The organism is Haloarcula sp. Atlit-7R (assembly GCF_003666065.1).
Taxonomy (GTDB): Archaea; Halobacteriota; Halobacteria; order Halobacteriales; family Haloarculaceae; genus Haloarcula; species Haloarcula taiwanensis.
The window spans coordinates 1-57671 of sequence record NZ_QXIK01000012.1; the positions used below are offsets into that span (position 1 = coordinate 1).

The 57671-nt window shown below is 58.8% G+C and carries 54 protein-coding genes and 3 pseudogenes (1 of these 57 running past the window's edge); 37 read left to right on the top strand and 20 right to left on the bottom strand.

The features are described from left to right. Positions 1–875: 875 nt before the first annotated feature. Positions 876–1424, top strand: a complete 549-nt coding sequence (locus D3D01_RS23510; protein ID WP_147439946.1) for a hypothetical protein — start codon at positions 876–878, stop codon at positions 1422–1424. 192 nt (positions 1425–1616) lie between these two features. Continuing rightward, positions 1617–2735 (top strand): hypothetical protein, encoded by a 1119-nt coding sequence (locus D3D01_RS23515; protein WP_147435163.1) that lies wholly within the window; start codon positions 1617–1619, stop codon positions 2733–2735. A gap of 210 nt (positions 2736–2945) precedes the next feature. Here the strand turns inward: D3D01_RS23515 and D3D01_RS17950 are convergent, their stop codons facing one another. Then, entirely contained in the window at positions 2946–3197 is a 252-nt protein-coding gene (locus D3D01_RS17950; RefSeq protein ID WP_121513185.1) for a hypothetical protein, read from the bottom strand. 247 nt (positions 3198–3444) lie between these two features. Here D3D01_RS17950 and D3D01_RS17955 point away from each other — a divergent pair, with 247 nt between their 5' ends. Then, positions 3445–5475 (top strand): hypothetical protein, encoded by a 2031-nt coding sequence (locus D3D01_RS17955; protein ID WP_121513186.1) that lies wholly within the window; start codon positions 3445–3447, stop codon positions 5473–5475. Between the two features lie 149 nt (positions 5476–5624). On the opposite strand, the gene D3D01_RS17960 is transcribed toward D3D01_RS17955, so the two are convergent. Continuing rightward, entirely contained in the window at positions 5625–5885 is a 261-nt protein-coding gene (locus tag D3D01_RS17960; RefSeq protein ID WP_121513187.1) for a hypothetical protein, read from the bottom strand. After that, positions 5882–6178, bottom strand: coding sequence for a hypothetical protein (locus D3D01_RS17965; protein ID WP_121513188.1), 297 nt, complete (start codon positions 6176–6178; stop codon positions 5882–5884). The genes D3D01_RS17960 and D3D01_RS17965 overlap by 4 nt, the downstream gene beginning before the upstream one ends. Before the next feature lie 197 nt (positions 6179–6375). On the opposite strand from D3D01_RS17965, the gene D3D01_RS25065 reads away from it, so the two are divergent. Continuing rightward, entirely contained in the window at positions 6376–6567 is a 192-nt protein-coding gene (locus D3D01_RS25065; RefSeq protein WP_158600502.1) for a FaeA/PapI family transcriptional regulator, read from the top strand. On the opposite strand, the gene D3D01_RS17975 is transcribed toward D3D01_RS25065, so the two are convergent. Then, entirely contained in the window at positions 6531–6875 is a 345-nt protein-coding gene (locus D3D01_RS17975) for a winged helix-turn-helix domain-containing protein (RefSeq protein WP_342764844.1), read from the bottom strand. The two genes, D3D01_RS25065 and D3D01_RS17975, sit on opposite strands and share 37 nt — an antisense overlap. 324 nt (positions 6876–7199) lie before the next feature. Here D3D01_RS17975 and D3D01_RS17980 point away from each other — a divergent pair, with 324 nt between their 5' ends. From D3D01_RS17980 to D3D01_RS18030, 11 genes are all read left to right on the top strand, one after another. Continuing rightward, a complete protein-coding gene (locus tag D3D01_RS17980) occupies positions 7200–7880 on the top strand; it encodes a transcriptional regulator (RefSeq protein WP_121513191.1) in 681 nt (226 codons plus the stop codon). Next, positions 7877–8194 carry a PadR family transcriptional regulator gene (locus D3D01_RS17985; protein ID WP_121513192.1) on the top strand — a complete coding sequence of 106 codons (318 nt, stop codon included), beginning with the start codon at positions 7877–7879 and terminating at the stop codon, positions 8192–8194. Before D3D01_RS17980 ends, D3D01_RS17985 begins: the two co-directional genes overlap by 4 nt. An 805-nt stretch (positions 8195–8999) precedes the next feature. Continuing rightward, positions 9000–9305 carry a hypothetical protein gene (locus tag D3D01_RS17990; RefSeq protein ID WP_121513261.1) on the top strand — a complete coding sequence of 102 codons (306 nt, stop codon included), beginning with the start codon at positions 9000–9002 and terminating at the stop codon, positions 9303–9305. Further along, positions 9305–9517 carry a hypothetical protein gene (locus D3D01_RS17995; RefSeq protein ID WP_121513193.1) on the top strand — a complete coding sequence of 71 codons (213 nt, stop codon included), beginning with the start codon at positions 9305–9307 and terminating at the stop codon, positions 9515–9517. Before D3D01_RS17990 ends, D3D01_RS17995 begins: the two co-directional genes overlap by 1 nt. A gap of 280 nt (positions 9518–9797) precedes the next feature. Next, on the top strand, positions 9798–10676 hold the full coding sequence (locus tag D3D01_RS18000) for a hypothetical protein (RefSeq protein ID WP_121513194.1): 879 nt from the start codon (positions 9798–9800) through the stop codon (positions 10674–10676). A 366-nt stretch (positions 10677–11042) separates the two neighbouring features. Next, a complete protein-coding gene (locus D3D01_RS18005) occupies positions 11043–12197 on the top strand; it encodes a Fic family protein (protein WP_121513195.1) in 1155 nt (384 codons plus the stop codon). Positions 12198–12278: 81 nt separating this feature from the next. Further along, positions 12279–12485 carry a hypothetical protein gene (locus D3D01_RS18010; RefSeq protein ID WP_121513196.1) on the top strand — a complete coding sequence of 69 codons (207 nt, stop codon included), beginning with the start codon at positions 12279–12281 and terminating at the stop codon, positions 12483–12485. 319 nt (positions 12486–12804) lie between these two features. Next, the gene (locus D3D01_RS18015) at positions 12805–13818 is read left to right on the top strand and encodes a thiamine pyrophosphate-dependent dehydrogenase E1 component subunit alpha (protein ID WP_121513197.1); all 1014 of its coding nucleotides are present in this window, start codon (positions 12805–12807) and stop codon (positions 13816–13818) included. Beyond that, entirely contained in the window at positions 13818–14837 is a 1020-nt protein-coding gene (locus D3D01_RS18020) for an alpha-ketoacid dehydrogenase subunit beta (RefSeq protein WP_121513198.1), read from the top strand. Before D3D01_RS18015 ends, D3D01_RS18020 begins: the two co-directional genes overlap by 1 nt. Further along, the gene (locus D3D01_RS18025; RefSeq protein WP_121513199.1) at positions 14834–15091 is read left to right on the top strand and encodes a lipoyl domain-containing protein; all 258 of its coding nucleotides are present in this window, start codon (positions 14834–14836) and stop codon (positions 15089–15091) included. Before D3D01_RS18020 ends, D3D01_RS18025 begins: the two co-directional genes overlap by 4 nt. A gap of 16 nt (positions 15092–15107) precedes the next feature. Continuing rightward, positions 15108–15836, top strand: coding sequence for a 2-oxo acid dehydrogenase subunit E2 (locus D3D01_RS18030; RefSeq protein ID WP_121513200.1), 729 nt, complete (start codon positions 15108–15110; stop codon positions 15834–15836). Between the two features lie 44 nt (positions 15837–15880). On the opposite strand, the gene D3D01_RS24615 is transcribed toward D3D01_RS18030, so the two are convergent. Beyond that, complete coding sequence (locus D3D01_RS24615; protein WP_255410440.1) at positions 15881–16912, bottom strand: MFS transporter; 1032 nt, start codon at positions 16910–16912, stop codon at positions 15881–15883. A 153-nt stretch (positions 16913–17065) separates the two neighbouring features. On the opposite strand from D3D01_RS24615, the gene tnpA reads away from it, so the two are divergent. Both tnpA and D3D01_RS18050 read left to right on the top strand, forming a co-directional pair. Beyond that, complete coding sequence (gene tnpA / locus D3D01_RS18045; RefSeq protein WP_011324109.1) at positions 17066–17458, top strand: IS200/IS605-like element ISNph5 family transposase; 393 nt, start codon at positions 17066–17068, stop codon at positions 17456–17458. Between the two features lies 1 nt (position 17459). Next, positions 17460–18716 carry an RNA-guided endonuclease TnpB family protein gene (locus D3D01_RS18050; protein WP_121513201.1) on the top strand — a complete coding sequence of 419 codons (1257 nt, stop codon included), beginning with the start codon at positions 17460–17462 and terminating at the stop codon, positions 18714–18716. Positions 18717–19182: 466 nt separating this feature from the next. Here the strand turns inward: D3D01_RS18050 and D3D01_RS24215 are convergent, their stop codons facing one another. The 4 genes from D3D01_RS24215 to D3D01_RS18070 all read right to left on the bottom strand — a co-directional run bounded on the left by D3D01_RS24215 (position 19183) and on the right by D3D01_RS18070 (position 22576). Continuing rightward, positions 19183–19335: a hypothetical protein gene (locus D3D01_RS24215; RefSeq protein WP_199725433.1), complete on the bottom strand. Its 153-nt coding sequence runs from the start codon at positions 19333–19335 to the stop codon at positions 19183–19185. A gap of 1282 nt (positions 19336–20617) precedes the next feature. Continuing rightward, complete coding sequence (locus D3D01_RS23520; protein WP_147439947.1) at positions 20618–21244, bottom strand: hypothetical protein; 627 nt, start codon at positions 21242–21244, stop codon at positions 20618–20620. A gap of 4 nt (positions 21245–21248) precedes the next feature. After that, the gene (locus tag D3D01_RS18065) at positions 21249–21593 is read right to left on the bottom strand and encodes a hypothetical protein (protein ID WP_121513204.1); all 345 of its coding nucleotides are present in this window, start codon (positions 21591–21593) and stop codon (positions 21249–21251) included. Positions 21594–21709: 116 nt separating this feature from the next. Further along, positions 21710–22576 (bottom strand): hypothetical protein, encoded by an 867-nt coding sequence (locus D3D01_RS18070; protein ID WP_121513205.1) that lies wholly within the window; start codon positions 22574–22576, stop codon positions 21710–21712. 386 nt (positions 22577–22962) lie between these two features. Between D3D01_RS18070 and D3D01_RS18075 the strand changes: the two are divergent. The 5 genes and pseudogenes from D3D01_RS18075 to D3D01_RS18095 all read left to right on the top strand — a co-directional run. After that, positions 22963–23166: pseudogene (locus D3D01_RS18075) on the top strand (UPF0175 family protein); the annotation flags it as partial. Beyond that, positions 23163–23405 carry a hypothetical protein gene (locus D3D01_RS24620; RefSeq protein WP_233563486.1) on the top strand — a complete coding sequence of 81 codons (243 nt, stop codon included), beginning with the start codon at positions 23163–23165 and terminating at the stop codon, positions 23403–23405. The pseudogene D3D01_RS18075 and the gene D3D01_RS24620, both read left to right, overlap by 4 nt. A gap of 969 nt (positions 23406–24374) precedes the next feature. Next, on the top strand, positions 24375–25613 hold the full coding sequence (locus D3D01_RS18085; RefSeq protein ID WP_121513207.1) for an orc1/cdc6 family replication initiation protein: 1239 nt from the start codon (positions 24375–24377) through the stop codon (positions 25611–25613). Between the two features lie 185 nt (positions 25614–25798). Further along, positions 25799–26440 (top strand): annotated as a pseudogene (locus D3D01_RS25070) (metal ABC transporter ATP-binding protein); the annotation flags it as partial. After that, positions 26437–27176, top strand: a pseudogene (locus tag D3D01_RS18095) (metal ABC transporter permease); the annotation flags it as partial. The pseudogenes D3D01_RS25070 and D3D01_RS18095, both read left to right, overlap by 4 nt. A gap of 458 nt (positions 27177–27634) precedes the next feature. Here D3D01_RS18095 and D3D01_RS18100 read toward each other — a convergent pair. Further along, positions 27635–28399 (bottom strand): IclR family transcriptional regulator, encoded by a 765-nt coding sequence (locus D3D01_RS18100; RefSeq protein WP_121513208.1) that lies wholly within the window; start codon positions 28397–28399, stop codon positions 27635–27637. A 291-nt stretch (positions 28400–28690) separates the two neighbouring features. Here D3D01_RS18100 and D3D01_RS18105 point away from each other — a divergent pair, with 291 nt between their 5' ends. Together D3D01_RS18105 and D3D01_RS18110 are read left to right on the top strand one after the other, a co-directional pair. Next, a complete protein-coding gene (locus D3D01_RS18105; protein WP_121513209.1) occupies positions 28691–29668 on the top strand; it encodes a TIGR03557 family F420-dependent LLM class oxidoreductase in 978 nt (325 codons plus the stop codon). An 80-nt stretch (positions 29669–29748) separates the two neighbouring features. Then, a complete protein-coding gene (locus D3D01_RS18110; RefSeq protein WP_121513210.1) occupies positions 29749–31488 on the top strand; it encodes a thiamine pyrophosphate-binding protein in 1740 nt (579 codons plus the stop codon). Positions 31489–31563: 75 nt separating this feature from the next. Here the strand turns inward: D3D01_RS18110 and iolM are convergent, their stop codons facing one another. Together iolM and D3D01_RS18120 are read right to left on the bottom strand one after the other, a co-directional pair. Continuing rightward, positions 31564–32721: a scyllo-inosose 3-dehydrogenase gene (gene iolM, locus D3D01_RS18115; RefSeq protein ID WP_121513211.1), complete on the bottom strand. Its 1158-nt coding sequence runs from the start codon at positions 32719–32721 to the stop codon at positions 31564–31566. 70 nt (positions 32722–32791) lie between these two features. Next, on the bottom strand, positions 32792–33577 hold the full coding sequence (locus D3D01_RS18120) for an SDR family NAD(P)-dependent oxidoreductase (RefSeq protein ID WP_121513212.1): 786 nt from the start codon (positions 33575–33577) through the stop codon (positions 32792–32794). Positions 33578–33668: 91 nt separating this feature from the next. On the opposite strand from D3D01_RS18120, the gene D3D01_RS18125 reads away from it, so the two are divergent. Continuing rightward, on the top strand, positions 33669–35174 hold the full coding sequence (locus D3D01_RS18125) for a CoA-acylating methylmalonate-semialdehyde dehydrogenase (protein ID WP_121513213.1): 1506 nt from the start codon (positions 33669–33671) through the stop codon (positions 35172–35174). A gap of 162 nt (positions 35175–35336) precedes the next feature. Here the strand turns inward: D3D01_RS18125 and D3D01_RS18130 are convergent, their stop codons facing one another. Further along, positions 35337–36128: an HpcH/HpaI aldolase/citrate lyase family protein gene (locus tag D3D01_RS18130; RefSeq protein WP_121513214.1), complete on the bottom strand. Its 792-nt coding sequence runs from the start codon at positions 36126–36128 to the stop codon at positions 35337–35339. Positions 36129–36452: 324 nt separating this feature from the next. Here D3D01_RS18130 and D3D01_RS18135 point away from each other — a divergent pair, with 324 nt between their 5' ends. Next, positions 36453–37688 (top strand): mandelate racemase/muconate lactonizing enzyme family protein, encoded by a 1236-nt coding sequence (locus tag D3D01_RS18135; protein ID WP_121513215.1) that lies wholly within the window; start codon positions 36453–36455, stop codon positions 37686–37688. Between the two features lie 151 nt (positions 37689–37839). Continuing rightward, the gene (locus tag D3D01_RS18140; RefSeq protein ID WP_121513216.1) at positions 37840–39648 is read left to right on the top strand and encodes a thiamine pyrophosphate-binding protein; all 1809 of its coding nucleotides are present in this window, start codon (positions 37840–37842) and stop codon (positions 39646–39648) included. Positions 39649–39784: 136 nt separating this feature from the next. On the opposite strand, the gene D3D01_RS18145 is transcribed toward D3D01_RS18140, so the two are convergent. Beyond that, positions 39785–40792 carry a C-terminal binding protein gene (locus D3D01_RS18145; protein WP_121513217.1) on the bottom strand — a complete coding sequence of 336 codons (1008 nt, stop codon included), beginning with the start codon at positions 40790–40792 and terminating at the stop codon, positions 39785–39787. Positions 40793–41024: 232 nt separating this feature from the next. On the opposite strand from D3D01_RS18145, the gene D3D01_RS18150 reads away from it, so the two are divergent. From D3D01_RS18150 to D3D01_RS18165, 4 genes are all read left to right on the top strand, one after another. Beyond that, positions 41025–42446, top strand: coding sequence for an extracellular solute-binding protein (locus D3D01_RS18150; RefSeq protein WP_199725447.1), 1422 nt, complete (start codon positions 41025–41027; stop codon positions 42444–42446). Positions 42447–42542: 96 nt separating this feature from the next. After that, positions 42543–43487, top strand: a complete 945-nt coding sequence (locus D3D01_RS18155; RefSeq protein WP_121513218.1) for a carbohydrate ABC transporter permease — start codon at positions 42543–42545, stop codon at positions 43485–43487. Next, entirely contained in the window at positions 43484–44401 is a 918-nt protein-coding gene (locus D3D01_RS18160) for a carbohydrate ABC transporter permease (RefSeq protein WP_121513219.1), read from the top strand. The genes D3D01_RS18155 and D3D01_RS18160 overlap by 4 nt, the downstream gene beginning before the upstream one ends. 85 nt (positions 44402–44486) lie before the next feature. Then, positions 44487–45626, top strand: a complete 1140-nt coding sequence (locus D3D01_RS18165) for an ABC transporter ATP-binding protein (RefSeq protein WP_121513220.1) — start codon at positions 44487–44489, stop codon at positions 45624–45626. A gap of 50 nt (positions 45627–45676) precedes the next feature. Here the strand turns inward: D3D01_RS18165 and D3D01_RS18170 are convergent, their stop codons facing one another. Continuing rightward, positions 45677–46744, bottom strand: a complete 1068-nt coding sequence (locus tag D3D01_RS18170) for a glucose 1-dehydrogenase (protein WP_121513221.1) — start codon at positions 46742–46744, stop codon at positions 45677–45679. A 97-nt stretch (positions 46745–46841) separates the two neighbouring features. After that, positions 46842–47924 (bottom strand): Gfo/Idh/MocA family protein, encoded by a 1083-nt coding sequence (locus tag D3D01_RS18175; protein ID WP_121513222.1) that lies wholly within the window; start codon positions 47922–47924, stop codon positions 46842–46844. 246 nt (positions 47925–48170) lie between these two features. Here D3D01_RS18175 and D3D01_RS18180 point away from each other — a divergent pair, with 246 nt between their 5' ends. Further along, positions 48171–49100 carry an EamA family transporter gene (locus D3D01_RS18180; RefSeq protein WP_233563488.1) on the top strand — a complete coding sequence of 310 codons (930 nt, stop codon included), beginning with the start codon at positions 48171–48173 and terminating at the stop codon, positions 49098–49100. A 38-nt stretch (positions 49101–49138) separates the two neighbouring features. Here D3D01_RS18180 and D3D01_RS18185 read toward each other — a convergent pair whose 3' ends face one another. The 4 genes from D3D01_RS18185 to D3D01_RS18200 all read right to left on the bottom strand — a co-directional run bounded on the left by D3D01_RS18185 (position 49139) and on the right by D3D01_RS18200 (position 53986). Continuing rightward, complete coding sequence (locus D3D01_RS18185) at positions 49139–49954, bottom strand: sugar phosphate isomerase/epimerase (protein WP_121513224.1); 816 nt, start codon at positions 49952–49954, stop codon at positions 49139–49141. A gap of 55 nt (positions 49955–50009) precedes the next feature. Next, positions 50010–50813, bottom strand: coding sequence for an aldo/keto reductase (locus tag D3D01_RS18190; protein WP_121513225.1), 804 nt, complete (start codon positions 50811–50813; stop codon positions 50010–50012). A 1131-nt stretch (positions 50814–51944) separates the two neighbouring features. Then, positions 51945–52910 carry an IS1595 family transposase gene (locus tag D3D01_RS18195; protein ID WP_121513226.1) on the bottom strand — a complete coding sequence of 322 codons (966 nt, stop codon included), beginning with the start codon at positions 52908–52910 and terminating at the stop codon, positions 51945–51947. Positions 52911–53620: 710 nt separating this feature from the next. Further along, complete coding sequence (locus D3D01_RS18200; RefSeq protein ID WP_121513227.1) at positions 53621–53986, bottom strand: hypothetical protein; 366 nt, start codon at positions 53984–53986, stop codon at positions 53621–53623. Between the two features lie 251 nt (positions 53987–54237). Here D3D01_RS18200 and D3D01_RS18205 point away from each other — a divergent pair, with 251 nt between their 5' ends. The 5 genes from D3D01_RS18205 to D3D01_RS18230 form a co-directional block, all read left to right on the top strand. Then, the gene (locus D3D01_RS18205; protein WP_121513228.1) at positions 54238–55107 is read left to right on the top strand and encodes a ParA family protein; all 870 of its coding nucleotides are present in this window, start codon (positions 54238–54240) and stop codon (positions 55105–55107) included. Further along, entirely contained in the window at positions 55108–55509 is a 402-nt protein-coding gene (locus D3D01_RS18210; RefSeq protein ID WP_121513229.1) for a hypothetical protein, read from the top strand. A gap of 584 nt (positions 55510–56093) precedes the next feature. Further along, a complete protein-coding gene (locus D3D01_RS18215; protein ID WP_121513230.1) occupies positions 56094–56333 on the top strand; it encodes an antitoxin VapB family protein in 240 nt (79 codons plus the stop codon). After that, complete coding sequence (locus D3D01_RS18220; RefSeq protein ID WP_121513231.1) at positions 56330–56722, top strand: PIN domain-containing protein; 393 nt, start codon at positions 56330–56332, stop codon at positions 56720–56722. Before D3D01_RS18215 ends, D3D01_RS18220 begins: the two co-directional genes overlap by 4 nt. Before the next feature lie 619 nt (positions 56723–57341). Beyond that, a protein-coding gene (locus D3D01_RS18230) for an ABC transporter substrate-binding protein (RefSeq protein ID WP_199725449.1) crosses the window boundary here: on the top strand, positions 57342–57671 show its start. Its footprint extends 699 nt past the window's final position; the window shows 330 of its 1029 coding nt (coding positions 1–330); its start codon is at positions 57342–57344; its stop codon lies off the right edge, out of view.

Sequence of the window (57671 nt, forward strand, 5' to 3'; positions counted from 1 at the left end):
AATTCGGTCAACAACTACCGAGTCCGGTGGAGAGTACACACTTCCCACCGGGTTCCTCAACCGGGTAGTTGCGACGATATCTAATCAGCAGACAGCGACAGAATTCTCCACTAAACTAGAACGGATGCACAATCAGGTAAGACGTGGATACAGGTCCCATCTTGTAGCTAACCGTACTAAGAACCAAAGCCTGTGCTCGACTGAAGATAATAAGATCTCAAAAGATTCGGTACCCCACTCTTGTTCTCGATAGTTGGCAGCAACTTCGCCGTCGATACCAAGGAAGAGCGGTCGGCCTTGGGTGAGTAGTTCACGTTCGGAACGGTCAGTACAGGGTAACCACACATTATTCAACACGTTGACCAAACCGACATCTATCAAGAAAGATATAATAGATGCAGAGGGTAGAGTCAGCACAGGTCTCGGCGTGGCGGATCAACCGCCGGTCTCGGACGATGGGGGCGGAGGCCGTACGTCTTCATTAAGGTTCATGATGTTGTCGGGACCACTCACATAATCAAGCATGTGCCGCACTTGCTTGTCCTCCGTCCGTTGGTAGAGCAACCGATCGTCATCTAGGATATCCCCTGCGCAGAGTTTCTGGTCTGATTAACGAGCTGCCCCTCGAAATCCACATATTCCCCCCCCCCCCAAATTCTGTGACTGTTCATCGTTACTATGCCATGTTACATCAGTGTGCTCGGGCCTCCTCAATAACAATCTCAATCAACTAGTTATTGCTATTATTAAATAACTCCAGTAGCCATATTTATACAATATCTCATCGTAATCCTTGCTAAGTCATGCACAAATATACCCGCCGGCAAGTGCTTTCAACGGGCACTCTCAGCGGTTTCGGGCTGCTCACTGGATGTATGTCGAGTGATGATAATACCTCTTCAGCTACGGAGACAGTTACGCCTAAAACAGTTTCTGGAGGCTCACTCGTTGAAATTGGAAATCTTGAGATCTGGCCTCGACGAGTGTATCCGGTTAGAGAAATCGTTGATCCTGAGGTATCTGATCATGTCTACAAGGCCCCGCAGGATACACAATGGATTCTATTTACAATTCGTTTTAAGCACTTAGGAGAAAAAGAAACAGAAGTTCAAATTCCACGGTGGACTAAGTTTGGTTTCATAGTAGGTGGGAATTCGTATCCTGCTAAGCTTACTATTCAGGAAGATATAGAGGAAGAGAATTTTCACCCTTGGAATACAGAGCCTGGAGAATCGATTGAGTCATTTCGTTCAACTGAAGAATCACTCCACCATCCCGCAAATACAGAGAAACGTTTCGGGATTATACCCATTCCACGAAAGCACCACTATACAGAAGGTAAACTAGGGTACTCCCCTGATATTGATAACACGTATGAGATCAAGTGGGACAGTCTAAAACAAATTTATGAAAAAATACCATAGGTTATCCTTGATGATTCGTGGGTGCATAGCTACAATGCGTGTCAAAGCAGGTAGGTTTCTCAAAATCTGAGGTGTGCAAAAACCTCATTTGTTTGACACCGTGTCATTACTAACTTAACATGATCAAAAATAGATTAAATAGTAATGAAATTAGCATAAAGCATTAATTACTGCTCACAATAATTACTACACATGACGAATAAGAGGCGCCGTCGGATCATTAAAGGATTAGGGATTGGTCTTTTTTCAGGACTGAGCGGTTGCTCCAGTACGAGTTCAGAGCCTGATAATCCAACCAAAATAAATTCTAATCAAAACACTCCCCAAAGCACCACTAGCTCACAGGAAACTAGTACCCCCTCCCGTTCAAAGCCAAAATTAGCTGGATACGGGTTTGCAGAATACGGGATTACAGGAGATGTATATGTTGAAGAGGATAATCCCGAATTTTTACAGATGGACCTCACGAATAAATCCGGTCGAACTTATCCGGCAGTTCATATCGAGTTCCTAGATAAAGAGACATGGAGAACCCAGTATGGACCAGGAGAACATACGAATGTCTTCTTAGATGTAGGGGAACCCCTTGAACCCGGAGGACGGTCCCCAATTGAAAAATTCACAATTTACCCACAATTATGGCCAGAAACACTCCCTGATACAACACCGTATGATCCGAGGGAGGTGCCCAGCGATCTCATTAACGAGCAGAAACAAATTCTCCACGGAGAAATAGTATCTGATGAGATCCATATCCCCCTTCCGGATACGATTGATGCCTCGTCAGTGAGCCATGGATTTATTCAGTCAATTCCTACGCCAACTGAACAGATACGATTTGAGATCGGGAGCGACTCGGACCTCGCTGTCGACTCTAACGCCGGAATTCGAATACCTAGTGAAATACTCCCGTCAGCATATCACGGTGGGAATCCATACCGTATGGAACTTACTGGAGTAACCCAAGAACTTTTCCGGCTCGTCACCCTCCCAGTTCCTGAATTCTCGATATCGAACTTCACTGCTAACGGAGAAGTTGACTCGGAACAATTAGTATGGGAAGATCTATCGTATGATCTAACAGTCGGTGATGCACTTGTTGATGAATTTACCCTAAAAACAGCTGTGGACGGAGTTCCTGGTGGATTCGAAGAGACATCAGTTCAACCGGGCACGACGAATAGTATTAGCCTTACAGCAAGCACAGATCGGTCACTTGGTCTCCCCGTAGAGACAGAACAAATTTCTATCCTATCGATGACGCCCTACCCCGTTGCTGAAGCAACAACGGACATCTCTATTTCTGAGTAGTATCCTAATTTATCCGACCATTGGATCATGTGCCACTTAAAACCTGAATCAAGTCTATGATATATAATGCCACGGGTTTGTTCCTGCTTATTGAGCAACTGTTGCAGGAAAATACCCGAGCAATAGATGGCTGTCAGGAAGTGGAGTTAGGATAGATAACCAACAATTATGGGTCCTATACACCCTTTGTTTGTTAACGCTCTATTCAACCTACACTGTCGCTGCCACGTGCTGATACTCCGCTTGCGACGGCGTCGGCTGTAGTGTCAATCCAGCGAGCGCTAACTCTCGAAGTATCTCCGGCGGAATACCTTCAGAATTACGCAACACAGCATCGAGCGTCCATTCATCGTACTGACTCGCACTCGGTGCAAGCACGTCGACCGACTCGGTCGCCACCTCGTCTCGAATCGCTCTTGCAGCCCGCCGCACCCGCTTGCGTTCTTCCACAGTGAAGCTCATGACTCAATACTCCGGGCAAGATCACCGACGACAGCAAGGGGCAGGCGTATGGGTGGACCCTACTTGACCAGGACTGTGAGGTCATGGTGTGGGATCAGCAGTTGGCGGTTCCAATGGGCGATTGTAATCATCATAAATACATATAGAATTGATACTTCTTCGTTCTATATCATGTTGAAGTCTCTTTTAAGCGCCTGTAGTGGTGCATGTCGGTAGATTTATTCTCTTCGTAAAGTGACAACGTATCATGGATTCGGGCCAAGTGATCGCAATTGTGTTGGCAATCCTTATGTTGCTTTCTGGGTGCTCGGGTCTTGGCGGAATAGACCAGACTGAGCCAACCCGGCCGGAGTCGACTGAAGTAAGCGATAGCCCAACTGAAGAACCGGAACGCGATACCGAAGTCACTGCTGCTACATCGACAGTAACACCGACATCGGTAGACTCCGATGATGACGGGCTGAATGACCGGCGTGAAGCCGAACTCGGAACGGACCCAGACAAGGCTGATACAGACGGTGACGGTCTCAATGATCATCGTGAGGTGACTGAGCTCAAAACGGACCCAACCTCAGCAGATACGGACAATGATTGGCTTGCTGATCCCACTGAATTGGAGCGTGAGACAAGTCCACGTAGCCGCGATACGGACAACGATGGGCTCATAGACAGTGCTGAAATTGAGCATGGTACGAATCCCACTGTTCGGGACACTGATGGGGACAACCTTCTCGATGGCTGGGAGGTCCACAGCGAGGTTTATCCAAACGCGAATCCACTGCACAAGGATATTTACGTCGAAATTGACTACATGAAGAGCTACTCGCTCCCTGACGAGGAGCGAGCACTCATCAAGTCCAAGTTCGCTAATGCACCGGTGTCAAATCCGAATGGAACGAACGGGATCGACCTTCATCTCGTAAGGAGTGACCAGGTTCCCTACACTCGTACGCTTGGTGGTATGAGAACAGACGAATACGAAGAGAAGTATTTTGACCACCGCGGGCAGGCATATCATTACGCGATTTTGGTTGACCGGAGTTCTATCTCACCTTCTGTCGATGGTGGCGGCTCTCCGGGGTCGGTACACGTGTCGGGGACCGTCGACGACACACGCATGGGGACCACGTTCATACACGAACTTGGGCACTCGTTGGGCCTAATGCCTGATGTATACCATGGCATCGACAGCACTGATGTTCCGTTTGACGAATACCCGAGTGTACTGAACTACAACGCTCCCTCGGATCACTACAGCTACACCTCAGAAGCCGCTTCCAGCGATGGCTTTGACGACTGGGAGTATATCGAACAGAAAATGCACACCCCACCAACTAGGCTCATGCCGGGCTCTAATGCTCTAGATCAATGCGTTGCCGTTTCGTTTGCAGGCGGCGATGGGTCCGATAGCAATCCGTACCAGATCGAGACACTCCATCAGCTCGAGTGCATCGGCGTCGACTCTGATGCGAATTATGAACTCGTCTCGGATATTGACGCAACGTGGCGGACTGGGTTCGACCCGACACCACGTTTCTCTGGAACGCTCGACGGGAACGGCCACACAGTTCGTGGACTTACCGTTCATCGGTCGGGCAGCGCCGGTGGGCTCGTCAGGACACTCAACGGAGGCACAATCAAGCGAATTCATCTTCGAAATGTCTCCGTCCGTGGACATGAGAATGTCGGAGGCATAGCCAGCACCTCAAGTGGTACGATCACGCAGGTTACGGTTACAGGGAGTGTTCATGGAGAGTGGCGTGTCGGCGGTGTCGCTGGCGTTGTTGCCGAGCCGAATGCCAACTACCGGATTGGCGAGATATCCGCCGTCGAAGTGAATGCCACAGTTGTTGGTGAACACAACGTTGGCGGTCTCGCCGGCAACAGCATTGGAAACCTAACAAACTCAGCAGTCTTCGGCAGCATCCGAGGCGAATCGGAGGTCGGCGGACTGGTAGGAACGAACTATGCACCCGGTCGGGTCGCTTCCTCCTTTAGTGCCGCGACTGTTAGCGGCGAAGAGCGTGTGGGTGGCGCTGTCGGTCGAAACTACGAGAATGGCCCGGTTGAGGATGTCTACTGGAACGCTGACACCGCTGGCCAGTCAGCGTCGGCCGGCAGCCCCACGTCAAACGGGCTTTCCGTAGACGAGATGACTGGAGAAGCCGCCACAGAGAGTATGTCTGGGTTTGATTTCGGCGGGCCATGGGTTACAACCGACGGCTATCCCGTGCTTGACTGGCTCTCTGAGCGTGTCACACGCGAGACACGTACCTAGCCAGTCTTGAGCTTACTCGCGCCATCGTGGGGTCTGCCTCACTAGGTCCCGGCGCGGGGTCGCAAACTGTCAGGAGTAGTCTCGAAATCACCGCGACCCATGAAAAAACACACACGATTCAGCAAAAAGTAGAGGTATCGCTGTCTCGCTCAGGCTGTCGCCACGACGTGTTGATGCTCGTTCTGGGCGGGCGTCGGCTGCAACGTCAGTCCAGCCAGTGCGAGCTCCCGAAGCACCTCAGGCGGGACACCCTCGGTGTCTCGAAGCACGGCATCAAGCGTCCAGGCGTCGTGTTCTGAGCGAACCGGCGGCGTTGTCTCAACCAGAACGGTCGGCACAGTTTCCCGGAGGGCACGGGCGGCACGCTGGACACGCTTCCGGTTCTCGACCGTGCAGCGGAGCGAGCTCACGCTTCAACACCTCGCACGAGATCGCCGACGAGCGAGCCGCCAACATATGGCCCAACATCCCAGCCACGCTCCCCACGTGTGTACTCACACCACTCTGCAAGCGTCTCGAAGGGCGTCTCTGCCAACACGACCTTCTCTGCTTTACCGTCAGCCTCGACGACAGCCACGGCGAACTCGTAGCTGTCCCAATAGTGCGCTGCACCGTCGCCGTCGACACCAAGGAAGAGCGGTCGACCTTGGGTGAGTAGTTCGCGTGCGGTACGTTCTTGTGGATTGGATTGCGTAGTTGCCATTGGTTCTTCCTGGAACCACGCGCCTCGGTGTACTAGCACCGGGGCGATTTCGTAAGAAATCGACCAGCAGCGCGTGTGTTCCTATCTAATACTGTTGTTCCGGGCAACCAAAAAACTATTGCTTCGGAGCAAGATAGTTGCAAACACAAACAATGTCGACTCGTGGACCGGATCCCAAGGCTACTGATGAGGAAATTATGCAAATCATTGAATCAGTAGAGCCCCCGTTCGTGACGACTGGAGACATCGCAGATGCTGTTTCACTATCTACAGAGAGAGCGAGACAACGACTCAACCAACTCGATAACCAAGGACAGCTCCATCGTACAAAAGTTGGGAGTAGTGCCGTCGTCTACTGGATCCCAGAGTCTTCCTCAGGATCGAGATAGACCCGCCCCTTGTTCGTGATCCACCACACACGGGCGCGTCCAATCTTTCGCGTATCGACAAGTCCATCTTCCTCCATTCTCCGCAACCGCTGATCGACAGCTTGGCGGCTCACACCAGTCCTTTCAGCAATATCACTAGTCCCAAGCACCGGAGAATGTGCTAAGACTATTGCCTCCAGTATAGATTTCCTGTCGGCCGTCGGGTCTGGACCCGGCTTCTCTGTCACTGTACTAGCGATACATCCGCCCCTGTCATTAGTTATGATGAGTGTATCTCTTGCTACGGGGCAAAGACTAAAACCCACCACTCCGAAGCAAGAGATAGGCGACGCCCACAGCAATCAACGGCGTCCCGTCGAACCCATGACAACCGGCAAGCCCACCCACGAAGAGTCGCATCGCTCGCCAGCGCACTTTCGCCCACATATTCGCCCATCGAAAACCGCCAGACGGCAGCCCGGTCGCTCACATTCGCCCATCATTCGCCCATCGCCTGAGCGGCCCACGAACGCCCCACAGCGACCCACAGACGAAAATCGGCGCGCGAAAATCGACTTTCGCCCACGCGGTCGCCCCAGCCTTATCAGCCAACTGCCCAACCCAGCAGCCATGCCCACGCAGGGAGGCAACCAATGACCGCCTGGCACACTTGCACCGCCCTCCAGCGGGATCTCCTGAAAGCGATTGCCGACCACGACCACTACGACCGCGAGGCCACCGCCGACGCCCTCCAGATCGCCGTCGAAACCCGGCGCGAGGCCGCGCTCGACGATGCCCGCGTCACGGACAGCCTCGACACCCTCGAAGCGAACGACCTTGTCACCACCACTGACGGAACCTACGCCCTGACCGACCGCGGCCAGGACGCCATCACCCAGGCCGCCCGCTCGCTGGCTATCGTCACCGGCCACGACCTGGTCGCCACCGACGGCGGCACCACCATCCCCTCACACACGGCGGCGGCCACCCGACTTGACACCGTCCTGCAGGCCGCCGAACCTGCCCTCGCTGACGAGGAACTCGAACTGCTGGACGCTGTCAGCACCTACCTCCGGAACACGGACGGCTTCGTCGTCGGGACCCATGCCGAGCCCGCAATCCGCAGCCACGCGCTTGAGGTTATCGCCACCCGCGAGGACGGCCAGGGCGCACCCGCCGGCGACGTACTGGACACGCTCGCCTGCGAGTACGGGGCCCAGCGGGCGATGACGGTGCTGCTGGACCTTCTGGTGCAGGGCGACTGTTACCAGCCCCAGCCAGCGACGCTCCGGCGCGTCGACACCGACACCAGCGAGCCGGGAGGGGACCAATGACGACCTATCACGAGCTGACGGGCTTCCAGCGCGACCTCCTGGAGGCCATCGCCGCCGTCGACGACGACCCCTACGGCCTCGCGCTCAAGGACTACCTCGACGAGCGCTACGCCGACCCGGTCAACCACAGCCGCCTCTACCAGAACCTCGACCAGCTCGTTGAACAAGACCTCATCAACCGCGACGCCCTCGACGCCCGCACCAATGTGTATACGCTGACTGACGCTGGCAGACAGGCACTCCAACACCACGCGGAAACACTTGCAGGGCTGTGTGAGTTGCCCCGGCCCGCCGCCGATGGGGGTGCGCAGTAATGACGCGCCGACCCACGCAGTTCCGTCGCTCAGCGGGTAAAACTGGGAACACAGTCGGCCGGTGTTGTCAGAGGCACGTGATCACTGGGCAGGTGATGACCGACTGGTACCCTACCAAAATAAACGCAAAGCTCATAAATAATAGTTGTTACCGGGGAATTACCAATAGCGCAATCTGTGAGACAGTCCGCCGTCGCCCGCAACGGCGGACTGCGTCGCGTGCCTCTGACAATTGTTCAGGACAAAGTGGACTACTTTGTGCCTGCACTGTCAGATTAGTTAGCCATCATAATTGTAATTTTCGGCTCATTATCTGTTCTGAATACAGCGCACGGCACCCCGAAAACTGGGGTCCGGCCCCGAAACAACCTATAGGATGGGTGGTGTCTCCGGGAGCAGACAGGGCACGGATCCCATGTGGAGCCGATACGGGAGTGTATAAAAGCGCTTGTGGTATCCAGTCGTAGTCTGGTGGTTTCGCTCACTCTCACGATGTAGTCGATCCACACGAACAGCAGTCCGAAAGCGGTCCACAGACACAACTACCGGAGTTCAAGCAGCAGAATGGTGGGCAGCCGGGGGGGAGTGGCGTGCACCACACCATCGGGAGTCGTCATCCACGACGACAGGTCCTGGTCCCGAGCCAATCGATGAATTGGGGTGGATCCATAGGGAGATGGAGCGGAGACCAGCACCTATCCGACTGGTATGTAATTGCAATACAAAACAATTTTGATACTATATCTCAGTTTATTGGTTGGTCAGACAACACGAGACCGAAGACACGTCAGCGGGAGGTGGCCCGATGACCACTCCTGCTGTCGGCGACGTCGTCGTCCTGACCGAACTCGACAGTGAGCCACCCCTGCTCGTCACCGCCGTCGACGAGGCCGGCGACGAGGTTACTGGCGTCCTGCTGGCCGACCTCGCCGCCGAAACCATCCAGCGCCTCGACGCCACGGCCGGCGACCGCCAGCGCCGCCAGGAGCTGACCACGGCCATCCGGCGAGCTGAGGACCTCATGACCTTCCGTGTCCCCGTCGCCGAGCTCCGCCAGCGTGACCAGCCAGCCACACAGGGCAGCGAGCCGGCCACAGGAGGGGTTCGGTAATGGCCAAAGCCGATGCCCCCGCCACGACGGAGACCGACACAGCGCCCGCACAGGCCCACCTGTGGCGACTCCGCTACATGGTCGGTGATCTCGAACACTACACCGAGTGGACGGCCGACTTCCCCACCATCGGGAACTACTACGACCAGTACCGTCGCGGTGACTACGCACATGATGTCGTCATCGAGCGCCGGGCGGTGGTCGAAGGATGACCGGCGACGGCACCCATTGCAGTGTCAATTGCGACTGTGACTCTGACACCAGCGAGAGGCCCTGTTACCAGTGAGCCCAGTGCCACACTGGTCCAGGAGACGGCAGTTCATGAGTAATACTGGCCGCTGTCTGCGCGTTGCCACGACGCTAAATCACTAGACGGGAGAGGCGTACCACGCGCCACCAACCACACCCAGATAGTGCCAGCTACGTCACCGATAGCCCGTGCTGTGGTCAGCACTGCCCGGTTCGATTCCGGGGACGGGCGCTGTGGTCACGATGCCACGACAATCCACCGAAGACAGCGAGACCGACAGCACAGCCACCGACCAATCACTTGCCGACGAACTCGGGATGGATATCGGCCAAGAGGGGGCGGACATCGACACCCTCCAGTCGCTCGTCAGTGCCCTCGACGACGAAGTGGCACCCCCCGTTTCGAGTGTTCTTGAGCTGCTGGTCGGGACCATCGAGGACCTCCAGGAACGCGTCGACGACCTGGAGGACGACGTCGAACAGACCCACGACGTTGCCACCACGGCGGTCGGCAACGCCGCCACGAATGACCACCGTCTCGACGACCTCGAAACCCAGCAGGAGGCGACCCACGACGTCGCCAAGAGCGCCATCGCCAAAGCCCAGCAACTCGAAGCCGACACCGACCATCAGGAAGACGCCGAGCAACTACCCGAGGGCATCGAGCCCAGCAGCTCGCCGCTGGACTTCTTCGCGAACTGTCGCCAGTCCAATATCAAGACCATGTTCGTCGAGCGGTCGAACCGCCAGAACACCTACCGCGCCATCACCGTCGCCAAGCGCTGGCCCGAATTTGCCACGAAGCGAACCGACGGCAGCGGCGTGTTCATGACCAAAACCGACCTGCAGACGGCCCTGACCGCCGAACTCGGGAAGGACCCGCATCGCCAGACGATCAAGCGCGTCTGGGAGAAACTCATCGAGATTGGCGGCAGCGACATCGTCGAGAAAACGCGGCAGGTCGGCCGGGACCAGACCAAGACCGAGCTCCTCGCGATGGATATGGCAACAGCGGAAGGGCTACTTGAGAAACGCTACGTCGGCCTTGACCTCTTGGAGAACAGCGACCACAAAGCCGCGACGGGTGGCGTCACACCCGTTGTGGTGGAGTCATCACCCTAACCCTGTGACACGCATCGAATAGGACGGAAATCAGCACTGACCCTACGCTGTTGGACGCGGTGGCACGTGCCCTGCCGCCGCTGACGCCGCTGTCTGCTAGCTGCAGGAACCGGAAGCGGCCCCCTGTTTTCAGGAGTGGAGTGCGTGGTCGTAACACAAACGGAGCGACCAGAGCAGTTCAGTCGTTCACAACGGGTGTGACGGCAAGTCCCAATCACAAACCCTTCCTAGGGCACCCATCCCCAATTTGGGTTAGAGCTGGTGTCCGGTTTTCCGCATATATAAAGATGTCGGAGAGCTACCCATCTAACTAAAATACACCACAGGTGTTTTTGCCTTAGCCCGAATACGATAACTGCAAACAAAATGGCGGGCAACAGTCTTCCGAATAAAGCACCTGGGGAGTACGTTCCCTTCGGGCGCCGACCGTACTATCTGCCAGATCCACTACCACCGGCACATGATCTTGAGTTCGATGCAGAGTTCCAGCAGTTGCTACAGGATGCAATCTATCAGCTCGGGCGGCTGGAAGGGATCGGCGACGAGACGGAGGCCAATCCCCTCCTGTACACGACGATGGTCCGTCGCGAAGCCGTCGAATCGGTGGTGCTTGAGGGTGCAGATATCGATATCGAGGACGTATTCCGGTCCCAGGAGCTCGCCGACAGCGGAACCACTCGGAAAGATGTCCAGGAGGCACTCAATTACGAGCGGACAATCACCGAAGGTGCGACTCGGCTCACCGAGGGTGATCAGATCACTCTTGGACTGTTACAGGACCTCCACGAGTTACTGATTGAGGACGTGCGTGGCCACTGTGAGTACCCCGGGGAATTCCGTCCAAAGCCGATCAATCTCCCGGCAGCCTCGTCGTTCCAAGAACCATTCGTCCCGCCGGCACCGGACAAAATTCCGGAGTTGATGACGAATCTCGTCGAGTACTGCAACACAACCAGCGAGTATCACGATCTCGTCCAGTTCGGGCTCGTCCACTATCAGTTCGAGACGATACATCCCTTCGAGGATGGGAACGGCCGTTTAGGACGCATTCTCATCACGTTGCAGCTGATTCAAAACGGCTACCTCACGCAGCCGTATCTATATCCGAGTGCGTATTTCAACCGCAACAAAATCGAGTATGCCGACCGGATGCGAACAGTCAGCGAAACGGGAGCCTGGGAGCCTTGGTTGGAATTCTTCGTTGAGGGCATTCGGTCGCAAGCTGCCGAGGCAGTCGCACGGACGAATGATCTTCGGACTCTCCGTCGAGAGTACGAGCGAACCTATGGCCACGAAAAAACAGCCGCCGACCGGCTGGCGATGCGCCTGTTCAAGCAGCCATACGTGACCACCAACGACGTCGCCGAACTACTGGATGTGACATCACAGACAGCACGGAACGCGATTCAGGAACTCGAGGCACAGGATGTCCTGACCGAAACAACGGGGAAGGAGCGGTATCAAGAGTTCAAGGCTGTCGATATCTTCGACATTCTCGACCAGCCGCTGGAAGAAGGATAGTGCTGCTGTCTGCAGACTCAATCCCGTCACTCAGAGCTAACCAACACAACCGCCAAGTTCCCGAGAAATGTTGGTTAGCACATGTCCGACCGTGCCGACGCGAGGACCGCACTCGAAGAACTCCAGGTCCTTGACCGAGACACACTCCCAGCAGAACTGACTGAAACATACAACCGAGCACTCGAAGACATCGAGACACGCTGTACGACTCTCGACACAGCGGCCGAGCCTGACGACCAACCCACAGAGCGACCTGACACACCAGAGGCATGTAATGAGTGGTCGTAACACGAACGGAGCGACCACAGCAATCCAGTCGTTCACAATAGGTGTGACGAAACACTCTCGTCTCGAACCCGCATCCGTCGAACTAATTTTTCGGCTAGCGCCGGTCCCACAGAGACAAACCAACGAGATCGATCCCCCTACAGTACGAGTCAGCACCAGTCGTACCTGACTGCCCCACAAATAGAGCAGTGGTCGCGGGACATGGACGCGCTCTTTGTCAATCCGGGCCTGATCTGAAATGGGATTACCCTCATGATTAAATAGTACGTAGACCATCATTTGGGTGGATTCTATGGTACCAGTTAACGACCTACAAGAAATGTACCGCGACATGGTGACGGCGCGTCACTACGAGGAGCGGTTACAGGAGGAGTATCTGGAAGGCAAGCAGCCTGCCTTCGATATCTCGGCAGGACCGATCCCTGGCGAGTTACACCTCGCAGCCGGTCACGAGGCATCAGGTGCAGGCGTCTGTCAGCACCTCCGAGACGACGACACAGTGACAGCCCCGCACCGACCCCACCATATCGCCATCGCGAAGGGCGTCGATCTGAAACGGATGACCGCCGAAATATTCGGTCGCGAGAACGGCCTCGGCAAGGGGAAAGGCGGACACATGCACCTGTTTGATCCCGAAGCCGGGTTCGCCTGTAGCGGTATCATCGCGGAGGGGTGTCCGCCCGCCGCAGGTGCGGGACTGGCGGCGAAAAAGCGCAACACCGACAGCGTCGGCGTCGCGTTCCTCGGCGAGGGCGCCATCGACCAAGGCGCGTTCCTCGAATCACTAAACTTCGCCGCCGTCCATGACTTGCCCGTCGTCTTCGTCATCGAAGACAACGACTGGGCTATCAGCATGCCAAAAGAACGGATCACAGACGTACAGAACGGTGCCAAGCGCGCCGACGGCTTCGAGATGCCCGGCGTCCGCGTCGACGAAGACGACGCCATCGCCGTCTACGAGGCCGCTGGCGAGGCCATTGGCCGCGCCCGTGACCGCAACGGCCCGACGGTCCTGGAGATACAAGTCCACCGTCGGATGGGTCACTTCATGGGTGACCCGGAGAGCTACCGCCCAGAGGATGATCAAACGGCCGCCCAGCAGCGGGACTCAATTGAGCGGCTTGAAGATGATCTCCGCGCTCACGGCATCGATGACGAGACTATCGAAGACCTGCGTGACGAGGCACAGAGCGCCGTCGAGGAGGCTATCGAGTGGGCCAAGTCACAGCCCGAACCTGACCCCGAGGACGCGTACGAGGACATGTGGGTGAACCCGCCCAGTGGCGTGACCGACAGCGAGCCCGAGTACGACCTCGCAGGAGGTGACGACTGATGTCGAAACAAACCCAGCGAATCGACCGCGACCTGACGATGAGCAGAGCGATGGTCGAGGCCATCGCCGACGAAATGCGCGACAACGAGGAGGTCTTCTATATGGGTGAGGACGTCGCCGACTACGGCGGCATCTTCGACTCCACGGAGGGGTTGCGCGACGAATTCGGCTATGACCGCGTAATGGACGTCCCGATTAGCGAGACGGCCTACCTCGGTGCGGCGGTCGGCGCCGCACAAGAGGGGATGCGCCCCATCGCGGAACTGATGTTTGTCGATTTCTTCGGTGTCGCGATGGACCAGATATACAACCAGATGGCCAAGAACACCTACATGAGCGGCGGGAACGTCTCCGTGCCGATGGTCCTGACCGCCGCCGTCGGGGGCACCTACAACGACGCCGCCCAACACTCCCAGACGCTCTATGGGACGTTCGCCCATGTCCCTGGTATGAAGGTGGTTGTCCCGTCAACGGCGTTCGACGCCAAGGGACTGATGCACAACGCCATCCGCGACGACGATCCCGTCGTGTACATGTTCCACAAGCGCCTGATGGGGATCGGCTGGCTTCCCGCGCCCGACGGGCCCAAGACACCCGTTCCAGAGGAGGACTACACCATCCCCTTCGGAAGCGCCGATATAAAACGCGAAGGCGAGGATGCAACTATCGTCACGCTCGGCCTGCACGTCCACCGGGCCCTAGATGCGGCCGAAACGCTGGCCGAGGACGGTATCAGCGCGGAAGTCGTTGACCTGCGCTCGCTGGTGCCGCTTGACACCGAAACCATCGTCAAGTCCGTCGAGAAGACGGGGAATCTCGTGGTCGTCGACGAGGACTATCGCTCCTACGGCGTGACGGGCGAAATCGTCGCCAGCGTCGCCGACGAGTCGTTGGCCGCGCTCAATGCTGTTGAACGGGTTGCCCTGCCAGACGTTCCGATTCCCTACTCGCGCCCGCTTGAACAGGAGGTCGTCCCGGATGCCGAAGATATCGCTGCGGCGGTCGAACGGACCCAATGAGCGATCCCACGGACCGCGTCGCGGTAACGCTCGATGACTGGCCAGACGACGCCGACAGTGACGAAGGGGTCGTCGTCAACTGGTTCGCACGCGAAGGAGCGAGCATCGACGAAGGAGCGAGTCTCTGTGAAGTCCAGATTGATAAGGTCAGTGTGGACGTGTTTGCACCGACGGACGGGACGCTAACAGAGATCATCTGTGGCGAAGACGACGAGTTCGCAGTCGGCGACACGCTCGCCTGGATAGCACCATGACGGGGACCACCCAACCATGAGCGAGGACGGACCCGCTGAGCGGACCGTCCGCGAAGAGCGGTCGCTCACGCCGATGCGCAAGACCATCGCCAACCGGCTCCAAGAGAGCTACCAGGAGGCCGTCCACGTGACGGTCAACCGGACTATCGATGCTGAGGAGCTGCTGTCCGCTGCCGATGACGCCGGAAAGGCAGTCGAGAACGTGGACCCGACGGTGACTGACATCGTCCTCTGTGCGCTCTCAGACACGCTGGCGGCCCATCCGGCGTTCAACGCCACTTTCGAGGACGGGACCCATCGCCTCTATGAGGAACAAAACGTCGGCGTCGCCATCACAATCGAGGGCGGCCTCGTCACTCCTGTTGTGGCAGACATCGGATCGCTGTCTCTGAGCGAGGTGGCAACCGAGCGCCAGCGTCTAACGGAGCGGGTACAGGCGGGCGACTACACGATGAGTACGTTCAAGGGCGGAACGTTCACGATATCGAACCTTGGTCCGCTCGGCGTAGACTCGTTCAATCCAGTCATCAATCCGCCCGAAGTTGCACTCCTGGGACTTGGTCGTATCAATGAACCTGCCGTTGCTGTCGATGAGGACGTGACCCTTCACCGGCAGCTGACAGCCAGTTTGAGTTTCGACCATCGAGTGGTCGACGGTGCTGACGCCGCGCGATTTCTTGAAACACTGGCGGCGCACCTCGACGATGCGTCGCAGTACGTCCCTCCTGCTTCCAGTGAGGCGTAGAATAGGATGTAACACGAAAGCCTCGGGCTTGACCCCGAGGCGATTTACTGAAACGGATTGTCCGGCGTCGCCAGTCGAGCGATATCCTCAATCACGTCAAAGTCATCATCGAACGAATACAGATAGTCAACCCCCGCTCGCTGCATGTACGCGACAATGGTTGCGTCGCCAAGGGAGAGCCCGTCGTACGTTTCGAACAGATCAAGAGCGTTGGTAAAGTCCTTCTGTGCCGCCTGGCGGACCTCAAACCCAGCAGACTGATTGAGCCGCTCATACGTCTCGACAGCTACTGTGGCGTGCATACGGTCGCCCAGACTGGCTGGTGTGGTCTCCCCAGGGTTCGGGGCATCGCGTGACTCCGAGCTTTCGGCCGGTTTAGGAATCGTCAAGACTGCCACCAGCCCGAGTGGAAGCGCAACGAGAGAGCCACCGAACGGCAGATACCAGGCAATGGTGCCCGCTGCACCGCCGACAAGAGGCCAGACAGCGGCACCAGCGCTGTTGGCACCGCTTCGATACCCCAGTGCACGTTCCATCGCCTGCCCCTCGTATAGATTGTAGATGAGCACGGTTATCGAGGTGTAGACAACTGCAGTTCCAATCCCGAGGACCACTCGCGACAGCAGTAACGTGGCGAAGGGATTGACCAACAAGCCCCCACCGCCGCCCAGGCGATAAATGATGAGCCTGCCCACGAACGGTCGCCGTGGCCCTACCCGACCAATGACCGACCCCATCAACGGGCTTGCAAGAATAATGACGTCACCGTGGGTCGTAATGATGAGTCCAGCTGCTGTCTCCGAGACGCCCAGCACAAATTGAATTTGCGGGACAATTGGCCCGAGAATCGCACCTGCCATCACTGTCAGCGTGGCAGCCGAAACAATGACCCAGAGCGACCGACGGCGGCTCGGTGTAATCCACGCGTTTTGCCGTCCAGTGGCCACCCAGTCGACGGTTTCGATTTGACTATGCGTGAGATTATGTACTCCTCGTGGAGAGACACAGGGCCTTGCCAACGGTCGCGCAGGCTTCCACCGTCCAGCGAAAAACAAGACGCTGGAGACCGGCCCCATACTCGCTATCTTGATTCAGCGAGAGAATCCCGCCGTTCACGGCGGGCGTGAATCGCGTGAGCCCGGTTCGACAGTCCACGCGGTTCTGCCCAACCGAATACCCAACGGCGCAAGAGTTACTGGGATTGGGTGCCTTGTATTTGGTTAGGCCAAATGGAGTATCACCTGCAATCCGGGTCGCACACGGTCTACGCGCTTCAATATCACTTCGTGACCGTCACGAAGTACCGCGCCGACATCCTCACCGATGAGCGGCTGGAGCGCGTGGCTGAAGTCGCTCACGAGATTGCAGAGGACTTCGAGGCCGACATCAAGAACGTGGACGGCGGCACCGACCACGTTCACATCCTGTTCACGACCAAACCCACCACCGACCTCACAAAGTTCATCAACTCGCTCAAGGGCGTCACATCCCGCCGGATTCGGCAGGAGTACCCTGAGGTGAAACAGACGCTCGAAGATGCGTTCTGGCAACCGGGATATTTCCTCGCCACGACCGGTCAAGTGAGCATCGACGTGCTGATGGACTACGTGGAAAACCAGTAGCATGACCGCAACAACCACGAAAACGCTGGAGGCCACGCTCGCCCCGCCGACAGACCACAAAGAGCGCAAACTGTGCGACCTGCTCGACACCTACCGCGCAGGACTCCACGAGGCGTTCGAGGCCGGGTGCGAGACGATGACCGCCACCAGCGACATGGTGACGCCCTACGACCTGCCGTATCAGGCGAAGGCGGCCCTGTGCAACTACGTTCCACAACTGTACGGAACCTACGATGCACAGGAGTTGGACGACGACCACCCGGTTCGGCTCACCAACCAAGCCGCTGAGTTCGACCACTCGCCGGAACGCGACTACGAGTTTACGTGGTGGGTACCACAGCCCGGTCGCGGCACTAACTTCTGGATACCACTCCGTATCAACCCCGCTCAAGAAGAACTGTGGCACGACCTCGTGGACGGTGAAGCGTCGGCAGGGCAACTCCGCCTGCAACGCCACCGCACGTCGTGGACGCTACACGTCACCGTCGAGTTCCCGGTCGAAGAACCGAACTACGAACCGACAGACGACGATGTAACACCAGTCGGCTTCGACATTGGCGAAGCACACCTGCTCGCGGGCTGTGCCTGCGAGCAGGGCACTCCGACCGACCCACTACTCATCAACGGTGGCCGTGCTCGCCACCTCCGCAAAGAGATGCACACGACGCTCAAGCGCTTCCAAGAGCGTGACGCCGCCGAGTGGCGGATTGACGAACGGTTCGACCACTACCAGAACGCACTCACAGATATCATCGAGAAGGCGTCTCGGCAGGCAATCGAGTACGCCTGCCGATTCGAGAAGCCTGTGGTCGTTCTGGAAGACCTTTCGTACATCCGCGAGCATCTCGATTACGGCGAGTGGATGAACCGACGCCTCCACGCATGGGCGTTCGCTCGCTTGCAGGAGCGCATTGAGGACAAAGCGCGAGAGTCTGGCATCCCGGTCGAATACGTCGAGCCGTCCTACACGTCGCAGACGTGTCACGAGTGCGGCCACGTCGGGCATCGGGACGGCGATGAGTTCCGGTGTCAGAACGAGGAGTGTTGGGTGTCGGAGTATCACGCAGACATCAACGCGGCGGTCAACATCGCTGACCGCCACGACCCGTGGGGTGAGAGCCTGCCGCTGAAACCGGCGGGCGATGACATCCCACGGGATGGGAGCGCCTGTGACAGCGCCGCGACCCCCACCGAGCAGAGCCAACCACGGCAGATGACGCTCGGAGAGGTCGGGTCGGAACCCTCTGCCGGTAGTTAGCCGGTATTCCCATGCAGGGAAGCCGCGCCGTTCACGGCGCGGAGGATGTCACCTAAGAATTACTACTGCAAGTAATCAATTTAAATCCATCTACGCCGCTCAGGCCGACTTCACGTAGGTTGGGCGGCGGCAGCAAAAGATAGCCCAACCAACAATGTGCTGATTACCACTCCGGGAATGAATGGGAAAACACCGAGTAGGATGGCAGCTGAGAGACACATTACTACGAGTCCAAGCATTGCTCCGATGACCATTCCGCTTGGCAGAAGCCCAGATATGTCGCGCTCACGAATATTCATATTAATTTCATTTTAAACAGCCTGTCTAAAAACTTTTCCGACCTGTCTGATACCTGTCTGTTGTTGAACCGCCTCCAGAGTGGCGTCGTGAGTTCGAGAGAGCATCTTCACAATACCGGGTCTTGAGTTGGCTGATTCTATCAGCGACGGTGGTACTGAGGTACTTCCTACTCCGGTGCGACGACATCCGCACACGTCGGACACTCCGCCCAGACACCCGCTGTCCCGTCGGCCTTCTCGTATTCAACCAGCGTCCATGCGGCTGTGATGGGGTCACCACAGTCCGGACACTGACCAACGGTCTCTGTGTTGTCAGGCATGTGTGTGTCCGAGGGCACTCTGCGACGCTGTACGTGAAGAGGAATCAAGCCGCATTGGACATAACTGTTTGTGTCGTCGAAAACTCAGATCAAGATCGCCCGATATTATCGGTATTAACGGCGAGGACTCCGGTCATTTGGGGGAGAGTCTATCAGTTTCACTCCGGTGCCGATACATTCTAGGTTCCATTCCCCAAAAGAAACGATATGGGAGAAGCGATCCCTCTCGGACGCGCATGTCGGCGGTGTGGCGAACAGGTTGTGTTGACCGTTGAGACCGAGCAGGGCGTGTATACAGATGATTTAGAGGCACTCTTACAGACCACACCTGGACAGGAGGCACTGCTTAGAACAGAGTGTGACTGTCCAACCCCACGAACAGTTGCGGTGAAGGGAACAACGCCACCGACGCCCGACGAACAATGAGCTAGTGCTGGTTGTGTCACGGTCCTGAAACCGACGTCTCTCCCTGATCTAACCGAGGCTGAATCCAGTCCAGTTTTGGACCAGAGTTACACCGGGAAAGAATATCTAGTCGTACTGTTCAAGCCTTAATCGAGAGGTATCCTGTATCTCTAAGTACGTCGGTCAGGGTGTCATAGAACGGTTCTCATACCGGTTGGTCACTTCCTCGTCCGCTCAGTACAGAGTCCTCACATATCGACTACTTCGTTGACTAGACCGACAGCTGTCAAGAACGCCGTGGAGATACAGCGGGAGTATTTGCTATCCTCTGATATCGTATCTGGTCTGTCCACAAGGGCAAACAGGATTCAGGAAACAGGTTGTGGTTTACACCCACGTTTCGAGACAGTCTGTTGAACAGAACGAGATATCGATGTCTGAGTCGGACTCTTTCGGGTGTACCCGAAGCGTGTACGCCTTGATTTCAGTATCACAATTAGCGCAACTCATATCACGAACTAGGTTTTGACACTGCTTTGTTATAGAGTATTTACTAGGCAATTACGGGAGGCAGGAACAACGAGACCCCATACCTCGTTGCTGCTACGGTAGCTGACACTGAGATTGGCTATCCCCGCTCCCTTGTTCAATCACCAGTATCGTAATTGACCCGTCATAAATACGCACTGTGGCTGCAGTACACTCACAAAACCTCTGTCGGAATTGGGTATCTCTCACAATCAGTTTGTGCATCAACTTCGGAAAGGTTGGCGACGAAGACGACTTCAAGATACGCGGTATCGAAACCTGACAGCGGTCGACTCCACCGTCCATCGAAGGCATTCAGCGGGATAGGCTCCTTCTGGTCTGCGTGTCGTCAATAACCCGTGGAGTATAATCGTGGTGCAAAATTACCGGTCAGTTGATTCAGCTCGCTGGCACGTATTGAGCCGACCGCTACGGTCGACGGTGATCTGTCCCTCCTCTTCGAACGTCCGGAGTTTGTTGTAGATCTGGTGATCGGGGAACTCCAGCTCTTCTCGGAGATCTTCGGTTGTTTTCGGGGCCTCCAGCGAGACGAGCAACGCGTTCTCAAGGCAGTACGAGACGAACCGGTCAGTGATGGCGCAACAATATTGTGCCGCTCGTTGAGGACATCGAGAGTATCGAGCACAGCAAACGAGAAGAATTGGCCAGTGCGATCTTCCTGAGTCTTGATCTCTTGGAAAATGCTCTCCCAGTCGGGGTCGGTTTGTCTGGCAATCAGTGCGGCATCTTCGAGATCGCCTTCGCGTTCCGTAATCGATTTGAACACGAAGATATCGGTCAGAGAGAGCAGATGTACGTGAAGATTGCCGTACTCGAGTGATTGGTCGCACCGTTCGATCATCGCCGGCGTCAACTGGAGTTGGCCGGCGACCGCCTCCACGAAAATATCCCAGCGCGGAAACCCTTCCTTCTCCAGCACAAGACTGGGATCGAGCTGGTTGTACACCGCTTCCAAGTCACTACGCTCCTCGTATCCAAGGTCCTGAAGCGATTCGGCGAGTGCGAAAAACGTCGTCCGTCCTCAACGACAAGGTCGACGTCCCATCGACGGTGTCCTTGCTCGTCGCGACGAGTCGGTCGCCGTTCGCGCGGTATTCGGTTTCGAACGGTGTCGTTCGGGTTCTCGCTTCAAGGAACGACCGAAGCGTGTCATCGGTGATAGCATATCCGTCGTCCGTGTGTGCGATCGCACCCGTCTCCTGAATCTCGTTCAAATGCTTGTAGAGCGTGGACTTGGCGAAGCCCTGTGTTTGTAACTCCGAAATCGTCTTCGGACTGCCGATAAGCGCACCCAAAATGTCCACTTTCGTTTTTTTAAGTAACCAACAAACTATCCCGATACCAAGGCACCCATATATAGAATTGTGGAAACCCCGATAACGAGGCAATCAACGATTGACTCAGTATTCGTTGCTATTCGTCAGCAATTCGCGTCAATGCCAGCCACCAGCCGCTTGTCAAGGAATAACTCTCGGAGCGACTCATTGTTGCCGATACTTTCGAGGAGTTGGCGAACTGACTCGGGAGAGTGCAGGAGATTATATCGATCGACAAGAGCTGTTGTAGATCGGATTCCAACTGGCCGACCAGTTACCGCGGCATCTCGAAGTGCAAGCCGAATGACCTGCAGGTCGTGGCGAGAGTCAAACCCCCATGATTCCGCTCGCTCTTCGAGTTCGGTATCGTAGGTGTCGAAGCCGATGATATTGTGACACTCCCGACAGAGACAGACTCCCTGGTCAGGATTGTGCGACCAGTGATGGTAGTCTAGATTCCCGCCGACGAGTGCTGAGTCCCGTTCAAGAGCAGTACGTGTCCGTCGACACAGCGGACAGGTAACCTCCCAGTTCCACCCGAAGGCTGTGCTTTTTGTCGCGAACCGTTCGGTATACTCGTCGGTACGTGGTTCGCCTTTGCTGTTGGTGATCCCACTCCAGAGCCAGTCGTCCCAGAATTGCTGGACCATCGTCGTAAGAGCCGCGGGTTCGACGATCTGGTGATAGGCTGCGTCAATGCCAACAGCGCACCACGTCCGTACGTCGACATCACACTGGGTGCATGCAGAATCGAAGTACGGGACATCACCCGGGAGACCTCGTTCGTGCAACGTGACTGCCTCGCCACAGTTCGGACAACAGACTGCGACGGGCACATCCAATAGCGGGGACTGGTCGTCGGCTTGCGATAAGATCTGTGCATGGTCACCATAGGGTTGCTCAGTCGAACGCGTCGCGGCAGTCGTGTCGACAAGCTCGTCCAGATCAGCTGTCGAAGCGGGCTGGGTCATACGCCTACGTCCGTCTGTCGCTCTGCGTTCGTGGCCTGGTCGGGTAGGTTCAATTGGAGTCCTTCAAGACGTTCAGTGTCGACGGTCTGCCAATCACCGCCGCAACGACGCTCTTCGATCCGCCACATCATTTCTTCCCCGCGACAGGCGAGATATCGGACACGCCGAACTTGGGAATCAGTGGTTTGCTCAAAAGACAGAACGAGAACAGTCTCTAGTTTCGTCTCGGTGCGACTCAGCGGAGATACGATATCTTGTGTCATGGTTCTACTCGAGAAGAGTCGTTACCAGCAAGTGCATCATCAAGCACGCACGCTTGAGCAACTGCTACTGACTCTCCTCACTCTGCCTGGAATACAAAATACAATTCTACGTCATTCGAGAAAGAACACGGGAACGCACGGGTTGCGGCTGCTGTCTCATTGTATGAAGGGGAACGAATTACGCTCGGGACTGCTGCTCGACTTGCTGGGGTTACCCGTTTCGAAATGCGAGACATCCTTGGCGAAGAGGATGTTGAACTTCGATTTGGACCGGAGGACATGGACGCTGCACGCGATGAAATAGACGTGGCTCGGAATCTTGAATGACAGGTGCGCCTGCTAACGCGATCGTTCCCAATACAACTGTTCTCTCGAACTTCGCGCAGGTTGATCATATCGAACTCATAGTGGACCTGCCACGACTCGTCGCGGTCCCTGCTGTCCAGACGGAACTCACCGAAGGAGTTGAGACACATCGCTATCTCGAACACGCATTGACTGCGCTGGAAGAAGGAGCCATCGGCGGAGGAACACCAAATCGAGCAGTGCCCCTTGGAGACGCTTGATCCGGGTGAGGCGCAAGCACTGGCAGTTACAGATGCCGTTGCTGGAACAGTCATCACTGATGATGGTGATGCACGTGCGACTCCGAATCAACGGAACATCGAACTAACTGGCTCGATTGGGTTGCTTGTCCGTTCTGTTGAGGCGGATCGCATCGGTGGAAGGATGGTTAATCGGGGGAGAGCCAAGCTCCCAGGGTCGGCGATCCGGTTGCGCCTGGGGAGCACTGTCAGACATTCGTCAGACCCCAGTGTTTCCACTAATAGGATTACACATTAAGAAGGAGTGAGCAGGAAAGCACACCCACCCCCCACTATTTCCACTAAAACTAGCAAGATGCGTGTGACAGAACGATCTGTCGACTTCTTTCACTAGAACTAGCCCCTGCAACAACCTGTCTTCAGTCCTACTACGGACTAGCTATGACGGCACTAATATAAACTTTTCCTATATTCATAGTTCATTCTCATTCGCGGCATCTCTTTTACTGTCTTTTACTGGAAATACTGGGGGGAGGGTGTATCGATAATCAACAGAGGCCGTATCCGTCTCTTCTTGCGATTACATTCATACCGTAAATATACTGGAAACGTTGGGGTGTCCAATCTTTATAAACACTAAGTTACTGGAAATACTGGAACCCAGTGGTTCCGAGAGGCTGCCACAGATCAACAGCTGCTATCCGCAATTTACTGGAAATAGTGGGGTGTGTCCAGCTGACTCCAACGCTCTATTTACTGGAAATAGTGGGGTGATCCCTATACAAATACAGGTTAGTGACGGCTACATGTAGCCATCTGTCCCCCTGTTATCATACTCTGACCGCATCGTCTCTGAGGGCAGGTTATACACTGGAAATACTGGGGTGTCCCTCATATAGTGGAAGGGCTACCCAGTACTGGTTATACTAGAAATAGCGGAAACGGTGGTCGAAACAATTATTGTGGTAGCCTGTCTCAGTCAGGCACAATATGGGTCCTCGTTTTCAACCGGACGATACACTATACAAACGTCGGAATACACTCAAAGTCGAGTACGTCCCGGACGAAATCGTTGGCCGGGACAACGAGATCGAAGAATACGAAGCCGCACTGCAACCAATCATCAATGGTGAGTACCCCGATAACATCTTCATTTACGGGAAGACTGGTGTCGGGAAGACCGCTGTAACGAACTTTCTCCTGAATGAACTTCGAGAGTCAGCGGACCACTTCGAAGTCAATCTTACCGTTATCACGCTCAATTGCGATGGCCTAAGTACCAGCTATCAAGCCGCCATCAGTCTCGTAAACAACCTCCGAGACCACGAAAACCACATCGCAGAGACTGGCCATCCTCAGTCCAAAGTGTACCGGCTCCTCTGGGATGAACTCAATAAACTCTCTGGAAGCGTCATTATCGTTCTCGACGAGATTGACCACATCACGGACGACACGTTCCTCTACCAGATCAGCCGCGCCGACAACAACGGTTATATCGACAACATCCAGCTCGGCATCATCGGGATCAGCAACGATTCGACGTTCCGTGAACAGCTCGATGCCAAGGTACAATCTTCACTCTGTGAGACAGAGATATCGTTCCCGCCGTACGGGACCGAAGAACTCCAGAAGGTGCTCGAACAGCGGGCTGAAATAGCCTTCCACGAGGGTGCGCTTGAGGACGGAGTCATTCCGCTCTGTGCCGCGCTTGGCCGCCAAGATGGCGGAGACGCCCGACGAGCGATCACGCTTCTCCGGAAGGCTGGTGACTTGGCCCGCACTGAAAACGCAGACTCGGTTACAACTGACCATGTCGAACGCGCCCAGGAGAAACTTGAGGCCCAACAGAGCATGGACATAATGCGCGACCTCACCGAACACGAGCAACTCACACTCTATGCGCTGACCACGCTTGCTGCAGAGGGAGACACTCCTGCCCGATCTCGGATCGTCTATCAACGATATAAGGAGCTCTGTGAGTTCCAGGGTCGGGAACCACGCACCGCACGCCGAATGCGCAGTTTCCTCTCTGATTTCGAAATCCTCAATCTCACATTATCTGAGATGGAACACCGTGGGCAGGACGGTGGCACGTACCGGCAGCATGAGCTCACCCGCGACATCGCGACTGTTGTTGACGCCCTCCAGACGATTATTAGCGAGTTTGGTGCCCATCAAAGCATCATTGAGTACCTGCCCGACTCGGGTGAGGAATTTGCCACGATGTAGTCCCGACGATACTTGCGCCAAAGCGACTGTACCGGCTATTCTGGTGTTTCCGGTGACTATTGCAGACGGCCTGCCGGTCTACATTTTGTTCTCAGATGATAGGGAACTTCAGTTTCTGACATACTATATGATAGATATGAAATATTCTGGAATTATATGTGGATGTCGCTGTCATGGATGAGTCAATTGATCCCGGTGAGTACCTTGCGGTCGTGGACCCGAACGGTTCGGCCAAGTCGACATTGATGCAGTTGATGCTTGTCTTGCTCAAACCGGACGACGGGATTCCGAGGTTCTTCGGTCGAACCCGCTCACCAGTTCGACGACGTCTCGCGTAGTACATCGCACAGCACGCCACCGCTTCGAAGGAGATACCCGATCACCGTTGGGGAAGTCGTGAATGTGGGCCGATTCCCCCACTCGGCTACGGCTCCTCTTCGGCGAGGACTGGGCCATTGTCGACTGGGCCCTCGATATCGTCGGCATGACGGCGTTCGCCAATCCTCGAGTGGCCGGCCAGCGACAGCGGGCATTTATTACCCATGCCTTCGTCGGCGAGGACGACCTGCTCGTACTCGACGAGCCGACGGTTGGAGTCGATATCAAGTCGGCCGACGTGTTCTACGACCCCCTCGATGCCTGACCGAGAGGGCATCACCATCCTCCTCATCGAACACGTTCTAACTGCGATCACCGACCACGCGGACCGCGTCATCTGTCTCAACCGCGAGGTCTACTTCGACGGTCCAACCGACGCGTTTGTGGCGAGCGACGCCCTCGCCGGCGCGTCCGGTACCATAGCGAATCCGTTATGTGAGTCGCGATGATCCCTAGACTCGCCACGCCGCTTCAGGCGGGGCTGCTGGTGCTACTTCTGACACCGCTGTACTGGAGCCTGCAACTCTTGTTGGGGTTCGTTTATTGGATCGGCCAGATAACCGGCTTAGAGCTGCTCCAGCACGAATTCATGCACCGGGCGATGCTGGTGTGACTATGTATCGGCGTGATGGCCTCGCTCATCGGCATGTTTCTGGTCCAAGGCCAACTGGCGCTGATCGGCGATGCGGCCGTCCACACCGGATTTGACAGCGTCGTCGTGGTGCTGTTTCTCAACGCCTTTCTCGATCTCGTGGTTTCCTCGTTCCTGACTGCCGTCGTGGTCGCGATGATCGCGGGCCTGTCCATCGAACTCATCTCGGAGACGACCGACGCCCACATCGACGTGCCGATGGCTATCGTCCTCTCGACCGAATTCGCGTTTGGGACCAGCTCATCAGCATCAACGTGGGTGGGCTCGCCGTTGGAGTCTACCTGTTCATCTTTGGGAACCTCGCGACGGTGTCCCAGGACTGCGCCGCGATACCGTTCATCTTCTTTGCCGTCGTCATCGGTGTAGTCGGGCTCACGCACAACCAACTGCTATACGTCACTTTCGACGAGACTGCGGCGGCTGTGTCCGGTATCTCGGTCAACTGGTACAACCACATCATGTTGATGCTGACGGCGATGGTCGTAGTCGGTGCCATGCAGATCATGGACGTTATTCTCATTGTCCCGATGCTCGCAAATTGATCCTGTTCGGGATCGACCAGTGCCTGTATATCTCACATAGACAAGTTGAATGAATTGACGCTGCCAGACTGCGAGTGTCCACGCATATTATGAGAAATAATTCCACTGGTTGGTATTATATTCAAATATACAGTACCATCAAAGCGAGATTAGAAATACAAATTCGGATTAACTGGCAAATTCGACGATATAGATTTAAATTAAATCCATTTCCGAACATTTTAGAGGCAAATATGGTGCTTGTAGTGTTCCTCACACGGTCAGCGAAAGGTGGCCATTCTGGAAGGTGTCCCCAGAGCGAACCGACACGAAAGTACGCTGAGGGCCGCTCGAATATAACATACGTACTCTTGTTATAGGGTATCCGGTACGGTGAGTAATACGGTCGGTCTATAGCACGTTTGCGAGAGGCGAACGGCAACTCAAACCGGGTGTAGACGGGCGCACCGTCAGGAGAACTGCGAGTTAATCTCGATGACGTTCGCGGACCGGGTCACCATCTCGGGCAGTTTCTCTTCGTAGATTTCGCCTTCGAACCGGCTGGCCGGCCCCGACACGCTGAGTGCGCCGATAACCTCGCCGTTGGTGACGACCGGTGCGGCCACACAGCGGAGCCCCTCGATTTTCTCTTCCCGGTCGAAGGCGTATCCCTGTTCGCGTATTGTTTCGAGTTCGTCGAACAGTTCCTCAGACGAGGTTATCGTGTTGACAGTAAAACCCTCTAGCCCGTGCTGTTCGATTATTTCGTCGACGCGCGCGTCCGGCATGTGTGCCAGCATCGCCTTGCCGAGAGAGATGCAATGTAGGTACTGCCGGTCACCGACCGAAGAAGCGGTCTGGACGGCCTTCTCTCCGCCCGTCTTGTAGATGTACACCGCACGGCCGTGCTCCTCCGTCGCGAACTGAGCGAGCTCACCGCAGTCCGCGGCCAAGTCATCGAGTTCCTCGCGGACGACGTCGTATATCTGAAGCCTGTCTTTAACCGTCTCGGCGAGTTCGAGGTACCGTAGGCTCAGGCGATAGACCCCGTCCTGTTTCACGACGTACTCGTTCTCCGCAAGCGTCGCCATGTGGCTGTGGATGGTTCCTTTCGAGTGGTCGAGCGTAGTGGCTATCTCGGTGATCCCAGCACCGTCACGGTCCTGCAGGAACTCGATGATATCCAGCGAGATCTGGACCGCATCGACCGTTCGTGATTCCGATGTCGTTCCCATAGTGGTCGTTCAAAATATACTATAATAAATGTTCGGCCGTTACGAACGAGATATCGGGTTCGCAAGAGCCGAACAAAGGGTCCAGTCTCTCACCTGTGTTCCGACGCATTCGCGCCATTCGCCGTGATCGCCGAGTTGACGCAGTGAAATCGAATCGGACGTCTCGACTCGCGTCTCGGCACGTTCGCACTGTCCGAACAGAACCGTCGCGGGCTGCGATGTCGCCGCTGTCACCGACTGTCGTCCGGCGGGGAAAACAATATTACGTGTGCACCGTTCTGTATAGCCACGATGGTAAGCGTTGACTACATGGCCCATCAGGAACAGTATTGCCCTTCACAACTGTTGGAGTTCTCCGTCTCGGCCGCGGACAACGGGTTCGACTTCGTGTGGACGTCCGACCACTTTCACCCGTGGTTCCACACGGACGCCGAAGCGGGGTTCGCGTGGTCGTGGCTCGGTGCTGCCACCGAACGCATCGACGTCCCAATCGGGACCTGTGTCACGCCGGCGGGCGAACACTACCACCCGGCGTTGATGGCACAGGCCTTTGCGACCCTCCAGGAGATGCACGACGAACGCGTCGTCCTGGGGCTCTCGACGGGTGAGGCGATGAACGAGAAGCCGATGGGGCACGACTGGCCGGAGTACGGCGTCCGGCGGAAGCGACTCGAAGAGACGCTGGAGATCGTCCACGGCCTCTGGGAGAACGACGGCTTCTACAGCTACGAGGGCGAGCACTTCGACGTCGACGACGCCCGCCTCTACACGATGCCGGCGGAGCGCCCCGAGGTCCAGATCGCCGCGAACGGTCCGAGTACGGCGTCGCTGACCGGCGAGTACGGCGACGGGTTCATCACGGTCAAGACCGGTCACGAGTACACCGAGCGGATGTACCCGGCCATCCGGCGCTACGCCGAGGAGGCGGGCCGCGATCCCGACGACATCGAGACGACGCTACTGGTGATCGCGTCCTACGACGAGGACTACGAGCGAGCGCGCGCGTCAACCCGACCGTGGTGGGCGACGACTCAGAACGTCTTCGACAGGGCGATGGCGAACCCGAAAGACATCGAGGCGGAAGGCGAGAAGGCCACGACGGAGCAGGTCGAGGAGAAGTTCCTCATCGCCGACGACCCGAGCGACATCGCCGCGCAACTGGAAGCGTACGCGGAGATGGGCTTCGACCGCATCGCGCTGGGGAACACCAGTCCCGAGCCAGAGCGGTTCTTCGAAGTGATGGGCGACGAGGTAATCCCGTCGCTGTAACCCGCAGCGTTCGGCTTGGGTGAAATGGCCCGGTCGCCGGGGGAACGTTTAATAAACGGGCCCGCGTCGTTGTGAACGAAATGCCCAGACTAAACGGTGGCGAGATTATCGCCAAGTATCTGGAGAAAGAGGGTGTCGAGTACCTCGTCGGAATCCCCGGTCACGGGAGCACGAACCTGCTCGACGCGTTCAACGACTCCGACGTCGAGGTCATCCAACCACGGCACGAGGAGGGCGCGACACACCTCGCGGACGGATACGCGCGAGCGAGCGGTGAACCGCTGGCCGTGTTCACCTCCATCGGACCGGGCGCGACCAATACCGTCACCGGTGCGGCGACTGCGTACGTCGACTCCATCCCGATGGTCATCTTCACCGGCGCGCCACAGACCCACGAGTACGGGCAGGGGATCCTCCAAGAGATTGAGCGCCAGAAACCCGGTGACTTCCCGAGCGTGATGGAACCGGTGACGAAACAGAGCTTCGTCGTTGACGACGTCGAACGGCTCCCCCGAATCCTCCGGCGCGCGTTCCAGATCGCCCTCTCCGGGCGGCCGGGGCCGGTTCACGTCGACGTCCCGATGGACGTACAGGGCGCTGCGGCCGACGTCGAGCTACCGGAACCCACACAGACTCGCCCGCACAGTCGGCCGGGTGGCGACCCACGGACGGTTTCCGACGCGGCAGCGCTCCTCGCAGACGCGGAGCGCCCGGTCATCGTGCCCGGTGGCGGGACGATGCTCGCTGAGGCGTGGGACGAGGTGCAGGAACTCGCCGAACACCTGCAAGCGCCCGTCAGTCCGACGTTCCAAGCGAAAGGAATCATCCCGGAAGACCACCCGCTGTACGTCGGGTTCGCCGGCTGGATCGGCTCGACGGCGGGCAACGAACTCGTCTCGAACGCCGACGTAATTCTGGCCGTCGGATGTCGGTTCACCGACATGCATACCTCCTCCTTCGAGGAGGGCGTCAGCTTCGACATCCCGCCGAGCAAGCTCATCCACGTCGATATCGATCCGGAGGAGATCGGGAAGAACTACCCCGTCGAAGTCGGCATTCAGGGCGACGCGAAGGTCGTCACGCGCCAGATTACCGAAGAACTCCAAGAGCGCACGGACCCGGTCTCCCGAGAAGACAACGAGTACTACGAGGAGGCCCAAGCGCTCTGGGAGGAGTGGGAAGGCATGGTCGCCGAACGTTGGGAGGACGACAGCGTCCCCATGAGTATCTCGCGGGCGGTCGCTAGCCTTCGCGAAGTCCTGCCGCGGGACGGCGTCGTGGTCACCAGTGCGGGCCAGCCCCAAGAGACGGTCAACCCCGAGTTCCCGGTCTACGAACCCCGGACCAACATCTCCTGTGGCGGGTTCTCGACGATGGGCTTCGGCGTCTCGGCCGCCATCGGCGCGAAACTCGCCAAGCCGGACAGTCCGGTGGTGGACGTCGAGGGCGACGGGAGCTTCATGATGTGCAATCAGGAAGTCGCCTGCGCCGTCGAACACGACATCGACGTCACGTACCTCATCGTCAACAACCACGGCTGGAAGTCCATCCGGAACTTACAGGTCGACAAGTACGGCTGGGACCGCGTGCTCAACACGGAGTTCAACGAGGAGACGGACATCGACTTCATGTCGATGGCCGACGGGTTCAGCGTGGAGTTCGCCGAACGCGTCGTCAAGCCGGAGAACCTCGATGGCGTGCTGGAAGACGCCATCGCCCACGACGGACCGGCAATCGTCGAAGCGGTCGTCGAACCCGACAACCCCGACTCCGGTGCTATCGTCACCGGCGAGTGGGACCTCGCGGATCTCGAAAAGTAACTGCCCCCTCTTTCGTTTCGTCACTGTCGAACGTCGCCGGAGACGACCGACCGCGGCAGCGTGGCCCCGTCCGCCTCAGTCCATCTTGACGAGGACTTTGCCGTCCACGCGTTTCGCAGCCTGCTCGACGGCCGCATCGGCGTTTTCGAGGTCGAACGTTGACGTGACGATGCCGCTGTTGTCGAGTTGGCCGCTGGCCATCAGCCGGATGACCCGCGGGAACACCTGTTGGCCGGTGTGCCCCTCGGACCCGTACAACTGCGCGCTGTTGCCCTGGTACTTGCGGAGCGCGATCTCCGGGTCGGCCCCGGCGTTGCTGATGTGGACGACGTTCGCGCGTTCGGCGAGCGTCTCCTCGATGACCGGGTACGTCTGCGTGACCGCGCCGCTCGTCTCGACGTGGACGTCCGCGCCCTCGCCGTGCGTGACCTCCCGAACGGTCTCGACGGGGTCAACGTCGATGGGGTCGTAGACGTGGTCGAAGCCGAGGTCGTGGGCTATCTCGCGCCGCTGGTCGGACGGTTCGAAGGCGATGACCGTCGCTGCACCGGCGGCGCGCGAGACGTTCATTCCGGTGAGGCCGATTGGGCCGACGCCGTGGTAGACGTGGTAGTCTCCGGGCCAGATGCCTTCGGCCCGTCCGAACAGGCCGTAGTAGCTGATCGTGCTCGGTTCGACGGTCGCCGCCGCGCGATAGAGTTCCTCCTCGTCGTCGTAGGCCCGTTCGAGCGACGCGACGCTCCAGCAGATCTTCTCCGGGACGGTGACGTACTCCGCGAACGCGCCGTCCATCGTGAACCCGATCTGCTCGAAGTTCTCGCAGTGACCGTGGAACCCCTGCCGACACATCTGACACCGAGCGCAGTAGTCCGTCACCTCGGCGGTGACCGGCTCGCCGACCTCGAAGAGGTCCGCGTCCGCGCCCGTCTCCACGACTTCGCCGGAGAACTCGTGACCGGTGACGGTGGGGAACTTCGTGTACGCCGAGTAGTGCATGTAACCGTCTTCGTCGGTCTCTATCATCGAGACGTCGCTCCCGCAGATGCCGGCGTACTTTACGCGTACCAACACCTCGTCGTCGTCCGGTTCCGGCCGCTCACGTTCTTCGACGCGCAGTTCCGGGTCGCGCCACACCTGTGCTGAGTTCATCGCCCGCCGGCGCTGGCGTTCGTCTTCGGACAGGTCGTAGTCCGGACGCGGATCCCACTCGGCGTCGAGTACGAGTGCTCGCATGGTCGGAACAGAGCACCCACCACAATATAATTGTAAGGGGTCGTCGATGGGCGTCCAGCCGCAGTGCCGCTCAGAACGTCTGCCAACCGCCGTCGACGTACACAATCTCGCCGGTGACGTAGTCGGCCTGTTCGCTGGCCAGAAAGAGTACCGTCGGCGCGATGTCCGCCGGATAGCCCGGCCGGTCGAGTGGAATCGGCTTCGTGAGCTCGCCGGCCGCGACGGACGCCTCTTTCTCGTCCGCGCCCGCGCCGAACTCAGTGGCGATGTGGCCCGGCGCGACGGCGTTGACACGCACGTCGTGTTCGGCGAGTTCGAGCGCCGCACCACGGGTAATCATGCGGATGGCCCCCTTCGTCGAATCGTACGGAATCTGGTCCGCCTGCGCGTGCGTCGAACTGATCGAGGCTGTGTTGACGATGACCCCGCCCTCGCCGCGGTCGCGCATGTCGGCGGCGGCGGCCTGCGTTCCGAAGAACACGCCGTTCGTGTTGACCCCGTGGACTGTCTCGAAGGTGTCCTGGTCGACCGAGAAGAGGTCGCCACGGGTGAACCATCCCGCGTTGTTCACCATCACGTCGACACCGCCGTACTCGCGGGCGGCCTCGACGACGCTCGCGAGCGCGTCCGGATCCGAAACGTCGGTTTCGGCGTACTCGGCCGTGCCGCCCTCTGCTTCGATGACCTCGTGCGTCGGTCGGTCGGCGTCGGCGTCCTTCGGGGCGGGGTCGACGTCAGCGTTCACTACCGTGGCCCCCGCGTCGCCGAAGGCGAGTGCGATTGCTCGGCCGATGCCGGAACTGCCGCCAGTGACGATCACGGTCTCTCCCTCGAAGTCGAAACTGGTGTGACCCATATACCAGCCTACGGTTCGGTCCAAATAAATGGGCAGGTTCACCGTGTCCGTGCGTAACATCTATGTAGTTCGGTGTAGACGTTTCCTATGCATGACAAGCAAGCAAGAGCAGTCGCCAGCGGCGACTGCCGTACCCGACACCGTACAGAACTACGTCGGTGGCGAGTGGGTCACAGTCGAGGGCGACGACGGCCAACCGGTCGTCAATCCGGCCACGAACGAGACGCTCGCGGACGTGACGTTCTCGGACCAATCGGCCGTCGACGAGGCCATCCAGACGGCCGACGAGGCCTTCGAAGCGTGGCGCGCCACCTCGCCCGTCGACCGCGTGCAGTATCTCTTCGATCTCAAGCGAGAACTCGAAGAGAGACAGGAAGCCATCGCGCAGGCACTCACGCGCGAACACGGCAAGACGCTCTCCGAGGCCCGCGGCGAGATTCGTCGCGGTATCGAGAACGTCGAGGTGGCGGCCGGCATCCCAAACATGCTCCGAGAAGGGAGCGGCAACGTCGAAGGCATCGCCCCGAACATGGACGAACACGCCGTCCGCCAGCCACTGGGAGTCTTCACCGCCATCACGCCGTTCAATTTCCCCGCGATGATTCCGCTGTGGTTCCTGCCTTACGCCGTCGCCACGGGCAACACGTTCGTTCTCAAGCCGAGCGAGAAGGTCCCGCTCAGCTCCCAGCTCATCTTCGAGGCCGTCGACGCTGCCGGCTTCCCGGACGGCGTCGTCAATCTGGTCAACGGCGGCGTCGACACGGTCAACACGCTCCTGGAACACGAGGACGTGGCCGGCGTCTCCTTCGTCGGCTCGACGCCCGTCGCCCAGCACATCTACGAGACGGCCGCCAAACATGGCAAGCGCGTGCAGGCCCAAGGCGGCGCGAAGAACTACGCCGTCGTCACGCCGGACGCCGAACTCGAAGACGCCGTTCCCAACGTCATCGGCTCCGTCTACGGCAACGCCGGCCAGCGCTGTCTCGCCAACGACGTGGTCGTCGGCGTTGGCGATGTCTACGACGATCTTCGCGAAGAGATTCTCGACGACGTCGACGACCTTACCGTCGGCAACGGCCTCGACGAGGACACCGACGTGGGTCCGCTCATCACGGGCGACTCCGCAGAGCGAGTCGTCGGCATGATCGAGGACGCTATCGAGGAGGGCGCGGACCTCGTCGTCGACGGCCGCGACTTCGAACACCCCGAGTACCCCGACGGGAACTTCCTCGGCCCGACGCTGCTGGAGAACGTCACGACCGACATGGACATCACCCAGACCGAGATCTTCGGTCCGGTGATGGCGCTGGCGGAGGCCGAAGACCTCGACGAGGCCATCGAGATGGTCAACAGCACCGAGTACGGCAACGCGTCCTCGCTGTACACCGAAAACGGCGCAGAGGCCCGCAAGTACCGCTACGAGGTCGACGCCGGGAACATCGGCATCAACGTCGGCGTCTGCGCGCCGATGGGCTTCTTCCACTTCGGCGGCCGCAAGGGATCGTTCTTCGGCGACCTGCACGCACAGGGCGAGGACGCCGTGAACTTCTACACCGACAAGACCATCGAGATTCAGCGCTGGTACAGCAACGCCTGACACTCCGCCCCCAGCTCTACTTTCGAGCCGCTCGACGGAGTTTTCGACGTAATTTCCTCGGCGAGTCACATCACGACGCAGTCGCTTCGAGCGGACGGTGCGGAGTGAAAACGCTCCGAGAGGGTGGTCGGCGGTGTCGAAACATCGGCGACGCCTGCCAGCTCAGTCGTACGAGGCGGTAATCGCTTCTTCGAGGGCCGCGGCGTAGTCGTCTATCGCACGGTCGACGCTGTTCATCAACAAGGCGATGTCCTTCCCGGCGATGAGGAAGTCGAACCCCTGTTCTAACCGAGAGTCGATTGCGTCGATATCGACGGTGAGCGTGCCGACCGGGACGCCCGCGCGGTCGCTCGCGTCGATAATCTGCTGGATGGCGTCACCGAACTCCGCGGAGTCCCACTCGGCGAACATACCCAACGCGCCCGACAGGTCGGCCGGGCCGACAAACAGCGCGTCGATACCCTTGACGCTGGCTATCTCCTCGGCGTTCTCTAGTCCCTTTTCGGTTTCTATTTGTGCGATGGTGAGAATAGAACCGTTGGCGTTCGCCACGTACTCCTCGAAGTTCCGCCCATAGCCTGTCGCCCGGCTTCCGGCGATGCCGCGGATCCCCTCCGGGGGATACCGAATGGAGTCGACGAGTGCCCGGGCTTCCTCGGCAGACTCGATCATCGGCACCATCACGCCGGCGACGCCGATGTCTACCACCCGCTTCAGACGGACCGGGTCGTTCCACGGAACGCGGACAACGGTGTCCGTTCCGCTACTCGCGGCGTCAACCCCGCGGGCCATGTTTTCGACTGTCTCCAACGACATCGTCGTGTGTTCCATATCGACCAAGACAAAGTCCAAGTCTAGCTGCGCCACGCCCTCGGCGACTTTCGGGTGACCGATGGAGAGCCAGGTTCCGAGGGGATGTCCGCCCGTATCGATTGCGTCCTTGATGTTGGTCATAGCTGTGTTTCGGCTGCCAGTGGCGCCGTGACTGGGAATTCCCCAGCGACAACTGGCATCTTATCAACTATCTCTACGCGGAGCCACAAAAATATGCAGGCTTCTCACATACCGATCGTTCCGACATCAACTCGACTGCCGTAGGCCGGTGCCACCGGAACATATAACACGACGAGTGCTAATATCCCTACTGATGCGATTTGGTATCACGGCATCTCGTGACTTCAGGCTCTACCGCACGGCCGTGGCCGAATCGCCCGCTGGAGCCACCGTCGACGGCCGACCGGCCGATCGACACCGCTATCCGATTTCGGAGAAACAATCATGTACGAAGACTTCGCTTCCAAACTCGCAGCGACCATGTGGGCCGACTTCGACCAGACGCCCCGCCGGGCGACCGGCCCCACACCAGAGATAACCGACCTCGACACGGTGGTCCTCGACGGAAACTTCCCGTGGACCATCGTCACCGTGGAGACGAGCGAGGGCGTCACCGGCATCGGAGAGGCTTACCCCTCGCCCGGCGTCCACGAGATCATCACCGACTATCTGCGGCCCGTACTCGTTGGTGAGAACCCGACTGATGTGGAACGGCTCTACAACCTGATGCGGGGAAGCCTCTCTGGTCGCGGTTCACAGGAGGGCGTCGGCACTATTGCCATTAGCGGCGTCGAAATTGCCCTGTGGGACGCCGCCGGCAAGCTCCTTGACCAGCCAGTGTACCAGTTGCTGGGCGGAAAGACACGCGAGGAAGTGACCGTCTACGCGGACTGCCACGCCGGCGAGGCGATGGTCGAATCCGCTGAGGATGGTCAAGAAGAGTCCACGTACGAGCCAGAGGCGTACGCGCGCGCAGCACGCGCGGCCGCCGACGACGGCTTCGATGTCGTGAAATTCGACCTTGACGTGCCGTCGGGGCGGGAGATAGACACGCTCTCGCGGCACTTCGATCCGCCCGAAATCGAGCACAAGCGGCAGGTCGTCGAGGCCGTCACAGAAGAGATCGGGCACGACGCCGAGGTGGCCGTCGACCTGCACTGGAACTTCAGTCCGGAGACGGCCGAGCGCCTCTGTCGTGCGCTTGAACCCTACGACCTCGCGTGGATCGAGGACCCGCTCCCGCCGGAGAACACGGACGCGATGCGCGAGTTGAAGCGCCGCGTCGACGCGACTCTCCTGACCGGCGAGAACCGCTACGGCCGCCACGGCTTCCGTGACCTCATCGAGGACCAGGCCGTCGACTTACTCGCGCCGGACGTTCCGAAGACCGGCGGTATCGCCGAGACGAAGAAGATCGCCGACATGGCCGAGGCCTACTACCAAGCCCTGATTCCGCACAACATCGGGAGCCCGGTCGCCACCGCCGCGACGGCCCACGTCGGCGCGACGGTTCCGAACTTCGTCGCTCTGGAGTATCACGCCCGCGAGGTGTCGTGGTGGGAGGACCTCCTCGCCCGCGAGGAGGACTTCATCCAGCACGGCCGCATCCGAGTGCCGGACGCGCCCGGACTGGGCATCGAACTCGACTGGGACGTGGTCGAAGCCCACCGCAAGGAGTAGCGGCGTCTCGCCTCGGAGCCGACTTCGTCTCACCGCTAGTCCACGCCTGACCGCGTCTGCGTAACAGTTCCGACGACAAATGTGCCGTCACGGACACTGAACGTCCGATCTGACCAGAACACTGATTACGGTCCTTTCTGAATGTGACCGTATGCCACGGCTGAACGGCAGTGAGATCATTGCGCAGTATCTGGAGAAGGAAGGCGTCGAATATCTCGTCGGAATCCCCGGCCACGGGAGTACGCTCATGATAGACGCGTTCAACGACTCCGACGTCGAGGTCTTCCAGCCTCGCCACGAGCAAGGTGCGACCCACATCGCGGACGGGTACGCTCGCGCGAACGGGGACCCAATCGTGGTGTACACCTCCATCGGACCGGGCGCGACCAACACCGTCACCGGCGCGGCGACGGCCTTCGTCGACTCCGTACCGATGGTCATTCTCACGGGCGGGCCACAGACCCACGAGTACGGGCAGGGAATCCTCCAGGAGATAGAGCGCAAGCGCCCGGGCGACTTCCCGAACGTGATGGAACCGGTGACCAAACAGACCTTCCAAGTCCACGATGTCGAGCAACTGCCGCGCACACTCAGACGCGCGTTCCAGGAGGCCGTCACCGGCCGTCCGGGACCGGTCCACGTCGAGATACCGATGGATGTCCAACACGCCGAGGCGGACGTCGAACTCCCGGAACCCGAGCAGTCCCGAGCCCAGCACCGGCCTGCCGGGGACCCGCGGTCAGTCTCCGAGGCCGCGGACCTCCTCGAAGACGCCGGGCGACCGGTCATCGTCGCGGGCGGGGGGTGTATGCTCTCGGAGGCCTGGGACGAGGTTCGGGAACTCGCCGAGTATCTCCAGGCCCCGGTCAGCCCGACGTTCCAAGGGAAAGGCGTCATTCCGGAGGACCACGACCTGTTCGTCGGATACGCGGGCGCGTGGGGGACGACGGCCGGCAACGAACTCTGTTCCAGCGCCGACGTCATTCTCGCGCTCGGCGTTCGGTTCTCGGATCTCCACACGTCCTCGTTCGACCCGCGTGTCAGCTTTGAAATCCCGCCGACGAAACTCGTCCACGTCGACATCGACCCTCACGAAATCGGGAAGAACTACCCGGTCGAGGTCGGCGTACAGGGCGATGCGTCGGTCGTGACGAGACAGATCCGCGACGAACTCGCGGAGCGAATCGACCCGGGCGACCCCGAAGACAACGAGTACTACGACGAGGTCCAACGGCGGTGGGCCGAGTGGGAAGCCCGTATCGAGGAGCGACACACCGACGACTCGGTTCCCCTGAGCATGGCGCGCGTTCTCGGGTCGCTTCGCGAGACGTTGGACCGCGACGCCATCGTTACGACCGGGGCCGGTCACTCGCAGGACATCACGAACCCCGAGTTCCCGGTGTACGCGCCCCGGTCGAACATCTCCGCTGGCGGGTTCTCCACGATGGGCTTTGCGCTGCCGGCGGCAATCGGTTCGAAACTCGGCGCTCCCGACCGACAGGTGGTCTCGATTCAGGGCGACGGCAGTTTCCTCCACTGCAATCAGGAACTCATCGCCGCCGTCCAAGGCGACGTCGACGTGAACGTCCTCGTCCTCAACAACCACGCGTGGCTCTCGATTCGGAACCTCCAGGTCACACAGTCCGGGTGGGACCGCGTCTTGGCGACGGAGTTCGACGAAGAACACGACTACGACGCCGTCGGGATGGCCGAGACGATGGGCGTCGAGTACGCCGAGCGCGTCTACGAACCGGCCCAACTCGACGAGGCGCTCTCGGGGATGGTCGAACACGACGGCCCGGCGCTGGTCGAGGTCGTCGTCCAGCGAGACACGACAGACACGGGCGGTGTCATGACCGGCGCGTGGCATCTGCCGGGACTTGGCGCGGGCTACGAGTCCGGCGAGCGACCCGACGAATCGACCGCCGCGGAGGAGAGTGAAGCGGCGAGCGACGACTGACATCGTGTTTCGGGTCACGTGACATGGGTTTCGTCGACTCCGACGCGCAACGAGAACAGTACGAACCCGCCGATCTGTTCGCGCCCCCGAAGCTACCGGGCCCGTCCCCCGTGACACCAGTCGCTGATGCCGAACGTTATCGGGGGTCGTTGACGGGGTTCTCGGGGGGCGTGCCCTCGAGGACGCGACGGACGTCCCTGGCGGCCGTCCGTCTCCGCTGATCGTTCGCCTCCTGTGAAAACCACGCGACGTGCGGCGTGAGTACGGTGTTGTCGAGGTCGCAGAGCGGGCTCTCGAAGGCCGGCAGCGCGTCCGTCTGACCGGACGGCTCCGTCTGGAACACGTCGAGTCCGGCCCCCGCGATATCGTCCGCGCGGAGCGCCGCCACGAGGTCGTCTTCGATCACGAGTCCGCCGCGCGCGACGTTGACGAGAAACGCCGACTCCTTCATTCGCTCGAACGCTTCGGCGTCCATAGTACCTCTCGTCTCCTCTACGAGGGGCGCGTGCAGCGAGACGGCGTCGGCGACAGCCAGTAGCTCCTCGAACTCGACTTTCTCGACGTCTGCCCGTACCATCTCCTCGGCGTCGATGTACGGGTCGGATGCCACGACGTCCATTCCGAAGGCCTGTGCCTTCTCGGCGACCAGCCTCGCTATCGTCCCGAACCCGACGAGACCCAGCGTCTGTCCCCTGAGTCGATGAACCTGCGTCGTCGTGACGTCCTGCGTCCACTTCCCGTCGTGCATTGCGGAGTCGTACGCCGTCAGGTTCCGCTCGAGAGCGAGCAACAGCAAGAGCGTGTGCTCGGACACCTCGTCCTGGCAGTAGACGGGGACGTTGGAGACGTATATCCCCCGGTCTGCGGCGCGCTCGGTATCGATGCCGTCGACGCCGATGCCACAGCGGGCGATGACCTCACAGCGGTCGAGTGCGTCGATCACCGCAGACGTGTAGGGGGCGGCCAGCAGCCTGTCGATGACGGCGTCGACGCCGGCGAGTTCGCGTTTCAGGTCGTCGGTCGTTTCGATATCGACGGGCCGGAGCGTCACATCGAGGCCCTCGAACACGTCCTGTTCTATCCGCAGGTCGAATGCGCTCCCCGCAGTGACCGCGACAGTTCTGGGGCTGTGTGTTCCAGTCATACCGCTGGAATCACGTCGTCGAGCTATTTAAAAGTAGTTTTCTATGCCCCCCGTCGGGCCCACGACGCTACCGTAGGCCCGGACGGTCACGGTTTAGCGACGGCCCACCGTCGGAATTTGCCACCGCCCGGAGTGGGCACCCTCGACCAAACGGGCCTCGAAACATTAGTTTCGGAATAAACAGCTGAACGTAACAGCATGATTTATTACGGAGGAAAGAGAGAGTGGTGATGTGACTCGAGCTAGCAATGAGAGAACGGATAGTGGTAGCGACACGAACGACAGAGCCCGAAGATCAGCCACGTCACGTCGGAAGTTCATCGGTGCGACGGCGAGTGTCGTAGCCCTATCTGGCCTCGCAGGGTGCGGGGGCAGTGACGGTGGCGGTGGTGACGGTGGCGGGTCCACTGGGTCCGGGTCGAATCAGACCGCACAGGAGCTGTCCGTCGCGGCAGTCGAGGGGTCCGGTCGCCTGTTCAAGCGACTCGTCGACGAGTACGTCTCCGACGACACCGGCATCACGGTCAACGTCGAACTGTTCCCGTACGCGAACCTCTTCGAGAAGACGAACAGCGTCCTCTCGACACAGGGCGACGCGTACGACATCACGTTCATGGACGACCCGTGGTTCCCGCAGTTCGCGGGGCACGTCGACCCCATTCAGCAGTGGCTCCCGGAAGACCTGCCGATGGACCAACTCATCGACACGACCGTCGACATCGCGACGTGGCCCACGCCGGGCGCGCCCAACATCCCGTCCGCCGAAGGGATGGAGGAGCAGATTCGCGGTCAGGTCATCGTCGGCAACACGCAGTTGTTCGCCTACAACAGCGGGTTCTACGATCAGGTCGGTGCAGACGCGCCAGAGACGTGGGCCGACGTCTACGAGGCCGGCCAGCAGATCTCCGAGCAGATAGACGGCACGAACGGGTACATCATCCGCGGGAAGCGCGGTAACCCGGTGATGGCGAACTTCTTCGCCCTCGGTAACGCCATCGGCGGGACGATGTTCGACGACGACTGGCGGTACAACTGGGGCGGAGAAAACGGGACGGAGGCCGTTCGGTTCTACACCGAGGACCTCAAATCAATCAGCCCGGACGGCGTCACCTCCTTCGACAGTGACGCGGTGCTCAACGGCCTGTCCAGCGGGTCGGCCGCACAGGCCCCGGCGTGGCCCTCGGCCGCGTCGCTCCTGCTCGACTCCGAGGAGTCCGAGGAGGCCGACAATATCTCGTTCACCCCCATTCCCAAGGGCCACACCGGCGCGGAGCGACAGGCGCCGACCCAGGGCAACTGGATCATGGGTATCAACAGCTACATCGACGACTCGAAGAAGCGGGCGGCCGGCGAAGTCATCCGGTCGGCGGTCTCGAAGGAGGCCCAGAACAAGTACGTCGAACTCGGCGGCGTGCCGTTCCGCCACGACACCTTCGAGGAGAACATGGACTCCCAGCCGTGGTTCCCCGCCCTGTACGAGAGCCTCCAAACGGCACAGTACCGGCCACGGACCCCGCTGTACTCCGAGTTTGGCATCGGGCATGGCGAACTGCTGAACGCGGCGCTCGCAGGAGACCTGTCCCCGAGCGAGATGACCCAAGAGGCGAAAAGCCAGGTTGAAGATATCCTCGCAAACGCAAACTACTACGAGTGAGACAGACAACTATGGAACGCGATTCGCGCATTGTACTGACATGCCCCAGCAATTGTCACCCGGCGATACCCGCCTCGCCTTCCGGAGTGGATCCCGATGGCAACTGACACGGAAGGTGAGACAGTGGCTTCGGAGGTCGCGCAGTTCAGCACGGAAACGTCCAGCCGCGAGGAGGTACTGCTGTGGATCGACAACCACCTGAAGTGGTTGATGACGATTCCGGCAGTGCTGATTCTGTTCTTGCTGACATTCTATCCGTTGCTTCGGGCGCTCCAGTTCTCGACGCAGTCGTATCTACCGACTGGGACGGTCTTCGTCGGTATCGAGAACTACGTGCAACTGCTCAGCGACGGCGCGTTCATAAATTCGTTGGTCGTAACGGCGAAGTTTGTCGGTATCGCCGTGACGCTCGAATTCCTCATCGGGTTCGCCATGGCGCTGGTATTGAACAAGAAAATAAAGATCCGTGGCCTCTGGCAGACCCTCATACTCGTTCCGATGATCCTCTCGCCCACGGTCATCGGACTGATCTGGCGGCTCATGTACGCGCCCAACGGCCTCTTGGACTACATCGCGGCACCGTTAACTGGGGGGGCGAACGTCGGGTGGATCAGCGAGACGAGCATGGCGCTGTACTCCGTCATCCTCACCGACATCTGGCAGTGGACGCCGCTCGTCGTGCTGGTGCTGTTCGCGGGACTACAGTCGGTACCAGACGATATCAGCGAGGCAGCGATTATGGACGGCGCTTCCCGGCGACAGCGGTTTATCCACATCACGCTACCGTACCTCAAGTCACTGATCGTTCTGATCCTGATCATTCGGTTGGTGGACGCTCTGCGCGTGTTCGCAAAGGTATTCATCCTCACCCGCGGCGGCCCGTCCGACGCGACGAACGTCATCAGTATGGAAATGTACCGGACCGCGTTCCGGTTCAACAACTTTGGCGAAGCCTCCGCGATGGCCGTGTCACTCCTCGTGTTGGTGTTGATACTGGCCATGAGCTTCGTCAAAATCGCTAACGTGGAGTTCGGATCATGACGACGAAACAGGACACTCCGGTCGATACGATGCCCTACACGGAACCGTCGGGACTCGAACAATTACACGAACGCCTCACCGAGATGGGCCTCATGAAGGCTGGCGTCTACGGCGTCCTCGCCGTCTTCCTCGTCTGGACGCTGTTCCCAGTGTACTGGCTGGTGACGGCCACGCTGAAGTCGCGCGAGACGCTGTTGTCATTCCCACCCCAGTGGATCCCTGTAGACGCGCAGTTCGCCAACTTCGCCCGACTGTTCGCGGAGCGGCCAGAGTTCGTGACCTTCATTACGAACAGCGTCATCGTCACCGTTGTCACGACGGTTATCGCGACGACCGTCGGCGCGATGGCCGCGTACGCGTTCGTGACGTTCGATTACCCCTACAATTTAGACTTCCACTTGCCGTTCTACATCCTGTCGACGCGGTTCATGCCGCCTATCGTCACGATCATCCCCCTGTTCGTCATCTTCCGTGGGTTCGGGTTGGTGAACACACTCCGGGGGCTCATCCTCGTCTACACGATGTTCAACATCCCGTTCGCGGTGTGGATGATGAAGGGGTTCTTTGAGGAGGTGCCGGAGAGCCTCATCGAGTCCGCGATGATCGACGGACACACCCACCTGGGTGCTTTCTTCAAAATCGTGCTGCCACTCGTGAAACCCGGCCTCATCGCATCGGCCATCTTCACGACGATAATCACGTGGAACGAACTGCTGTTTGCCGTGATTCTCGCACAGAGTTCGCAGGCGATTACCGTGCCCGTGGGACTCGCCTCTTTCGTTACGAAGTTCTCTGTCCAGTGGATCAATATGAGTGTCGCGGCGACGATAGCGCTCGTTCCCGTCCTGTTGTTCGCGTTCATGGCGCGCCAGCAACTCGTCAGAGGGTTCAGCATGGGGGCGGTCGGCAAATGAATGCACACCGACGCTCACAGTCGAACGGACGTGCCGGAACGCCGGCCTCGAATCGAGTCACCACGGCAACGGAGAGTGATACGCAATGGTAACTGTCGAATACGATTCAGTCAAGAAAGCGTACGGCGAAACGATAGCGATAGAGGACATCGACCTCGAGGTCGACGACGGCGAGTTCACGATACTGCTGGGCCCTAGCGGGTGCGGCAAAACGACCACGCTCCGGTGTCTGGCCGGACTCACAGAGCCAACCTCGGGAACGATTACGCTCGATGGTCACGACGTGACCAATGTCCACCCGAAGAACCGGAATATCGCGATGGTGTTCCAGAACTTCGCGCTGTACCCACACATGACCGTCCGCGAGAACATCGGCTACCCACTGAAGGTCGCCGATGTCGACAAAGCGGAACGCGAAGACCGTATCCAACAGGTGGCGGAGACACTGGAGATTCCGGAACTGCTCGACCGAGATATTGCCAATCTCAGCGGGGGGCAACAACAGCGCGTTGCGCTGGGTCGGGCAATCATCCGTCGTCCAGCGGTGTTCCTGATGGACGAGCCGCTCGCAAACCTCGACGCGAAGCTCAAAATCAGTATGCGCAGCCGAATCAAGGTCCTTCAGCGAGAGATGGACATCACGACGCTGTACGTCACTCACGATCAAGAAGAGGCGATGTCGCTCGGTGACAAGCTCGTCGTGATGGACAAAGGCCACATCCAGCAAATCGGGACCCCGGACGAAGTGTACCACCAGCCGGTGAATCAGTTCGTCGCCGGGTTCATCGGGTCGCCGTCGATGAACTTCGTTGAGGTCACTCATTCGGACGGGCGGATTCAGGCCCAGAACGCGCCGGACGACTTCGATGTGACACTCGAAGACGACGTGGCGAAGCGATACAGCGGCACCGACGAGATGACTCTCGGCGTCCGCCCGCAGTATTTCAGCATCCACACAGAGGAGACTGCCAACGCGGTGGAGGCCGAGGTCGAAGTGACCGAACCGCAGGGAGACGAACAGATCGTCGAGGTGGCCGCTGGCGACGTGAGCCTGACCGTCGTCGCGCCGAGCACCATCGACACGACGCGTGGCGACACGGTCTGGCTCACGCTGGAGGACGAACTCGTCCACGGCTTCGATCCGGAAACCGGAGACAGAATCGGCGACCCCGAAGAGATGGTCGCGACGACGCGCGCCTCCTCGTCGGCCGGGTCGCAGTCATAGCGTCGAACGCTTCGACTACCACTCGTTCCGTCCGCTCGCGCCGGAGTCCGTCACTTCTCGAATGAGACGACAGTCTTTATTCTCTCGTCCCCATCGCTCAGTGCCTCCTCCACGTCCTCAACGGCGTACACACCGCTTACGAGGGCGTCGAGGAGTGACGGGGGAACCGCCTGTAACCACTCGACAGCGCCCTCCAAATGGGGACGGCGAGAGTTCACGACGCCGAGGACGCCCTTGTTGTTGACGACGAGGTCCGAGTGGAAGCCACCCCCTTCTACCTCGAACGTGCTCTCGTCCGGTATTCCCTGCAGGGTCACGATGCCGTTGGGGCCGAGCGCACCCGCTGCTTCGATGGCGTGCCGCGGGTAGCCGGTCGTCTCGAACACGAAGTCGGCCGGTTCGTAGACAGCGGGGAACTCACGCAGTTCAGTCTCCCGCGAGTCGACGTACGTCCCCCCGACCGACTCGACGAACTCGATGGTCGGATCAGGGCGGTCGCGCCGACCGAGACAGTACGTTCGGTCGAACTCCTCGCCCGTCGAGAAGCGGGCGAGGGCCAGCAACCCGAGGTTGCCGTTGCCGAGGACGAACGCCGTCTCCGGACGCCAGTCGAATCCCGACCGGGCCGCAAACGCCTGGTCGAGTGCTTTCTCCGCGATGCTCGCCGGTTCGACGAAGATGCCGTAGTCGTCGAGTGAGTCGGGGATCGGAACGAGGTACTCGGGGTCGGCGGTGAAGTACTCCACCATATAGCCGTGTGCGCCCGTGATGCCGCACTCTGAGAACGCTCCGGGCGGAGCCATGTCGAGTTCGCCGGTCTCGGCGAACCGCAACGGCTCGGCCGTCGGCCGGCGCACCATCGGGACGACCACGTCGCCCGTTTCGAAGTCGCTCTCGTTCGGGTCTTCGACGACACCTACTGCCTCGTGACCGATGACGAGGTGGTCGGAGCCGGCGGGACACTCTCCCCCTATGTCGCCGGCGACGATTCGCCTGTCCGACCCGTCGATACCGACGCGCAGCGTCCGGACGAGCACTTCGTCGTCCGAGGGGACGGGGTCGGCCTTCTCGATGACGCGCAGTTCCGGGCCGTCCGGATAGAGTGCTACGGCTTGCATTGGAACACCGAATCGATGCACCCGCGCGTATAAATCTCTACCCCTCGCTCGGTCGTTCCGGGAGCGCTGAGAACGAGCAGGGGCGTTTTTCGGTCCTTCAGTCCCTCGCCCGCGGCGTCTCCCCGCGGTACGTTCGGAACAGGTCGACGATGAGTTGCAGGTCGTCTCGCGCCTCCGCGAACGTGGTTCGGACTGAGCTCTTACCCTCTGTGCACTCGATGAAGGTCTTCAGTTCCCGCTTGAACGGTTCTTCGTACGATGGCGTCTCGACGGTGTCGGTCAGTTCCTCCGTCCCCTCTTTAATGTGGAGTTCGGTGGGCGTATTTTTGATGAAGGGGTTCGAGAAGTCGACGGTGACCATCCCCTCCGGCGAATCGACGCGGACGAACTCCTCGAACCACTTCCGGTCGGAGTCGCCGGTCTCCAAGACACATTCGACGCCGTCCTCGTAGGTCAGGTGGGCCGTCGCGTATCGGCCGTCGGCGAAGACGTTCACGTGGTCGATAGACTCGACGCTGCCGAACAGGCCTCGGAGCGCGTTCACGTCGTGACAGACGTGTTCGAGCTGGAAGTCGTAGGCGTCGACGAGCGTCTCGTCGTCGGTTCCGATGGCTCGCTCGATGTCGGCCTGCCGTTTGGCCCCGCTCTCTTCGATGACCGACTCGGGCGGCGATCCAGGGACCAAGTCGTACACCTCCTCGACGATGCGGAAGTGGTCGGGGTCGACGTCGTATGCGGTGACGAGGTCTATCTCGCCCAACTCGTCGACGACCGTCTGCGCTCGCTCGTAGGACGGGTCGTAGCGTTTCATGTACGCGACCATCGCCGTCGCATCGCTGTCTTCGGCCGCGTCCACCATCCGGTCCGCGTCCTCCGGCGTCGCCGCGAGCGGCTTCTCCACCAGCGTGTGGATGCCCGCGCCGAGGGTATCGACCGTTACATCCGCGTGCGTGTGCGAGGGCGTGAGGACCACTACGGCGTCGAGTTCGTCGCCGACGTCGGCGAGGAGGGCCTCGTGTGTCCCGTAGACGTTCGGGACGTTGTATCGGTCCGCGAGCGTCGCCGCTCTGTCCGTCGCGGGGTCGACGAAGGCGTGTAACTCCGCGTCCGGCAACTCGGCGAGGTAGGGGATGTGCATGACCTGTGCGACGAGGCCGCAGCCAATGATTCCGAATCGCATCGTCTGGGGTTCTCTGCCGTGGCGCTTATACCTTCTGGTGGCCGCGCCTCGTTCGGCGGTCGCACCAGCCGTCCCCGGCCGCGGAGAAAGATTGAAGCGGGCCCACGGAGACGTTCCAGTCGGTAGACCGCCACCCGACAGAGAGACATGCATGAGTGGAATCCGAGACCGACACGACGATCCGCGTATCGAGAGACCGGACGACAGCCGCGACGATCCGAGCGGCCAGACCAGACAGCGGCGGCGATGATCGTCGAACTCAGCGCGGCGCTCGCACTGCTCGCCTCGGTCTTCGCGGGCTTGCAGGCCATCAGCGTCGAGTACGGCCTGTCGAACGGGGAGTACGACGATGGACGGTCGCCCGCGCTCGCGGCCGCGTTTCTCAGCGTCCTCGTCAGCGTCGCCGTCTTCTGGACCCTGCTGTTCGTCCGTGGCGTCTCCTTCGCCTCGCTGACGGTCCAGTCGGCCGCACCGTTCGTCGTCGCGGGCCTCGCGAACCCGGCGGCGTTCCGCCTGCTGTACTTCGAGAGTATCGACCGCATCGGCGCGCGCATTTCCGCCGCCGTCGTCAGTGCCAACCCCGCCGTCGCCGCGATACTGGCCGTCCCGCTGTTCAGCGAGCCGCTGACAGTGGTCTCGGGCGTCGGCCTCCTGTGTATCGTCGGCGGCGGCGTCGCGCTGCAGGTGTCGTCGACGGCTGACACGTCACACGACGACCTCCTCGTCGAAGAACTCGCACGGGTCGGCCTCACGGACCTGGTTCGACCAGTCGCAGCGATGGTACTGCTCGGCTGTTCGTTCGTTCTCGTGAAGCTAGGTCTGAACGGCTACGGCGACACCCTGGTCGGCACGGCCCTCGGACAGACGTCAGCGCTCGTCGCGTTCGGGGTGCTGTTCGCCGTCTCTCGCACGTCCCGGCGGCAGGCCGGCATCCGCGACCGGGTGGCCCTCGGCGCGTTCACCCTCGCCGGCGTCTTCGTCGCGGGCAACTGGCTGGCGTGGTTTTCGGCGCTCCGGATCGGGACCGTCGTCACCGTCGTTCCGCTCTCGAACGTCTCTCCGCTGGTCGTCGTCGCGCTCTCGTATGCCATGGTGCGACGAGTACCGAAATCGCCGCGCGTGCTCGCCGGTATCACGGCTATCGTCGCCGGTGCGACGCTGATGCAGTTGTCCTGAGCGGTTCGTCGGGGTTCCGCGGCGATTGAATCGTCCCCTCACTCGGTGGTAACACCTCGCCAGTAGTCGTAGTTCTCCATCGAGTGGACCAGCGGCTTCTCCGTCCGGTTCTCGATTTCGACGGTGTAGTGACCGTCGTAGCCGGCCGCCTCCAGCGCCTCGTAAACGCCCGCGAAGTCGAGGACTCCCTCGCCCAGATCGGTGAACGAGCGGAAGTAGTTGATGACGTTGTCGAGGTGGAAGTCACCCTCGGTGAGACTGTCCCGGATGTCGGCGAACCCGGTCGGCGGCGCTACGTCCTTGAGGTGAACGTAGGCGATGTCGTCGACGAACCGCTCGATGCCGTCGGTCACGTCGCCGTCCGGGTAGTGCTCCCCGTAGGGATAGTAGTGCGCGGTGTCCCAGAGCAGTTCGAGGTCGTCCACGGCGTCGAGCAAGCGGCGTGTCTCGGCCGCGCTCTCGACGTGGGTCGCGCCGTGATGGTGGACCAGCGGCGTCACGCCCGCATCGGTCGCTGCCTCGGTGAGGCGTGTGAACCACTGCTGGACCGTCTCGTCGTCCTGTCGGCCGCGCTGGGGTGGCAGGAACCCGACGAACTCAGCACCGAGGTCGGCGAGCATCGGCAAATCGTCGGCGACTCGGCCGACGGCCGCCTCGTCTTCGAGCCACTCGCTCATCACGCAGTAGAGGTCGAGGTCGTACTCCGCCAGTAGCCGGTCGACGGTGTCGGGGCCGGCAGTCCGAACCTTTTCGAGTCCGATCTCGGCCCCGTCGTACCGGCAGGCCGCGATGTCACGGAGTCCACGGTCGATATCCGTCGCGTCATACATCATGGTCGTGTATCCTACGCCCATACACCAGTTGGGTGCGTGAGCCGACAAATAGATTCGGGTCGCCGCCGCTGACGACTTACCACCGCATCCAGTCCGGGTCCTCACAGCGGTGGGTTCGCTCAATGGCGTCGATACTCTCGATGTCCTCGTCGTCGAGGGCCACGGAGAGCGCCTCGAAGTTGTCCCGAAGGTGGTCGACTGAATTCGTCCGGGGGATCGCGGCCACGTCGTCTTTCGAGAGGAGCCACGCGAGGCTTACGACCGCTTCGGAGACGCCGTGTTTCTTGGCTACTGCCGATATCGCGTCCACGTCGAACACTTCACCCTGTGCCAGCGGCGAGTACGCGACCAACTGCGTGTCGGCGTCCGCGAGGAACGCCCGGAGGTCGTCCTGCTGGAGCAGCGGGTGCATCTCCACCTGTAGCGCATCGATTGAGACGTCTATGAGGTCCCGCGCGAATTCCATGTCCGCTATCGTGTAGTTGCTCACTCCGAGGTGATCGACGACGCCGTCCTCGACGTACCCTTCGAGAACCGGAAGAACGGTCTCGATATCGTCTCGGCTCTGAGGCCAGTGGTGATACAGAAGATCGATTCGGTCGAGTCCAAGTCGGTCGAAGCTCTGTTCGACGGCCCGATGCACGTAGGACTCCGTCTTCTCCGGCTCCTCGAAGTGCGCGACTTTCGTGGCGACGAAGAGATTGTCCCTGTCGACGTCGCTGTCCGCGATTGCCTCGCCGATCTCTCGCTCGTTTTCGTAGAGCCGCGCTGTGTCCAGGTGACGATAGCCGACATCCAGTGCCGCCGCGACGGTATCGGTTCCTGATTCACCCGTGAGGGAGTACGTTCCGAGACCTAATTGCGTTCGTCGGTCGAACACGTCCAACAGTTCACGGGCAGGGGTTAAATCTGTAACGAAGGGTACGGCCGGCCCGTCGCGAGCGGACGCACAGGCGACCGCAACGGAGCGTTAGCGGTCCGTGTCCGACCGAAGAGTGTCCACGTTACTCTCGCCGAGGAGCGAATCCAGCAACAATGCGTGCATGTGGGCGTTCGTCTGATGCGAACGATTCGGACAGCCCGAAGTAACAAATGTACAGATGTTATATTTTGTGGAAAGACATCGGCCAATGGCGAAGACGGGTCTTCAAGCCTGGGACGTGCACCATCCGACAGTACGACTGCGGGAGTACAGTACGACGCTGGCTCGTATCAGGGGCTGAACCGGGAACCGATAAATTCGTTCGTTTCAGACGAACACTGTCCTAATATGTGAACACATAACGCCATAGCGGGCTATCGTTTCAAGCGGTTAATTGTCCGGCCAACGTGACACCCACCGATTGGTCGGGCCGGGACAGTGGGTGTGTTCGCCGCGGGAGTTTGCGGGAACGCTGACCGTCCATCGTACTCGCCACGGGCGACGGGAGGTGGGACCTCGTCGACAGGGTTACTTCTCGCTCGGAGGCGGCTAAGCCGCGGCTTCTTCTCCCTTAGCCGACGAAACCCGCTCTCTCAGAAACCGCGGCCGAGATACCGTTCGGACTGTGCGAACCCTGTTACTAGTACCCCTGACTGTAATGAAGTGAACGAGCGGTCTAAACTGGGTGGACCGTTGGCCGACTGCTCTCAGTTGGACGTGTTAAGCATCAAAAGTGAGGCGAGAGAATTTCTCGGTGTTCCACACCAGAGACCACCCGCCTCAGCGGTAGTAGCGACTGAATTCATTTTGATTTCGTGGAGCGCGAGCAGACACCCGAGCGAGCGATGGAGCGCGGTATTCAGATGCATGCGGCCGACCGATCACTTAAGATACAATCTATGTAATTGATGATTTGTGTGTCCAACGCTCTCGGAAAACTGTTCACGGTTGGGTACAGAATGCCAATTTACAGCCAGAATCCAGCAAATCACCGAATCAGATCACAGCCGACGAACCGGTAATTCGGATCAATGACCAGTAATTCCGGCTGTACGTCGCTCTGAATCCACAGACGGGCTCTTCCATAACTCAGCGAAACACGTTGACGACGAAGCAGTCAAGAAGGCCGTGTAGTGGTGCTCCAGCGAGGTTTAGTGTCCGTACGAACCCGTAGGTTCGGACGGACTGCTCTAATCCAGGCTTGGAGAGGCCGCGGAACTTCTGTAGCCATGGATTCACTAGCGACCAGAGGCATTCGACTTGGTTGATGTGGACGCCGTCATCAGTAACAAATTCTTCGGAGTGAACAACGGTCTGCTCGTTCTTGTAGACGAGTGGCGCGTACCCGCGCCACCCGTCGTGCCAGACCTCATCCAGTTTCCCTGAGAGAATCTCTACCTCATCGAGTGCTGGTTTGAGTTCTTCCGGTTGAGCACCTGGCTCGGCGCGAAGTACACGAAGTACATCACGACAGGCACCGATCAGCGTCATGGTATCGCCAGGTGCTCCTTCCCACCGTGATCGGCCCCCTTCCCCAGAGCCGCCGCGGGAGAGACCATCCCGCGGCGGCGTCTGTCGCTTGTAACCAGAGCACTTGTGGCCGGTTTCGTCGATCTGAGTTGGGCCGTCGATAGTGTGTTGGATGCGCTCCCAGACGAGGTAGAAGCCGCGCTGGAAGGCGGCTTCTACCTCTCGAATCGTGGAATGAACCGTGTCGTAGACCGCTTCGAAGAGCTGGGTGATTTGGTGGATGCTGAGAAGTGTGTCGGCATAGAGGACGAACGCAATGACGATTTCGCCAGGAGAGAGCGTGCGGCCTTCGAAGGGCGTGTTGCGGGTGTAGGAGAAGACGTAGCGGCAGTTGGTACACCAGACCCGGGGACTGCCGTCCCCGGACTGGATGGCGGTTTCACCACACTCCGGGCAAGGAGCTTGTTCCCATGCCTGCTTACAGCGCCGCTCGATTTCCTCATCGAGCGGCTCTGGGCGCAACACTATTGACGTGAGCTCAACAATATCCTGTAGCATCCCGCCGAAGGCTGTTTGATTGTACATAGCAACTAGCGTACGGCGGGATGCTGTAATTCTCGGGATGCTGTTTCACTCAGTTCGGTAAGAGCCTGCGGCAAAAACACAGTGTCGAAACCGCTGTTGTTCTCGTAGTTGGTGTAAAATTCCTCCGAACGGTACCTCAATAAAAAAGGTTCCGATTTCAGACAGAACGCCACGGAAATCAGAACGCCGTTGAACATATTTTTCGAGAAGTAGAACTACGGACTTTTTCGTTTTCAAACCGTCTAGTCACACTGAACCGAGCACAGCTGAAAATTGGCTCCAGAGTTTTGCTCGCTAGCATAATGAGCCAAATTAGACATTATAAAATGAACAAACCAAGCAGCGTAGATATTGACTTCTCTAACCAGGTTGGGGAACTTGTCGACAGTGTAGGTGCTGATGCTGACACAAAAGAAGATATTAAGGGCATACCAGATTGGCTACAGTTAGAAATCAAAAAATGAAAGGAAAATCAAGGTTTATCAATATGTGTCTTTACCAATATGATAGTTTTACTGGGGATACTGCCGGCTCCAGTGCGGACTGTCCACTCTGTGGCCAATCAATCGACACTTCCACGGAAGCGGTCGGGCGGCACTGGATACAGAGTAGTAAATGTCCAAGAATAAAAAAAACTGAGATCCAAGCAGTACTAAATAAACAAAAAACGGTACAAGAAGCCAGGAAGGGTCATTGGCTCTCTCGTTAAACTACGCTGGCCTAACCGGCGCGATATATTGACTCCTGACCGCGTCCCTATCGCGCCACTGCAAGTAGTAGTACTCGCGATCGTCGATCGTCTTCACCGTCAACGTGCCCTTCGAGCGTGGTATTTCGGCCTGCTCGTAGGCGTCGGATACCTTCTCGTCCCAGTCATCTTCGTCGTCGGCCCATTCCTCGGGCGTGTCCACGTTGTCTTGGTCCTCGACTCCGCTGTCGCTCTCCAGCAGCGCGGCTAACTCGTCGACGGCGGTAATCGCGTCCTCGTGCGCATCACGACACTCCTGCTCCAGCGTCTCGACGTCGATGCGTTCCAGCGCCGACAGCGCTTGGTGAGCGTAGTCTTCGTCGGCCATACGCTAACCAACACAGGCGGCCAAAATAGCGTTTATGTTGGTTAGCTAAACGCCCTGCCATCGAAGTTTTAGTGCCATTGTTCCCGTTGATTTGACTGGTAGATTGGGACGAAAAACTCAACCAATAGATTCAACCGATTAGTTAAACTGATTGGTTAAATTGGACGGTTCAACCGATTGGTTGAACCAATTGATTGAACCAACTGATTAAATCGATGAGTTATTTAAACCAGTGGCAACAAGGGATGCGTATGCTCTCGTACAGCACCTACAGCGAGGCCGGAGGCGTCGGCAAGACGACGACTGCGGCGAATCTCGCCGTCGCGCACGCACGCGCCGGCCTCAACCCGCTGGTCGTCCCACTGGACCCACAAGAAGGCAACCTGTCTCGTTTATTTGGCGTCGACCAGGAGCGCTCGAAAGATGTCGACCATCTCGCTCGGCATATGATTAACCGACCGAAAGGAGACTTCGAGAATCTCATCGTCACTGCGGAACACGGCGTCGACATCATCCCTGAACACAATCAATTGGCCGACCTCGGCGATTGGCTCCGCCGCGAACAGGACCAGGCTGCGGCGGTCGGAGATGCGTTCAATATCCACGCCGCGCTGCTCAGTACGCTCGCCGACGCCGGTGTGCGTGACAACTACGACGTGCTGATTTGTGACCCGCCGGCAACGGAAGGCCCCCATCTTCATAACGCTATCAACGCCACCCGGTCGCTGGTTATTCCGTTGGAGCCGAGCGCGAAGGGCCAGGCCGCCGTTGAGGGCCTGGAGCAACTCGTTGCAGGACTGGAAGACACACTCGAAATCGATGTAGGCGTGTTGGCTGCCGTCCCGGTCGGCGTGAAGGGGACAAACGACCAGGAGCGCATCCTGAGTGAAATCCCGTACTCGACACCGGAGACGTTCGGCGACCGGACTTCACTCATGGAGGGCTCGTGGGCACAGCAGTGTTCTGCGTTCACGTACGTCCGGGAGCAGCGCGACCGCCGCCGTGACTATGAGCTCGAAACACTGGCCCAGTACGACCGACTGGCACGGTATCTGGAAGCTCAGGCCGGCATCGAAGCCCCGAACCCGCCGGAACCCGGCGCTATCGAGGAGGTGGCCTAAATGGCGGGGATGAAAGAGGGACCGGGCGAGGACCCCTTCGCCGAAGACACGACTGATGATCAGGAGGATGCAGCGCCGGAACCGCAACGTGAACAGACAGTCGAATCCGAACCCGAATCTGACCGCGACACCTCCGACAGCATGAGCACGAACGAAATCCCGTACGTTATTCGCCGTCAAACGGTGAAAGAAGATCGAGACAACGAACACGTTGCCTTTCTCCGTGACGAGTACGCTGAACTGGAAGATCAAATTCGGGCCGATGTGGCCGCGGAACTCGATATGCGCTCGAAGGATGTTTCGGTGACGGACTTACGGGAGGCGTTCGTCGAACTCGCGGCAGAGAATCCGGACGCTGTCGCCTCAATACTGGAGAGTTGGGGCTATGAACATCTGAAATAGCTGAGCGCAACAGTCCTGTATTGAACACGCTACTCGCACGGACTAACGAACACAAGATGAGTGGATGAGCCAGCGGTCACTGGGTGTCATCTTCTTCGTCCTCGGCTACCTGCTGCTGTCGCAGGGACGGAGGCCTCTCGGCGTCCACTTCCGTACCTATCGATTCCGATGTACAAGCCGCTAGGGTGAACGTACAGAATCGGTCGTCGTGTGAACAGAACCAGCCTCGGGGCGGTGGTTCCGTCAGACTCCTTTGGAAGTCGCCAAAATTCCTGTATGTGGTTGAGATTTCAACAGGAATAGCCGTTTGGAGAGCAATCTGAGCCAGTTTCTATTCACTGAAACATCCGAAATCACGCATTATAGGCCGCTAAACCCGTTGTAGTCTCAACTTCCAATACATGAGAGAAGTTGAGACTGGTCGTCTCAATGCATACGAAATGAGATTCAGAGGAATTTTGGCTGGAATAACTATTCAATCTGGATGCGTATTGAATTTTCTTAGCAGCGGTTGTTCCCGGCGAGATTCCATCGTTTGCCCCCCACAAGTATTAATCGCTGTCAACGCGAACGTCAACGTACCAATGGCGACCGCAGATGAACAGATTCGAGTTAGCGACACGGTGAAGCGAGAACTTGACCGCCGCCGCCGGGAGGGCGAGAGCTATAACGATGTGTTGCAGCGGATGCTTGAGGACGACCGCGACCTCATGGCTGGGTTCGGCCGGTGGTCAGACGAACAGGCCGACCGGGCCCGAGAGGCACGTGAGAAATCCAAGCAGAAGTCGAAAGACCGGATGCGTCGACTGGCGGACGACGAATGAAAGTACTCGACGCGACATTTCTCATCGACTATCTCAACGGTGTCGACGCCACCGCTGAGTATCTACTGGCCCATGACGATGAACGGTTCATTATCCCGTCCCCAGCGTACGCCGAGGTCCTTGTCGGAGAGGGGAATGCCCCGGACGGCGATGTAGCAGCAATAAAAGCTGACCTTTCGTGGGGTGAGGTTTACGAAACCGACGAGGAGACAGCCGCGATAGCCGGCGAAATCGCTAGCGAGATTGGACCGCAAGGCCCGTTTCTCGCGGGGATGGACGGTCTCATCGCCGCCGTGGGCCGAGAACTCGATGCACCCGTGGTCTCCGATGATAGTGATCTCACGCACGAAGAGACCAAGCGCGTCGTAGACGTTGAAGAGTATCGGTGAGTGACGGTCTCTGGTTGATTTCGGGTGTGATCCCCGTTCTCGTTGTATTGAGCGTCAATCACAGGGAGACGATTGCGGAGTTGATGGTGCTTCGTTATCGGTATTGCTTGGGGACTCGTGTACAAGTGCCACTCCAGCAAAAACGCCGCCGAACCAGAGACAACCCACGAAAACCACTATCGACAGATCATCGGAGAGGACTGTTTGGTGTGAGAAATATCAGAGTGTCATCACACTAATGAGAGTGTACCAGAATTTCGAGTGAGGACCAGACCATCTGGTTCGATACTGGGGATACGCAAGATAACCGCACCCTACAATTGACGACGTAACTGCAATACTACTCCCAATCCAACGACTTCGGACCGTTCGCGGACGTCAGCTGACTCTATTATCACAATCACGGAAGCCTCCCTTTTTTCGGTTAGGCCGTGCATCGTCGGGACCAACGTTCTAACTCCCGTCCGTCTTCTCTAGATCACTCCACGGAATTCAACTTCGTCCCGCCAGCGACTGCTGTGATGAGCGATCGGTCAGACCCTTCTCAAGGAGCTAATAATAACTAAATAGAATAGAATAACAGGTGTTATTATATTTGCATACAGATTTAATAACACTGATGGTCCAACTCACGCGGCGACGATTGCTCCAAGGCGCAGGCACAACTGCAGTTGCTGCAACGGGACTCACCGGCTGTCTGGGGCGAGGGAGTGGCTCACTCGACTCCCTGACTATCGCCTACGTCCCGATCTACCCGAACATGCAACACTATGTGATGGAACAGGAGGGCTACTACGAGAACGTCGTCGCAGAGGTCACTATCGAGCGATTCAGCTCGGGGCCGAGCGTCGTCAAGGCCTTCGCGAGCGGCGATGTCGATGTCGCGCTCTTCGGCATTACCCCGGCGATGGTCCTCGTCGACAAGGGCACGGATGCAGGCGTCCTCGCG

Excerpts from the sequence above, each read along its gene's own strand:
- D3D01_RS18000 (WP_121513194.1), top strand. The coding sequence starts at position 9,798 with ATGCCACGACAATCCACCGAAGACAGCGAGACCGACAGCACAGCCACC.
- D3D01_RS18050 (WP_121513201.1), top strand. The coding sequence starts at position 17,460 with ATGACCGCAACAACCACGAAAACGCTGGAGGCCACGCTCGCCCCGCCG.
- D3D01_RS18020 (WP_121513198.1), top strand. The coding sequence starts at position 13,818 with ATGTCGAAACAAACCCAGCGAATCGACCGCGACCTGACGATGAGCAGA.
- D3D01_RS18120 (WP_121513212.1), bottom strand. The coding sequence starts at position 33,577 with ATGGGTCACACCAGTTTCGACTTCGAGGGAGAGACCGTGATCGTCACT.
- D3D01_RS17980 (WP_121513191.1), top strand. The coding sequence starts at position 7,200 with ATGACCGCCTGGCACACTTGCACCGCCCTCCAGCGGGATCTCCTGAAA.
- D3D01_RS18205 (WP_121513228.1), top strand. The coding sequence starts at position 54,238 with ATGCTCTCGTACAGCACCTACAGCGAGGCCGGAGGCGTCGGCAAGACG.
- D3D01_RS18135 (WP_121513215.1), top strand. The coding sequence starts at position 36,453 with ATGTACGAAGACTTCGCTTCCAAACTCGCAGCGACCATGTGGGCCGAC.
- D3D01_RS18100 (WP_121513208.1), bottom strand. The coding sequence starts at position 28,399 with ATGGGAACGACATCGGAATCACGAACGGTCGATGCGGTCCAGATCTCG.
- D3D01_RS18125 (WP_121513213.1), top strand. The coding sequence starts at position 33,669 with ATGACAAGCAAGCAAGAGCAGTCGCCAGCGGCGACTGCCGTACCCGAC.
- D3D01_RS18155 (WP_121513218.1), top strand. The coding sequence starts at position 42,543 with ATGGCAACTGACACGGAAGGTGAGACAGTGGCTTCGGAGGTCGCGCAG.
- tnpA (WP_011324109.1), top strand. The coding sequence starts at position 17,066 with ATGGAGTATCACCTGCAATCCGGGTCGCACACGGTCTACGCGCTTCAA.
- iolM (WP_121513211.1), bottom strand. The coding sequence starts at position 32,721 with ATGCGAGCACTCGTACTCGACGCCGAGTGGGATCCGCGTCCGGACTAC.
- D3D01_RS18085 (WP_121513207.1), top strand. The coding sequence starts at position 24,375 with ATGGGTCCTCGTTTTCAACCGGACGATACACTATACAAACGTCGGAAT.
- D3D01_RS25065 (WP_158600502.1), top strand. The coding sequence starts at position 6,376 with ATGCAAATCATTGAATCAGTAGAGCCCCCGTTCGTGACGACTGGAGAC.
- D3D01_RS17990 (WP_121513261.1), top strand. The coding sequence starts at position 9,000 with ATGACCACTCCTGCTGTCGGCGACGTCGTCGTCCTGACCGAACTCGAC.
- D3D01_RS18130 (WP_121513214.1), bottom strand. The coding sequence starts at position 36,128 with ATGACCAACATCAAGGACGCAATCGATACGGGCGGACATCCCCTCGGA.
- D3D01_RS18165 (WP_121513220.1), top strand. The coding sequence starts at position 44,487 with ATGGTAACTGTCGAATACGATTCAGTCAAGAAAGCGTACGGCGAAACG.
- D3D01_RS18005 (WP_121513195.1), top strand. The coding sequence starts at position 11,043 with ATGGCGGGCAACAGTCTTCCGAATAAAGCACCTGGGGAGTACGTTCCC.
- D3D01_RS17965 (WP_121513188.1), bottom strand. The coding sequence starts at position 6,178 with ATGGCAACTACGCAATCCAATCCACAAGAACGTACCGCACGCGAACTA.
- D3D01_RS24615 (WP_255410440.1), bottom strand. The coding sequence starts at position 16,912 with ATGGGGCCGGTCTCCAGCGTCTTGTTTTTCGCTGGACGGTGGAAGCCT.
- D3D01_RS18170 (WP_121513221.1), bottom strand. The coding sequence starts at position 46,744 with ATGCAAGCCGTAGCACTCTATCCGGACGGCCCGGAACTGCGCGTCATC.
- D3D01_RS18175 (WP_121513222.1), bottom strand. The coding sequence starts at position 47,924 with ATGCGATTCGGAATCATTGGCTGCGGCCTCGTCGCACAGGTCATGCAC.
- D3D01_RS23515 (WP_147435163.1), top strand. The coding sequence starts at position 1,617 with ATGACGAATAAGAGGCGCCGTCGGATCATTAAAGGATTAGGGATTGGT.
- D3D01_RS17985 (WP_121513192.1), top strand. The coding sequence starts at position 7,877 with ATGACGACCTATCACGAGCTGACGGGCTTCCAGCGCGACCTCCTGGAG.
- D3D01_RS18140 (WP_121513216.1), top strand. The coding sequence starts at position 37,840 with ATGCCACGGCTGAACGGCAGTGAGATCATTGCGCAGTATCTGGAGAAG.
- D3D01_RS18195 (WP_121513226.1), bottom strand. The coding sequence starts at position 52,910 with ATGTACAATCAAACAGCCTTCGGCGGGATGCTACAGGATATTGTTGAG.
- D3D01_RS18145 (WP_121513217.1), bottom strand. The coding sequence starts at position 40,792 with ATGACTGGAACACACAGCCCCAGAACTGTCGCGGTCACTGCGGGGAGC.
- D3D01_RS17950 (WP_121513185.1), bottom strand. The coding sequence starts at position 3,197 with ATGAGCTTCACTGTGGAAGAACGCAAGCGGGTGCGGCGGGCTGCAAGA.
- D3D01_RS18200 (WP_121513227.1), bottom strand. The coding sequence starts at position 53,986 with ATGGCCGACGAAGACTACGCTCACCAAGCGCTGTCGGCGCTGGAACGC.
- D3D01_RS18015 (WP_121513197.1), top strand. The coding sequence starts at position 12,805 with ATGTACCGCGACATGGTGACGGCGCGTCACTACGAGGAGCGGTTACAG.
- D3D01_RS18215 (WP_121513230.1), top strand. The coding sequence starts at position 56,094 with ATGGCGACCGCAGATGAACAGATTCGAGTTAGCGACACGGTGAAGCGA.
- D3D01_RS18025 (WP_121513199.1), top strand. The coding sequence starts at position 14,834 with ATGAGCGATCCCACGGACCGCGTCGCGGTAACGCTCGATGACTGGCCA.
- D3D01_RS18185 (WP_121513224.1), bottom strand. The coding sequence starts at position 49,954 with ATGGGCGTAGGATACACGACCATGATGTATGACGCGACGGATATCGAC.
- D3D01_RS18180 (WP_233563488.1), top strand. The coding sequence starts at position 48,171 with ATGATCGTCGAACTCAGCGCGGCGCTCGCACTGCTCGCCTCGGTCTTC.
- D3D01_RS18160 (WP_121513219.1), top strand. The coding sequence starts at position 43,484 with ATGACGACGAAACAGGACACTCCGGTCGATACGATGCCCTACACGGAA.
- D3D01_RS24620 (WP_233563486.1), top strand. The coding sequence starts at position 23,163 with ATGACAGGTGCGCCTGCTAACGCGATCGTTCCCAATACAACTGTTCTC.
- D3D01_RS18070 (WP_121513205.1), bottom strand. The coding sequence starts at position 22,576 with ATGACCCAGCCCGCTTCGACAGCTGATCTGGACGAGCTTGTCGACACG.
- D3D01_RS18110 (WP_121513210.1), top strand. The coding sequence starts at position 29,749 with ATGCCCAGACTAAACGGTGGCGAGATTATCGCCAAGTATCTGGAGAAA.
- D3D01_RS18220 (WP_121513231.1), top strand. The coding sequence starts at position 56,330 with ATGAAAGTACTCGACGCGACATTTCTCATCGACTATCTCAACGGTGTC.
- D3D01_RS18010 (WP_121513196.1), top strand. The coding sequence starts at position 12,279 with ATGTCCGACCGTGCCGACGCGAGGACCGCACTCGAAGAACTCCAGGTC.
- D3D01_RS17995 (WP_121513193.1), top strand. The coding sequence starts at position 9,305 with ATGGCCAAAGCCGATGCCCCCGCCACGACGGAGACCGACACAGCGCCC.
- D3D01_RS23510 (WP_147439946.1), top strand. The coding sequence starts at position 876 with ATGTCGAGTGATGATAATACCTCTTCAGCTACGGAGACAGTTACGCCT.
- D3D01_RS24215 (WP_199725433.1), bottom strand. The coding sequence starts at position 19,335 with ATGCCTGACAACACAGAGACCGTTGGTCAGTGTCCGGACTGTGGTGAC.
- D3D01_RS18210 (WP_121513229.1), top strand. The coding sequence starts at position 55,108 with ATGGCGGGGATGAAAGAGGGACCGGGCGAGGACCCCTTCGCCGAAGAC.
- D3D01_RS18030 (WP_121513200.1), top strand. The coding sequence starts at position 15,108 with ATGAGCGAGGACGGACCCGCTGAGCGGACCGTCCGCGAAGAGCGGTCG.
- D3D01_RS17955 (WP_121513186.1), top strand. The coding sequence starts at position 3,445 with ATGGATTCGGGCCAAGTGATCGCAATTGTGTTGGCAATCCTTATGTTG.
- D3D01_RS18105 (WP_121513209.1), top strand. The coding sequence starts at position 28,691 with ATGGTAAGCGTTGACTACATGGCCCATCAGGAACAGTATTGCCCTTCA.